The organism is Variovorax sp. P2_H12 (genome assembly GCF_056403395.1).
Window position 1 is genome coordinate 109852 of record NZ_JBFUFO010000006.1, and the last position, 54968, is coordinate 164819.

A 54968-nucleotide genomic window follows, 5' to 3' on the forward strand; every position below is an offset into this window, starting at 1 on the left:
CGGCAGCGGCTCAAGCGCAGGCGCCCGCCAAGAAAAACTGCGCAGCCGGACGCGAGAGCCTTCGACAAGCAATTGGACGAGGCGCGAGCCCAGATGAAGAAGGTGCGCCCGCTTAGATGAATCGCATGTTTGCGGAAGTGTGTTCCGCAAAGTGCCTAATTCAATAGCAAAGTGCGCTACAAAAAAAAGAGCGCTCCACCCTTACGGGGAGCGCTCTGAGGCTTGGTAGGACGTACAAGATTCGAACTTGTGACCAACGGATTAAAAGTCCGCTGCTCTACCAACTGAGCTAACGTCCCAAGACCAAAATTCTTCAAATTCTGCAGATTCTCTTCTGCTTCTTTCAACCGGCGTCGAGTCCGGCAAAGCCCGAAATTATAGCGTGACTTTGCGAGCAATCCGGTCCAAAAGCCAGCCCGCCGCACATTGTCCGAAGGTTGCGGTCACGCTCACCACCGAACCGTAGCCGTGGCAATTGAGCGAACCATCGCCCTCGACCGCGCAGGAGGCGTCCGGCGGCGCCACGCTCTCGCGGCTGAAGACGCAGGCGACGCCGATCTTGCGGCCTTCGCGCGGCGCACCGTGCTCCTTGCGCAGACGCTGGCGCAGTTGCGCCAGCAGCGGATCGTGGGTCACCAATGCGAGGTCGTCGATCTCGACCCGGTGCGCCAGGCGTTTCCCCCCAGCCGCGCCCGCGGTGACGAAATCGGTGCCGGTTTCGCGCGCCCAGGCAGCCATCGCCAGTTTGGCCTTGACCTGGTCACAGGCATCGATCACGGCCGTCACCGGGCCGTTCGCTTCCTGCGCCGCGGCCAGCAAGGCCTGCCAGTTGCCCGGCTCGACGAATTCGTCGAGCGCCAGTACCCGGCATGCGGGGTTGATCTGCGCAATGCGATCACGCATTGCCTCCACCTTGGCCTGGCCCACGGTCGCGTCGAGCGCATGGATCTGGCGGTTGATGTTGGATTCGGCGATGTGATCGAGATCGATCAGGGTGAGCCTCCCTACCCCGCTGCGAGCCAGCGCCTCGACCGCCCACGAACCGACGCCGCCGATGCCGGCGACCAGCACGTGCGCGTCGCGAATGGCCGCCGCACCCGCCACGCCATAGAGGCGCTCAAGGCCGCCGAAACGGCGGGCCAGGTCGGCGTCGTCCGCGGCGACGACGGTGCTCGCGGTAGTCAAGTCCCTAGCGCAAGCGCGAGAGCCGCTCGCGGCCGGCCTGTGCCGCTTCCGATTGCGGATAGGCCTTGGTGAGGTCCTCGAGCGTGCGCTTCGCCGCGCGCGTGTCCTTCAGCTCGATCTGGCAATTCGCGATCGACAACACGGCTTCGGGCGCCTTCGCATGATCGGGCGCCAGCGACAGCATGGAGCGGAAGTTGGCAATGGCCTCGTTGTAGTTGCGGGTCGCGTACTGCGCGTTGCCGAGCCAGAACAGCGCCGAAGCGTTGTAGCCGCTCTGCGGATAGCGTTTGACGAAGTCGGCGAACGCGGTCTGTGCCTGCGCGAACTGCCCGGCGCGGAAGATGCCGAGCGCGGCGTCGAAGTCGGCCTTCTCCTTGGGATCGGCATTGAATTCGCGGCCGTCGACAGCGACCTTGGAAGGCTCGTTCTTCTTGACCCGGTCGTCGGCATCGGTCTGCCGCTGCTGGAGATCGGTAACGGTCTTCGTGAGCTGCTCGTTCTGGCCGGTCATGCGCGCCAGGTCGCCGCGCATCTGCTCGATCTGGTTCTGCAGATCGAGCAGGCTGCGCCGCAGCTGCGCGCTTTCCTCGCTCTGCCGCTGCTCCGACTGCGAGCGCATGGTCTCGACCCGCTGGCGCAGGTCGAGGATCGCGCGCCGCGCCTCGTCGTCCTCGAACAGTGCCGCCTGCGCACCGAGCGAGGTGCACAGAAAGGCGGATGCGAGGGCCACGCCCCGCAATGAAAGGCCGCGCATGATCAACGGTAGGTGATCTCGGCGCGGCGGTTTTGCGCCCAGGCATCTTCACCGCTGCCCTGCGCCGCCGGTTTTTCCTTGCCGAAGCTCACGGCCTCGATCTGGGCATCGTTGACACCGACCAGGACCAGCGCCCGGCGCACGGCTTCGGAGCGCTTCTGGCCCAGCGCCAGGTTGTACTCGCGGCCGCCGCGTTCGTCGGTGTGGCCTTCGATGGACACGCGACGGTTCGGGTTGGCCTTGAGGAAGCGACCATGGCCGTCGATCAACTGCTGGAACTCGGGCTTGACCGTGTAGCTGTCGAAGTCGAAATAGATGATCCGTGCCACGCCGACCGGGCCTTGCGCGTTCTGCGCGTTGGGATCGATGGTCACCGGCGCCACGCCGCTGGCGGCCCCGCCCGAACCCTGGCCTGCGCCACGGTCGACCACCGGCGCTTCGTTCAGCTTGGTGCCCGACGAGCAACCAGCGATCAACGCCACGATGGCCAACGAATAAATCGTACGTTTCAACATTTTTTCGAACTCCTCAAGTTAATCATTGCTTTTGAAACGGACCCCAGTCCGGTTCCCTGATGTCTCCTGCCTGCCCCGCCAGTCGCGCCTTGATCTTGCCGTCGAGCGTCGTGGTCATCAGGGCCTCGCGCCCCTGGAGCTTGGTGGCGTAGACGATCAGTTTGCTGTTCGGTGCAAAGCTGGGATTCTCGTCGGCCGTGGTGTCGGTGATCGCCTGCACGTTGCCGGTGGCCAACTCCATCACGTGGAGTTTGAAGCCCCCGCCCACGCGGGAGATATAGGCCAGCCAGCGACCATCGCCGCTGACCGACGGAGAAATGTTGTAGGCGCCGCTGAAGGTCACCCGGGTCGGGTTCCCGCCGCTGGCGCCCATCTTGTAGATCTGCGGCGCACCGCCGCGGTCGCTGACGAAATAGATCGTGCTGCCGTCGGCCGAATAGACCGGCTCGGTGTCGATGCTGTTGCTTTGCGTGAGCCGGCGCGGTTCTCCGCCGCCGGACGAGATGGTGTAGAGCTGCGAGCCACCGTCGCGGCTCAGCGTGACGGCCAGCGTGCCGCCGTCCGGGGCCCAGGCCGGGGCGCTGTTGGAGCCGCGGAAGTTCGCCACCAGGCGCCGCTGGCCGCTGGCCACGTTGTGCACGTAGACCACCGGCTTTCGCGATTCGAAGGACACGTAGGCCAACTGGCTGCCGTTGGACGACCAGGACGGCGAGATGATCGGTTCCGGACTGGCGAGCGCGGCTTGCGCGTTCTCGCCATCGGCATCGGCCACCCACAGCGTGTAGCGGCTGCCGCCCTTGGTGACGTAGGCGATACGGGTCGAGAAGATGCCCTTCTCACCCGTCAGCTTTTCGTAGATGTAGTCGGCGATGCGGTGCGAGGCCAGCCGCAGGTCGCCCTGCGGGACGGTGTAGCTCTGGCCGCCCAGGTCCTGCCCGCGGACCACGTCCCAGAGGCGGAAACGGACGTCGAAGCGGCCGTCGGCCAGCCGCGTCACGCTGCCCACTGCGAGCGAATCGGCGGTGCGCTGGCGCCACAGGCTCAGGTCGGGCCGCGAGCTCTCGTCGAGCGACTGGCCGGAGGCATCGACGCCGCGGAACTGTCCGCTGCGCTCGAGGTCGGCCTGCACGATGGCGGAGATCTTCTGCGGCGACGACTCCTCGCCCCGGAACGGAGCGATCGCGATCGGCAGTTGCGTCACCCCGACACCCGACACCTCGACCCGGAACTGGGCCAGCGCGGGAAGCACGGGGGTGGCGGCAAGGGCCGCAATCAAGGCGCGGCGAGCGGAGAACGATGAAGAAGGGGTTGGGGAGAGGTCTTGCAACGGCTTTTTCATGCAATTCGGAGAGGTTTCCGAGGATTAAGTTTCTTGTCTCGGACAAAACAGCTCACATGGTACATGTTGCGATGGCAGGGAGGTCACAAAACGTGTATGACCCGGCCCGGTCCTACAAGGAGCACGCCCGTAGAATGCGCCGCCATGCAGCCCTCCCCCGCCACCGACACGGTGCGCCTCCCCCTGACCCGACGACTCGCGCGCCTGATGACCTGGTTCGGCAGTTCGCGCCGCTGGTGGGCGCTGGGCATCGCGACCGCGGCGGTCGCCGCGCTCACCGAGCCCCTGCTGGCCGCGATGCTCAAGCCGCTGTTCGATCGCGGCTTCACGCGCGGACAACTGGCGCTGTGGATCGTGCCGGTGGCGATCATCCTGCTCTTCCTCGTGCGCGGCGTGGCGCAGTTCATTTCTCAATATGCCCTGGCGCGCATCGCCAATGAAGGCATGCAGGGACTGCGGCGCATGCTGTTCCAGCGCCTGCTCGAAGCGGAACTCGCCCTGTTTTCGCGTCAGTCGGCCAGCACCCTGTCGAACACGGTGGTCTACGAGGTGCAGACCGGCGCCATGCTGCTGGTGCAGGCGCTGCTGAGCTTGTCGCGCGATGGCTTCGTGACGGTGGCGCTGCTGTTCTACCTGGTCTACCTGAACTGGAAGCTCACGCTGATCGTCGGCGTGATGGTGCCGGGCGTGGCCTGGATCATGAAGGTGCTGTCCAAGCGGCTCTACCACCTGACGCGCCTCGGGCAGCATGCCACCGACGAACTGGCCTACGTGGTCGAGGAGAACGTGCTCGCCCACAAGATGGTGCGCCTGCATCGTGCCGAAGCCAGCCAGAGCGAGCGCTTCGAGCGCCTGAGCCACAGCCTCAATCGCCTGGCCGTGAAATCGACCATCGCCCAGGCCGCGATGACGCCGCTCACGCAGCTCTTTGCCGCCTTCGCGCTGTCGATCGTCGTGATGATCGCGCTCTGGCAGGCCGGGGAGAAAGGGCTGACGGTCGGCGGCTTCATCTCGTACGTGACGGCGATGCTGATGCTGATCGCGCCGATCCGGCGCCTCGCCGACATGGCCAATCCGATCACGCGCGGGCTGGCCGCGCTCGAGCGCGGCCTGGCGCTGATCGATGAGGTTCCCTCGGAAACGCAGGGCCGGTTCGTGCTCGAACGCGCAGCCGGCCACATCGAGCTGCGGCGCGTCTGCGTCAACTACCGCGGCGACGACGAGGCACGCGCGCTCGACGGCGTCAGCCTGGCGATCGAGCCCGGCGAGGTGATCGCCTTCGTCGGCCCCTCGGGCTCCGGGAAAACGACGCTGGTCAACCTGCTGCCGCGCTTCGTGCTGCCGAGCGCCGGCGAAGTACTGCTCGATGGCCACGAGGTCGGCGAATGGCAGCTGGCCAGCCTGCGCGCGCAGTTCGCGATGGTCAGCCAGGACGTGGTGATGCTCAACGACAGCCTGGCAGCGAACGTCGCGCTCGGCGCCGCGATCGACCGCGACCGCGTGCTCGAATGCGTCGCTGCCGCCAATCTCTCCGTCCACGTGGAAGGCCTGCCGCAGGGCATCGACACCGTGCTGGGCCACAACGCGACGCAGTTGTCGGGCGGCCAGCGGCAGCGCCTGGCGATCGCACGTGCGCTCTACAAGAACGCGCCGATCCTGCTGCTCGACGAAGCCACTTCGGCGCTCGACACCGAATCCGAGCGGCTGGTGCAGGAGGCGCTGCAGCGCCTCATGCAGGGCCGCACCACGCTGATCGTGGCCCACCGCCTCTCGACCATCCAGCATGCCAACCGCATCGTCGTGATGGAGCACGGCCGCATCGCCGAGCACGGCACGCACGAACAGCTGATGGCGCTCGACGGCCTCTACGCCCGGCTGCAGACCAACGCTATCCGCACCACCCCTCCCGGACAAGCCGCGACCCTCTGACCGCGGCCGGCGCAGCCAGGCCCGTTGGTGAAACACCGCGGAACCGGCTTCGCCGGGCCGCTGGTGTTGCCCCCGGCAGGGGGTGGGCGCCCCGACACGAAGTGCGGGGCAACCTGGGGGCGAGCAACAGTCCTACCGCGGAACCGGCTTCGCCGGGCCGCCGGTGTTGCCCCCGGCAGGGGGTGGGCGCCCCGACACGAAGTGCGGGGCAACCTGGGGGCGAGCAACAGTCCTACCGCGGAACCTGCTTCGCCGGGCCGCTGGTGTTGCCCTCGGCAGGGGGTGGGCGCCCGGACACGAAGTGCCGGGCAACCTGGGGGCGAGCTAGAGCAACACGATGTCGTACTGGCCTTGTCCCATCGCGGGCTCGGCCTGAAGCGAGATCGGCTTGCCGATGAAGTCGCTCAAGCCCGCCAGGTGCTGGCTCTCCTCGTCGAGGAACAGTTCGATCACCTGCGGCGACGAGACGATGCGGAATTCGCGCGGCGTGAACTGGCGCGCCTCGCGCAGGATCTCGCGCAGCACGTCGTAGGCCACGCTGCGCGCGGTCTTCACGATGCCTTGGCCGTTGCAGGCCAGGCACGGCTCGCACAGCATGTGGGCCAGCGATTCGCGCGTGCGCTTGCGCGTCATCTCGACCAGCCCCAGTTGCGAGAAGCCGCCCGCGGTGGTCTTCACGCGATCACGCGCGAGCTGCTTGCGGAACTCCGCCAGCACCTGCTCGCGATGGTCGTCGCGGGCCATGTCGATGAAGTCGACGATCACGATGCCGCCCAGGTTGCGCAGCCGCAGCTGCCGCGCGATGGCCTGCGCCGCCTCCAGGTTGGTCTTGAAGATGGTGTCGTCGAAATTGCGCGCGCCGACGAAGCCGCCGGTGTTGACGTCGACCGTGGTCAGCGCCTCGGTCTGGTCGACCACCAAGTAGCCGCCGGACTTCAGGTCGACCCTGCGGCCCAGCGCCTTGGCGATCTCCTCGTCGATCGAATAGAGGTCGAAGATCGGCCGCTCGCCCTTGTAGAGCTGCAGCTTGCCGGCCGCCTGCGGCATGAACTCGAGACCGAACTTGAGCAGCGACTCGAACTGCTCGCGCGAGTCGATGCGGATCGTCTGCGTGTCCTCGCTGGTCATGTCGCGCAGCACGCGCTGCAACAGGCTCAGGTCCTGGTGCAGCAGCGACATCGGCGGCATCCGCACCGACAGCTCGCGGATGCGGGTCCAGGTCTTGCGCAGGTAGGCGATGTCCTCGGCCAGCTCGGCGTCGCTCGAATCCTCGCCGTTGGTGCGCAGGATGAAGCCGCCGGTGTTGGCGGGCACCACGCCACCGCTGTCGGCCGCGGCCGCCGCCTCGATCAGCAGCTGCATGCGGCTGCGCAGCGCATCGCGCAGGTCGGGCGGGATCTTCTGCGAAACACCGATGTGATTGTCCTGCGGCAGGAAGACCAGCAGCCGCCCGGCGATGCTGATCTGGGTCGACAGACGCGCGCCCTTGGTGCCGATCGGGTCCTTGATCACCTGCACCAGCAAGGACTGGCCCTCGAACACCTGCTTCTCGATCGGCACCATGGCGCCGCCGTTGCGATGATCGCGCTCGGGCGTCGGGGTACTCGGCCGCGAGCCCGGGGTGAACGGTGCCACGATGTCGGCCACGTGCAGGAAGGCGGTGCGGTCCAGGCCGATGTCGATGAAGGCCGACTGCATGCCCGGCAGCACGCGCGACACCTTGCCCAGGTAGATGTTGCCGACCAGACCGCGCTCGAGCGTGCGCTCCACGTGGAGCTCCTGCACGGCGCCGTGCTCGACCAGGGCGACGCGGGTCTCCTGGGGGGACCAGTTGATCAGGATGTCTTGCATGTTTTTCTAGGTCTCGAAGCCGGCCTGGCGCAGCAACTCGGCAGTCTCGAACATCGGGAGGCCCATGATGCCCGAATGCGAGCCGCTGATGTGTTCGATGAAGGCCGCGGCCCGCCCCTGGATCGCATAGGCGCCGGCCTTGCCGAGCGGCTCGCCGCTGGCGACATAGGCGGCGACCTGCGGCGCGGCGAGCGCGGCAAAGCGCACGTGCGAGACGTTGAGCGCGGCCTGCCGCCGGCCGCCGTGCTGCAGCGCGATCGCGGTCATGACGCGGTGGGTCCGGCCCGACAGCAGCTGGAGCATGCGAACGGCATCGGGGCCATCCTCCGGCTTGCCGAGGATCGTGCGGCCGATCGCCACGGTGGTGTCGGCGCAAAGGATCGGCGCCGCCGGCAGGCCGCGGCGCTCGTGCCGCGCCACGGCGGCATCGAGCTTCAGCGCCGTGACCCGCTGCACGTAGGCCGTCGGCGATTCGCCGGGCAGCACGGCTTCGAGCGACTCGGCGTCTTCGTCGGCCGAGGCCAGCAGCAACTCATGGCGCACGCCGATCTGCGCCAGCAATTGCGCCCGGCGCGGGCTCTGCGACGCCAGGTAAATGAAGGCTGCGCTCATTCGGCAACCTCCGTGCTGCGCACTGCGGTGCGAGCTTGCTTGGGGCGGCCCGGCGCGGCGCTCATTCGGCAACCTCCGTGCTGCGCACTGCGGTGCGAGCTTGCTTGGGGCGGCCCAGCGCGGCGCTCATTCGCGGTGGTACGGGTGGCCGGCGTTGACCGACCACGCGCGATACAGCTGCTCGACGAGCAGCACGCGCGCCATCGCATGCGGCAGCGTGAGGTCGGACAGGCGGATGCGCTCGTGCGCAGCCGCCTTGAATGCGGGGTCGAGGCCGTCGGGCCCGCCGATCACCAGCGCGACGTCATCGCCCTCGCCTTGCCAGGCCTGCAGACGGGCTGCGAGCGCCTTGGTGGTCAGCGCGGTGCCGCGCTCGTCGAGGGCGACGATGCGCATGCCCTTGGCGATCGCGGCCTCGATGCGCTCGCGCTCGGCCGCATAGAGGGTTTCGAGGGTCTTGGAGCCGCGCGGCTCGGTCTTGACCGCGCGCAGTTCGAGCTTGAGCTCGGGCGGAAAGCGCTTGGCGTAGTCGTCCCAGGCGGTCTGCGCCCAGTCGGGCATGCGCTGCCCGACCGCGACCACCAGCAGTTTCATGACCTCGGCGAGGTCGTCTTGCGTGCGGCCTTCTTCGCTGCGGGAGCGGCCTTCTTCGCGGCCGCCTTCTTGGCCGGCGCCTTGTTGACCACCATGGTCTTCACGGGCGTCTTGGCCGCAGCGGTCTTGCGCGCTGCGGGCTTCCTGGCCGCCGGCTTCTGCTTCTCGAGCTTGGCGGCCTGCTCGGCGGAGCGGATGGCCGTCTTGGCCGCGCTGGAGCGGCGCAGCGACGTGCTGACCTTCTTCGCGGCAGGCGCCTTCTCTTCCGAGGCCTGGGGGGCGGCCGGCTTGACGGCACCGAGCTTGGTCCGCACCGGCTTGTCGCCCCAGATCTCCTCGAGGTGGTAGTAGCGGCGGATGGCCGGCTGCATGATGTGCGCCACGGCCGCGCCGCAGTCCACGATGATCCACTCGCCGTTGGCCTCGCCTTCCACCCGCGGCTTGTTGAAGCCGGCGTCGCGCACCGCATCGCGCACGCTGGCGGCCAGCGCCTTGGTCTGGCGGTTGGAGGTGCCCGAGGCGACGATCACGCGCTCGAACAGCGGGGAGAGATGTTCTGTGTCGAAGACCTGGATGTCCTGCGCCTTGACGTCCTCGAGGCCGTCGATGATGGCCCGCTGGAGTTTTTGGGTGTCTTTTTTGGCGGCGGCTTCAGTGGTCATCAGGCGGATCGGTAGAGATGGTGTTTGTCAATATAGCGTGCAACCGCCGGCGGAACCAGACCATCGAGCCCAACGGCACGCACAGCGCGCGCCCGGATGTCGGTCGCGCTGGTGTCCATGGGCTGGAGATCGAGGGGTTCGAAACGCGCGCCGGGCGGGAGAGATGGCAGGACTGAAGGGTCGAAACGACCGCTGCCCCCCGTGGCTGCTTCGCGATTTGCTACGGAAATTATAGCAATCGAAAATATCTCCTCCCAGCCGTGCCAGCGCGGCAGCGACAGGGCCTGGTCGGCGCCCACGATCAGCACCGGCTGGGCCGAAGGCTGTTCCTGCTGCAATTCGCGCAGGGTGTCGAGCGTGTAGGTCGGTCCGGGGCGCAGGATCTCGCGGGCATCGACCACCACGCGGGCGATCCCTTCGAAGGCCAGTCGCGCCATCGCGAGGCGGTCCTCGGCGGCACTCAGCGCCCGGTCCTTGTGCCAGGCCTGCCCGGTCGGAAAGATGCGCAATTCGGCCAGGTCCAATTGCGCCAGGGCGGCCTGCACCAGGGCCACATGCGCGTTGTGGGGCGGATCGAAGGCGCCGCCGAACACACCGACTCGCGGGCGGCTCAGAGCCATTCGCGCCGCACGATGAAGTCGCTGTACAGCGAAGCCTCGGGGCTGCCCGCCTCGGGCTGCTGACGGTAGGCCCAGCTGGCCAGCGGCGGCATCGACAGCAGGATCGATTCGGTGCGCCCACCCGACTGCAGGCCGAAGTGCGTGCCGCGGTCCCACACCAGGTTGAATTCGACATAGCGGCCGCGCCGGTAGAGTTGGAAGGCACGCTCGCGCTCGCCGTACGGCGCGTCGCGCCGCCGATCGACGATCGGCAGGTAGGCCGGCAGGAAGGCATCGCCGACCGAGCGCAGCATGGCGAAGCTCTGCTCGAAGCCCGGCTCGGCGAAGTCGTCGAAGAAGATGCCGCCGACGCCGCGCTGCTCGTTGCGGTGCTTCAGCGTGAAGTAGTCGTCGCACCAGGTCTTGAAGCGTGGGTACTTGTCCTCGCCGAAGGGGGCCAGCGCGTCGCGGCAGCTGCGGTGGAAATGGACCGCATCCTCCTCGAAGCCGTAACAGGGCGTCAGATCCATGCCGCCGCCGAACCAGCAGACGGGCGCCGCATCCTGCGGCAGCGCGGCCAGCATCCGCACGTTCATGTGAACGATCGGCACATAGGGATTGCGCGGATGGAACACCAGGGACACACCCATCGCCTCGAAGGGCGCGCCGGCCAGCTCGGGCCGGTGCTGGGTCGCCGAGGGCGGCAGCCGTGGCCCGCGCACCTGCGAGAAGCCGCAGCCCGCGCGCTCGAACAAGGCGCCGCCTTCGAGGATGCAAGTCAGGCCGCTGCCCTGCAGCGGCTCGCCGGGCTCCTTCTGCCAGGCGTCGCGAACGCAGCGTCCGCCGTCGGCGGTCTCGATCGCGGCGACGATGCGCTGCTGCAGGCCGCGCAGATAGTCCGCCACAGCCTCCGGCCGGGTGTCGAGGGTGCCTTGCATCGGGCCTGCAGCCATCAAGCCTGCGGCGAGCGCGCGTGGACCGCGCGGTGGCCGATGTCCTTGCGGTACTGGGCGCCGTCGAACTGGATCCGCGCCGCGACCGCGTAGGCGCGCTGCTGTGCCAGCTTGACGCTGTCGGCCAGCACGGTCACGCAGAGCACGCGCCCGCCGCTGGTGGCGAGTTCGCCGCTGTCGAGCGTGGTGCCGGCATGGAACACGACGGCATCGGGCGCCTCGGGCGGAATGCCCGTGATGCGGTCGCCCTTGCGCGGCGCCAGCGGATAGCCGTGCGCGGCCATCACGATGCCCAGGGCGACGCGCCGGTCCCACTCGAGTTCGACCTGATCGAGCGTGCCGTCGGTCGCATGCCAGAAGACCTCGAACAGGTCGGACTTGAGCCGCAGCATGATCGGCTGCGTCTCGGGGTCGCCCATGCGGCAGTTGAACTCGAGCGTCTTGGGATGCCCCTTGCCGTCGATCATGAGGCCGGCGTACAGGAAGCCGGTGTACGGAATGCCGTCCTTCTCCATGCCGCGGATGGTCGGCAGGATGATCTCGCGCATCGCGCGCGCATGCACCTCGGCGGTCACCACCGGCGCCGGCGAGTAGGCGCCCATGCCGCCGGTGTTCGGCCCCTGATCGCCATCCAGCAGGCGCTTGTGGTCCTGGCTGGTGGCCAGCGCGGTCACGTTCTTGCCGTCGCACAGCACGATGAAACTGGCTTCTTCGCCCTGCAGGAACTCCTCGATCACCACGCGCGCGCCGCCCTCGTTGTGGGAGACGCCGAACTTGTTGTCCAGCAGCATGAAGTCGATCGCTTCATGCGCCTCGGCCAGCGTGGTCGCGACCACCACGCCCTTGCCGGCCGCCAGGCCGTCGGCCTTGACCACGATCGGCGCGCCCCTGGCATCGACATAGGCATGCGCCGCCGCCGCGTCGGTGAAGGCCTCGTACTCGGCAGTCGGGATGGCGTGCCGCTTCATGAAGGCCTTGGAGAAGGCCTTGGAACTCTCGAGCTGCGCCGCCGCCTGGGTCGGCCCGAAGATGCGCAGGCCGTGGGCGCGGAACTCGTCGACCACGCCGGCGGCCAGCGGCGCCTCGGGGCCGACCACGGTCAGCCCGATCTTTTCCTTCTGGGCCCAGGCGCGCAGGTCTGCGGGCGCCGTGATGTCCACGCATTCGTAGCGGGTGTCCGAGCGCGTGCCGCCGTTGCCGGGCGCCACGTAGACCCGGCTGACCCGGTCCGACTGCGCCAGTCGCCACGCCAGGGCGTGCTCGCGGCCGCCGCCTCCAATCACCAGTACCTTCATTCGCGGGCTTTCGTTCGCCGGGCCGTCATTCGGACAGCGCGGCGTTGTGATAGACATCCTGCACGTCGTCCAGGTCTTCCAGGACGTCGAGCAGCTTCTGCATGCGGGCGGCTTCCTCGCCGGCGAGTTCGATCGTGTTCTCGGCCCGCATCGTGACCTCGGCGATCTCGGGCTTGAGGCCGGCCGCCTCGAGCGCGTTCTTGACGGCTTCGAAATCGCCGACCGCGGTCAGTACCTCGATCGCGCCGTCGTCGTCGCTGACGACGTCTTCGGCACCGGCCTCGAGCGCCACTTCCATCACCTTGTCCTCGCTGGTGCCGGGCCCGAACACGAGCTGGCCGCAGTGCTTGAACTGGAACGCCACCGAGCCTTCGGTGCCCATGTTGCCGCCGTGCTTCGAAAAGGCATGACGCACCTCGGCGACCGTGCGCACGCGGTTGTCGGTCATGGTGTCGACGATGATCGCGGCGCCGCCGATGCCGTAGCCCTCATAGCGGATTTCCTCGTAGTTGACGCCCTCGAGGTTGCCGGTGGCCTTGTCGATGTTGCGCTTGATCGTGTCGATCGGCAGGTTGACCGCCTTGGCCTTCTCGACCGCCAGCCGAAGCCGCGGGTTGGCGCCGAGGTCGCCGCCGCCGGTGCGTGCGGCGACCATGATTTCACGGATGGCGCGGGTCCAGAGCTTGCCGCGTTTCTCGTCCTGACGGCCCTTCCGGTGCTGAATATTCGCCCATTTGCTGTGTCCGGCCATGGCTCTATCTCTCGCAATCTTGTGTTTTCAAACCAGACAGCGAGTTTACTGTCCGGCGGCCGCCGCTGCCTGTCCCGGACTCCAGGAGCGCCGATGCCTTTTTGGGATAATCCTCCGCTGATGCGCCCACTGCGCGAACCACTTCCCCACCCACGCGCATGAACATCCCCCCGCCGATTCCTGAATCCGCTCCGCCCCTGCAGGACAGCTGCGATGTGCTCGTGATCGGGGGCGGTCCGGCCGGCGCCACCGCCGCTGCCCTGCTGGCCCGGCAAGGACGGCGGGTCGTCATGCTCGAGAAGGCGCACCATCCGCGCTTCCACATCGGCGAATCGCTGCTGCCGGCCAATGTCGCGCTGTTCGACAAGCTCGGGCTGCGCGACGACCTCGAGCGCATCGGCATGCCCAAGTGGGGCGTCGAATTCGTCTCACCCGACCACGAACACACCGCCAGGCTCGAGTTCTCCGAGGCCTGGGACAAGACCATGCCCTACGCCTGGCAGGTGCGGCGCTCCGAGATGGACGAGCTCCTGTTCCGCCACGCCGCCGCCCAGGGCGCCGAGGCGCTGGAAGGCTGCCGCGTGCGCGAGGTCAGCTTCGACGCCGATGGTGCCGATGTGCAGGCGGTGCAGGACGACGGCACCCGGCGCCACTGGCGCACGCGCTTCGTCATCGACGCCTCGGGCCGCGACACCTTCCTGTCCAACAAGCTCAAGGCCAAGCAGAAGAACCCCAAGCACAACAGTTCGGCGCTGTTCGGCCACTTCACCAATGCCGAGCGGGCGCCGGGCAAGCTCGAAGGCAACATCACGATTCTCTGGTTCCAGCACGGCTGGTTCTGGTACATCCCGCTGGCCGACGGCAGCACCAGCGTCGGCGCCGTCTGCTGGCCCTATTACCTCAAGTCGCGCAAGAAACCACTGAAGGAATTCTTCGCCGACACCCTGGCGCTGTGCGAGCCGCTCATGCAGCGCCTGAAAGACGCCACGCTGATCGACGACGCGGTCTATGCCACCGGCAACTACTCCTACACCAGCACCCATTGCAGCGGCGAGCGCTACCTGATGCTGGGCGACGCCTACGCGTTCATCGACCCAGTGTTCTCCTCGGGCGTGTACCTGGCGATGCACAGCGCGTTCGTCGGCGCCGAGGTGGTCGCCGCCACCCTCGACCAGCCGGCTCAGGCCGCGGCCGAGCGGCGCCGCTTCGAGGCGCAGATGCGCAAGGGGCCGCGCGAATTCTCCTGGTTCATCTTCCGCGTGACCAACCCGACGATGCGCGAATTCTTCATGTATCCCTCGAACCCCTTGCGCGTCAAGGAAGCGCTGATGTCGCTGCTGGCCGGCGACATCTACGGCAAGACGCCCATCTGGCGCTCGCTGAGGGTGCTGAAGGCCATTTACTTCGCGGTCAGCGCCGCCCATCCGCGCCGCACCTGGGAGGCCTGGCGGCGGCGGCGGCGCAACATCCGCGACCTCGGGCCGCTCGCCGGCGAAAACATCGTCGAGGCCCAGCGATGACCGCACGCCTTCCCCTCGACGCGCCGCCCCTGCGCGTGCAGCGCCTCAGCCTCGCAGACAGCCTGGGCCTCGCCGCCAGCCGCCCCTCGCCTTTCGGCGCGCTCGGCTATGGCACCCCCGACGGCCTGGCCTGGATGCCGACCGTGAATGCGCGGGTGCTGTCCGGCGGCGCCGCGATGGCCGATGTCTGGCACGCCGGCGAGCACATCGAGTCCGGCACCACGGGCGTGGTGCGCTGGCGCAGCGACGGCCACTGGATGCTCGGCGCCATCGACCTCGACGAAAGCGTCGAACGCGCCGGCGTCGCGGCACTGTCGGAACGCGCATACCGCGATCTCTTCGCCGCGCTGGAAGAAACCGGCTGCACGCATCTGCTGCGAATCTGGAACTACCTGCCGCAGATCAACGGCGATGGCGGCGGGCTCGAACGCTACCGCCAGTTCAATGCCGGACGGCAGCAGGCCTTCGTCGACGCCGGCCAGGCCGCCTTCGACGGCGCCCCGGCCGCCTGCGCGCTCGGCATCCACCAGGGCGCGCTCAGCATCCGCTTCCTGGCCGGCCGCACCGCCCCGCTCGCGGTCGAGAACCCACGGCAGGTCTCCGCCTACCGCTACCCGCCGAGCTACGGCCCACGCGCGCCGACCTTCTCGCGCGCTGCGCTGGCCGAGATCGGCGGCGGCGACATCGCGCTCTTCATCTCGGGCACCGCCAGCATCGTCGGCCACGAGACCGTGCATGTGGGCGAATTGCTGCCGCAGGTGCAGGAAACGCTGCGCAATCTCGCGGCGGTGATCGCGGCGGCCAACGCGCGCACCAGCGCCACCTTCGATCTGGCGGCACTGGACTGCGTGGTGTACGTGCGCCATGCCGCCGACGCCCCCCGGGTGCGCCGGGCGCTCGAGGAGGCGCTGGGCCCGCAGGCGCACACGGTGAGCCACGCGGTCTACCTCGAAGCCGACATTTGCCGCCAGGACCTGCTGGTGGAAATCGAGGCCCATTCCGTTGCACGCGGCGCACTGCGCGCCTGACGGCCCGGGCGTCCCATGAACCGGCTGCTTCGCCTGGGACGCTCGCTTCCGTTCGCGCTGCCGCTGTACGCGCTGCTGGCGCTGCTCGGCGCCATCTCGCTGGCCTGGAACCTGGTCGCGATGCTGCTCTACCCGTTGCTGCCGCCGGCCACCGGGCGTGCGCTCGGCCGCAGCGTCATCGCGCGCGCCTACCGCTTCTTCTGGGCGGTCGCCGCGTTCAGCGGCATGATGCGCATCGACGCCGACTGCCTCGATGCCCTGCGCGACGAGCGCGGGCTGATCGTCGTGGCCAACCATCCGACCATGCTCGATGCCCTGCTGCTGGTGGCGCGCCTGCCGCGCAGCGCCTGCATCATGAAGGCCGACCTGATGCGCAACATCTTCCTGGGCGCCGGCGCCCGGCTGGCGCGCTACATCCGCAACGACTCGGCCCGCACCATGGTGCGGCTCGCCGTCGACGACCTCAGGAACGGCGGCCAGCTGGTGATCTTCCCGGAGGGCACGCGCACCGTGACGCCGCCGCTCAACAGCTTCCGGCCGGGCGTCACGCTGATCGCCAAGCTGGCGCAGGCGCCGATCCAGACCGTCTTCATCGACACCGATTCGCCCTACCTCGGCAAGGGCTGGCCCTTGTGGCGCGTGCCGCCGCTGCCGATCGTCTTCAGGCTGAGCCTGGGCCAGCGCTTCGCGCCGTCGCAGGACAGCAATGCGCTGCTGCAGCAGATCGAACACTACTTCCGCCAATCCATGGAACAGCGCGCCCCCGACGCGCAGCCCGCATGCCAGACGTCTCGCGCACCCACCTTGTCCTGATCCCGAGCTACAACACAGGAGAACGCCTGTTCTCCACGGTCAAGGCGGCACGCGCGCAATGGAACCCGGTGTGGGTGGTGGTGGACGGCAGCACCGACGGCACCGGCGAGCGCCTGCAGCAGATGGCCGAGCAAGACGCCGGGCTGCAGGTCTGGCTGCTGCCCCACAACCAGGGCAAGGGCGCAGCGGTGCTGCACGGGCTGCGTGCCGCACAACAGGCCGGCTACACCCATGCGCTGACGATGGACTCCGATGGGCAGCATCCGGCCGACCTGATCCCGGCCTTCATGCAGGCCTCGCGGGCGCGCCCCGACACCATGGTGCTGGGCCGCCCCGTCTTCGATGCCAGCGCCCCGCTGCTGCGCGTGCGCGGCCGCCGCGTCTCCAACGGCTGGACCCAGCTCGAAACCCTGTTCGCGGGCGTCGGCGATTCGCTCTACGGCTTTCGCGTGTACCCGGTGGCCGACCTGATCGCGGTCATGGCGCGCCAGCCATGGATGCGACGCTTCGACTTCGACACGGAAGCGGTGGTGCGCCTCGCCTGGCGCGGCGTCAAGCCGGTCAATATCGATGCGCCGGTGAAGTACCTGACGGCCGAAGAAGGCGGCGTGTCCCACTTCCGCTATGTGCGCGACAACCTGCTGCTGAGCTGGATGCATGCGCGGCTGATGCTGGAGTTCGTTGTGCGGCTGCCTGGGCTGATGTGGCGGAAGGTGCGGGGGGCGCCGCCGTTTCAGCCCTGAGTCCGCCAGGGCGCTGGACGGCGCCGGTGCGCGGCCCTATCATCCTCGCGTGAATACCATGCGCCTACTGATCTGCCTTGCCGGGATCGCCGCCACCCCGTCCGTCTTTGCGGATCCAGTGAATCAATGCAAGGGTGCCGACGGTCGCATCACCCTGACGGAGCGACCTTGCGGAGATCCCGCGACGGAACGAAACCAGCGGCAGCCGTCGCAGATCGCCGTCGATCAGATCCAGGCCGAGGACATTTTCCGCGCGAGAGCACTGAGTCGCGAGGGCCGGCCGCCCGCTTCACCTGAACTCATCGACAGTCGCGGCATTCCGCAGGATCCGGGCAAGAGCGGGGCCTATCGGTGATCTCGAAGACCCGCCTCGCCGGGTTCATTCGAATACAGGCCTGAAGAAACTGCGTTCGTAGCTCAGGATGCAGCGAGTGTCCTGCGCATATTTGAAAGCGGCCTGGCACGCCGTGTCGGTGGCCGACAACGCGCGATATTCCTCGTACGCCGCAAGACTCGGGAACGTGAACATGGCAAGCGCGATGTTGTTCGCGCCTTCCGACGGCAGGAAGTAGCCGTGGTGCTGCCCTCCGAACTTCTCGACCAGAGGAATCCAGAGCTTTCCGTAGTGCTCGAACTCCTCGAGCTTGAACGGATCGATGACATAGCGCAGGTAGCAGGTGACCATGATGGTTCCGAGTTGCCTAGATCATCCCGCCATTGATGGAGATCACCTGCCCCGTGATGTAGGCCGCCTCGTCGCTGGCCAGGAAACCCGCCAGCGCAGCGACCTCTTCAGGCGTCCCGGCGCGCTTCGCAGGCACCATCTGCTGGATCATCGTCGCGTCGAACACTCCATCGGCCATCGGCGAGGCGATGATCCCGGGCGCGATCGCATTCACGGTCACGCCACGCGCCGCGACTTCCAGCGACAGCGCCTTGGTCGCACTGTTGAGTCCGCCCTTGGCCGCCGCGTAGTTGACCTGCCCGCGATTGCCCGTGAGCGAAGCCACCGACGAGATGTTGAGGATCCGCCCCCAGCGCGTGCGCAGCATCGGCAGCAGCAACGGCTGCGTCACGCGGAAGAAGCCGTTGAGCGAGACGTCGATCACCTTGTGCCATTGCTCCGGCCGCATGCCCGGCAGCACCGCGTCGTCGTGCACGCCGGCGTTGTTCACGATGACCTGCACCGGCCCGCCTTCGAGCAGGCGCTGGCAGGCCGCTTGCGCGGCCTCGTCGCTGCGCAGGTCGAAGACCACGCATTCGGCCTTGCCGCCCGCCGCGGCGATGGTGGCCGCCAATTGCTCGACCGACTCGGGCCGCGAGTTGGCGTGCAGCAGCACAGTGGCGCCGTCGCGCGCCAGGCGCTGCGCGATCGCGGCGCCCAGTGCGCCGCTCGCGCCGGTGATCAGGGCGCGTTTTCCGGTGAGACTCATGCGTGGGTTTCCATGGCTAGCGGGGTGTTCAGAACGACGACGGCGCGGCCCTCGGCCAGCGCCCTGCCGGCTGCGTCCCGGACTGAGAATTCGTAGAGGATCTGGCTCACATCGCCCGTGAGCCGCGTGGCATGCACGTGCAGCTCGCCGGCGATGTCGTCGATGCGCTCGACGCCGAGGCGCACGTTGCGCGCGCTGGCGAGAAAGCCGGCGGACGGCTCACTGCCCTCCACCGCCAGCAGCCCGCCGTGCAGCGCCATCGCTTGCGCCGCGTACTCGATCAGGTTCGGCGACAGCAGGCCCGAGGCCGTCCGCAGCGGGTTGTCCGCATGCGCATGCGTGGCCGTCGTGCAATGGATGGAATGCTCGTCCCAGGAGACCAGGTGCTCCAGCATGCACATGGTGCCGCTGTGCGGGATGTGCCGGGCGATGCCGGCGCGATCGAGGGTCTGGGGTGCGGTCATTCGGCTTCCTTGATGTCGGCCACCAGCAGCACGTTGGCGAAGGGCGTGCCCTCGCTCATCGGAATGCTGCGGACCGTGAACCCCAGACGCTGCAGCAGCAGCTTCCAGTCGTCGAGCGGCCGGCCCCAGGTCGGCGACACGCGATGGCCGCGAATGCGCGTCACGGTGCGGTCGACCCACTGGCTGATCGCGAAGCCCCGGCGGCTGGCGGCGTCGCCGACGCGCAGCAGCAGGCGCCCGCCCGGCTGAAGGGCTTCGCGCACGCGGCGCAGCACACCTTCCTGGGCCTCGAGGTCGACATAGTGCAGCACGTCGAGGATCACGACCAGGTCGCTGGGCGGCAGCTCGGCCTTGCACATGTCGGCGCAGACGAATTCCGGCGCGGGCTGGAGATGGCCGATCGAGGTCCGGGCGCGCGCCACGTCCTTGGACATCAGCTCGATGCCGGTGTAGCGGACCGTGGCCGGGGCCGCGCCCCAGGACGCGGGCCAGGCACCGGGCCGCGACTGCATCGCACCCAGGGCCGACAGGAGACTCGCGAACAGGCCCTGCCCGCAGCCGATGTCCACCACGCGGCGCCGGTGCGCGCCGATCAGGCCGCGTTCGATCAGACCGCGAAAGACCGGATCGCGGCCCAGCTTGCCGCGCGCGAAATGCCAGGCAAAGCGGCCGGCCTTGCGGTACGGTGCGGTCGCGTGTTCGTGCACGTGGCGCCACGCGGCGTCGGTGGACACAGGGTTTCTCATGCAGCCATGGCCTCGGGCAATGTGACGGCGCGCAGGCCGTCGGTCTGGATTCTTGCCAGCAGCGGTGGCAGCACGTCCAGCACCACGGCGCGGCCGTCGGCGGTGCGCGCGGCGTGACCGTCGTGCAACAGCAGGATGTCGCCGGCCTGCAGGCCGTGCGCAAGGCGTGCGAGCACGGTGGAGGCATCGCCCTCGCGGGTGTCGAAGCCACGCCGCGTCCAGCTGACCAGGGTCAGCCCCAAGCGATGCAGCACCGGCGCCAGGAAGGGATTGCGCAGGCCCGCGGGCGCGCGAAAGCAGGTCGGCCGCAGCCCGGTCACGTCGAACAGCACCTGCTGCGCGCGCGCGATCTCGGTCTCGAAGCCGCGCGGCCCCAGCAACGAGAAGTTGTGGCGATGCCGCGCCGTGTGGTTCTGGATGCTGTGGCCGCGCACCACGATCTCGCGCGCCAGCGCCGGATGCGCGGCCACGCGCTCGGCGATGCAGAAGAAGGTGGCGCGCTGCCCGTGCGCGTCCAGCAGGTCGAGCACCTGCGGCGTGACCTCCGGGTCGGGTCCGTCGTCGATCGTGATCGCCACCTCGCGCCGCGCGGCCGCAGCCGGCGGCAGCCGCGTCAGGTTCTGCCCGAGCAGGCTGCTGCGCGGCGCCAGGCCGGCGGCGGTGATCAGCAGATGGTTCAGCACGACGGCGGCGACGGCCCAAGGCAACGCGCCCGGCACCGCCACCGCGGCACCGAGGGCCAGCAGGTGCAGGCCGACGCTGGCACGCACCATCGGCGGCCAGGACCAGGATTCGGAACGCACAGATGCAACGGCTTGCGGCATGACCGTGGATTTTCCCATCAGCGGCGATCCACTGGCGCGGGGGCGGCCGTGCGCGCGAAGGCGGCCGACAGCATCAAGGCCAGCAGCGCGCCAGGCGCGACCACGCGGCCGATCGAGGACAAGGCCGGGATGTCCGAGATCGCGATCAGCCCGAAAGAGACCACGGTCGTCAGGTTGGCCAGCATCAGCGAGGCCAGCGTGTCCTCGTCGGCGCGCCCGGTCTCGCGCAGCTGATCGAAGAACAGCGCGTAGTTGGACCCCACGGCCACGATCAGCAGCAACCCGACCAGGTGCAGGATGCCGAGCGGCACCTGCAGCGCGGCCATGCCGCCGAGCGTGAGCACCACCGCGACCACCAGCGGCAGGCAGACCGCCAGCAGGCGGCGTCCGGAGCGCAGCCAGGCGCCCAGCAGCAGCACCACCGCCAGCGCTCCGAGCATCACCTGCATGAAGGCCTCGCGCAGATAGCGCTGGTAGAGCCCGGAGAGCTCCTCGCCGACGTTGACGACCTGCACGTCAGGCAGGCCATCGAGCGCGGCGGCCAGCCGCGCGGCATCGAAGCCGGGGCCGGGATGCAGCGAGATCAATGTCGACCAGCCACCGCCGGAACGCTCGAACATCAGCGCGCCGACCACCGCGTCGACCGGGCCGCCCTGCAGGTCGGCGCGCCGGATCATCGGCTGCGTCCGGGCCGCCTGGACCTCGGCGATGAAAGGTTCCAGGCGCGAGGCCGACAGCGGCAGCCCCTGCGTCGCTTCGGCCAGGCGGCTGCGCAGGGTTGCGGCATCCGGCAGGCTCGCGATGCGCGCCGCCTGCGCCGCCTCGCTGGGCAGCACGCGGGTGACGGTCTCGAAGCCGGCGAGCTCGCCCTTGTCGACCAGGGCCTCGAGGCGCTCGCTCGCGCCTTCCGTGCTGCGCAGGGTCGACTGCACGTCCGCGCCATGGACCACGACCAGGGTCCCGCCGTCGCTGGCGCCGATGTCGTTGCGCAGCTCGGCATCGAGCGCCTGCATGGCCTTGGGCACCGGGCTCATGGCGCCGAGATCGGCCCGCCACAGATAGCCGCCCTGCCACAGCACCAGCACCAGCGCCGCCGCGCCCAGGCCCGTGAGCAGCCAGCGCAGGCGCGGCAGGCCGCGTACCAGGAAACCCGCCAGCTGGGCCATCTGGCGCCGCATGCCCATGCCGGTGGCACCGTCCGGCGCCAGCACCGGAAGCACGTGGCGAGCCACCAGTGCGGCCGCGACGAGGCCCGCGATCGAGAACACGCCCAGCTGCGCCAGGCCCGGGAAACCCGAGAACACCAGCGCCGCGAAACCGCAGACAGAGGTCAGCAGGCCGAGACGCACCGTCGGCCAATGGATGTCGCGCCAGCGCTGCCAGCCGGTGCCGGCAATGGCGGCGCCGCGGGCCTGGATCAGGTAGTAGATCGCGTAGTCGACCGTCTCGCCGATCAGCGTGCTGCCGAAGCCCATTGTCAGGCCGTGCACGCCGCCGAAAACCAGGCTCACCGCTGCCGTGCCGCCGACGACGCCGGTGGCGACCGGCAGCAAGGCGATCACCAGCGCCCGCGGCGAGGCGAAGGCCAGCAGCAGCAAGACGCCCATGACGATCCCGCCGACCACCGCCAGGTGCACCGCCTCGGTCTTGATCTGGTCGCGGCTTTGCACCGAGAACACCGGGGCGCCCGTCATCGCGAGTGTCGGGCCGGCCCCTGCCATGTCGCGCGTGGCGGCATCGAAGGCGCTGCGGACGCGCGTGATCGCCTGGGCGATGGCGTCGAGGTCGCTGCCCGCCGCATGCGTGGTGGCCAGTATCAGCGCCCGCGGCGCGCTGCGCGACGCCCACACGCCCTCTTCGCTGCGCGGCGAACTCGCGGGGATCAGGCCCTCGGCGATGCGCTGGGTCTCGCCGGTCGGGTCGCGCTCCAGCAGCGGCTTGAGGGCGTTGCCCGCCGGTGTGCCGAGCATCGACAGGCTGTCGACGATGGCATCGCGCAGGCCCTGGGCGGTGAAGCGCTCGGGCGTCACCTCGGGTCCCAGCAGGTAGCGGTGGTCGAAGATCCAGGTGCCGGTGTCCTTCCAGTCGCTGGCGTCGCCGTTCTGGACCAGGTCGAAGAGCTTGCTTTGACGCATCGCGGCCGCCACCGCGCGCGAGACCTGCGCGCGCTGCGCCGCATCCTGGCCACCCTCGATGCCGATGAAGATCGTGCGCGAGGCAATGCCGCTTTGCAGCTGCTCGATCAGCACCTGCTGGCGCGCGTCCGGGCTGGCCGGCAGGAAGGCGGAGAGATCGGCGCTGAAGTGCGTGCGCGCAATCAGCGCGATGCCGGCGACCAGCGCCAGCAGCCAGATGCCGAGGGCCAGCGCCGCGCGGCGGCGCCCGGGTGCGGCGGCGGCTCGCGTCACGGAGTGGAACGCACGGGCGTCGTGGCCGTCGTGCCAGCGCCACGTTCGGGCGTGATGCTCATCACCGAGCGGTCGCCGCCGATGAACTCCATGTCGATGCCCAGCACTTCACCGCCCCGCCCGCTGAGGCGCATAGAACGCACCTGCGCGGCCAGGCGCGGGTCGATGGGCTGCAGGTCCAGGGTCCAGCCGTTGGCGGAGCCCGACAGCGTGCTGCGGAAGTAGCGCTGCAGGCTCTGGGCATTGCCGCTCAGCGTGCCGCGCATGGCCTCGACCATGCCGAGCAGCTCGGGCATGCTGTCCAGTGCCAGCGTGCGGGTGCGGCCGCTGCGCGACAGGGTCAGCGTGTTGCCTTCGACGCTCATCGTCTCGGGACGCGGCGACAGCGTGCGGCGCGTCAGCCGGTCCGGCGCGGTGAAGCTCAGCACGCCGCTGGCGTCCAACGGGCCCTCGAGGCCGTGCACGAAGCGCTGCTCGGTGAAGCGGGCTTCGCCGCTCTTTTGCTGCGCCAGCAGGCCCATCAGTTCGGGCAGGTCGAAGGCCCAGGCGGACGAAGGCCACAGAACGGACAGGGCCAGGGCCGCCAGCAGCCCCCTGCCCCAGCGGTCAATGCGCATCTTCAAGCCAGAAATCATGGAAATTGAACCAGTTGTACGGGTAGGCGCGGCACAGCGCCTCGAGCCGCGCCACATAAGTTTCGAGCGCTGCACGGATGCGCCGTTCCCGCTCGGCGGGGTCGCTCACGCGCTCGCTGAAATCGGCCAGCGGCTCGAACAGCACATCGTAGCGGGCGCCACCTGCGTAAAGGCCCGCCATGAAGAAGACCTTGCGGCGCAGCAAGGCCGCCAGCCGGAACGGCCCGTCGTTGAACAGGGCCGGTTGGCCGAGAAAGGAGACCTCGATGCTGCTGCCGCGTTGCTGGCCCGCTTCCTCGGGCCCGGCCAGCGTGCGATCGGCCAGCAGCCCGGCGAGGCCGCCGGAATCGAGCCAGTCGCGCAGCGCGAGCATCGAGTGCGGCCGGCCCAGCGCGATGATGTGCGGCCGCAGTTCGGGCAGGCTGATGGTATTGAGCACCGCGTTGATCTGCTGCGCGTTGTCGGGGTACATCAGCATCGCGGGACGCAGGTCGGCCGGTGACGCGGCGCGATGCTTGCAGGCGCCCAGCGCCTCGAAGCTGCCGACGTGGGCACCGAGCATGAAGGCGCCGCGGCCCGCTTGGACCTCGACCTCGACCGGCGCATTGCCATAGACCCGGATGTCGAACAGGTCCATGCGGCCGCGCAGGAAATAGAGTCGGTCCAGCACGGTCGAGGCGAAGGCATGCAGCAGCCGATAGCCGTCGCTCCAGCCGGCCTGGGGGCCGATGGCCCGGAACAGATAGCGCTTGATGTGGCGCCGCTGGGTCGGCGAGAACAGCAGGAAATAGAGCGAGATCGGGTGCAGGATCAGTCGCGTCAGCGGTCGTCCGCACAGAATGGCGATCGCGCAGATGACCTTGAGCGCCAGCATGTTGCTGCGCTCGGGCGCTCGCGACCAATCGGCCTGGCGCGACTTCGCGTCGCCGGCCTCGGGCCGCGAATCGCTCATGATTGCAGACCAGGGGTCCAGCGCCCGCTGACCGCCACCACGTCGCCGCAGCGGACCTCGAAGCGCAGCCCCCGCGAGGCGCCGGTCTCCGGCATCAGGTCGATCACGAGGCTGCTGCCCGGGCGTACCGGCGCCAGGAACTTGGCCGCGGCCAGCGTGGGTGCGGCGCCGAGGCGCGCCGCCAGCGCGGGCACGCCGCGCACCGCCTCGAGCACCTCGGACAGCAGCAGCGCGCCCGGCAGCAGCGGCTGGCCCGGGAAGTGGCCCGCGAAGGCCGGATGGTCGGCCGGCACGTCGTGCGTGACCTGCACCGGCGTGCCGTCGGAGGCCAGTTGCGCCAGTGCGAACTCGCGCAGCGAGCGCGCCGTGAGCTTGCCCGTGCCTTCGCGCGGGAAGGCCGCCACGTGCACCACACGCCGCGGCACGAACACGGCCTCGACCCGCTCACGCAGCGCGGCGATGATCGCCTGGGCATCGAGCGTCGGTGCGACCACGAAGGCGACCGGACGCACCACGCCGTCGGCCACGTCGTCCGGCAGCCAGAAGGCACCATCCTCGACGCCCGGGATGCTGTTGAGGTGGTGGTTGAGATAGCCCAGCGAACTGCGCCGCCCCGCCACATGGATCAGGTCGTTGGCGCGGCCGAGCAAGCGGAAGCGCTGCGCATCGACCAGTTCCAGGATGTCTGCCATGGGCGTCGGCTCCGGGATGAAGTCGCCCTCGAAGACGAAACGCTCGGCGCCGTCCGCACCATGTTCCGCATGCACGCGGATCTGGCCGAAGGTCTCCCAGACCTCGCCCTGCGTCGGTCGCCGGGTCGCGACCTGGCCCGACTCGGTGCTGCCGTAGATCTCGATCAGGGCACCGCCCATCGCCTGCTCGGCCTGGGCCGCGAGCTGCGGCGACAGCGGCGCGGTGGCCGACAGGATCAGGTCCACCGGCGGCAGCGCGATGCCCGAGAGCAGCAGTGTCTTCAGGTGAAAGGGCGTGGTCACGAGCGCCCGCGGCCGCGGCACCGAGGCCAGCGCCTGTGCCACGTCGGCGGGGAAGAAGGGCCGGCCGCTGTCGAAGGCCGCGCCGCCCAGCAGCGCCAGCAGCACCGACGACTCCAGCCCGTAGCTGTGCTGAACCGGCACCGTCGCGACCAGCGTCAGGCCGGCGAGCGTCGGCCGTCCGAGCAAATCAGCCAGCCGAGCGACCGCGGCCCGGACATCGCCGACCAGGGTGCCCCAGGTCTTGGCGTGCGGCTGCGGTGCGCCGGTGGAGCCTGAGGTCAGCAAGCTCACGGCATGCATGCCGGCATCGATCGCGGGCACCGCCGGCGCTGCCGCGCCGGCGACCGGCGGGCGACCTTCGACCCGCACGCGCGGCAGGCCGGGCGTCTCGAGCTTGGGGTCGTCGATCAGGGCGAAGGCGGGGTCGCCCACTTCGTGCAGCCGCGCCAGCGTGTCAGCCCGCGCGTCGGGCGGCAGCAGGCTCGCTTCGCCGCGCACCAGGGCGGCCGCGAGCCCGACCGCGAAGGCGTAACGGTCGACGCACAGATTGACGACCGGGCCGCCGGGATGCAGTTCGGGGGCCAGGCGGGCGACGTCGGCGAGGAATTCGCGTGCGCTCACCGGCGTGCCGGCGCGCCAGGCGAGGGGCTGGTCCAGATCGCGGTCCGCCAGCAGCGGCAGGAAGGTTTCGAGGCTCAAGGGGGTCGTCGATTCAGCGCCGCGCGGTGGGTCCCGCCGGCGCACCGTAGAAGGCACGCACCGCATCGATCAGACGGGTGCGCTCGAATTCGGGATGCAGCCGATAGCGCACCAGGTACTCGCCGACGAACAGGCCGGCCACCATCAGCGGCGTCAGCAGGTTGGCCAGCATCGACCAGGCGGCGAACGAAAGGCTCGCATAGACCGCGATCGACGCCACGACCATGGCGGCGAAGTAGAGCGTCCAGACCCAGGTGACCTGCGCCGTATAGATGCGCATGGCCGGCGACAGCGGGTGCACGCGCTGGGCGAACTGGCCGATCAGCGACAGCCGGTCGCCGCGCAGCGTGCTGCCGAACCAGCCGCACAGCAAGGCATTGATGCCCGCATGCTGCAGCACATAGAGCCGGTTGGGATCGCCGGCCTCGCCGTGCAGCACCAGCGCGAACACGGCCACGCCGGCCAGGCCGACCAGCGCCAGCCCCCATTTGCCGAAGCGGCTGCCTGCGAGGCCCAGCGCGGTGAGCCACAGCGGCCCGAGCAGGACCACGACAGCCCAGGGCTCGGCCGCGTGGTAGAGCATCATCCAGTGCGACACGCAGGCATAGCTCGCCCCCGCCAGCAGCAGGAGCGCCATGCGCCAACGGGACATGGATCAGGAGGCGCCGCGATGCGCCGCGACATGCGCCGCCAGGCTGCGCAGCGACTCGAAGATCTGCTGGTTGCGCTCGTCGTCCGAGCGCAGCTGGAAGCCGTACTTGCGGGACACTTCCAGGGCCACTTCCAGGATATCGATCGAATCGAGTCCGAGCCCTTCGCCATACAGCGGCGCCGTCGGCACGATGTCGGCCGGCGCGACTTCCAGGTTGAGCGATTCGACCAGGAGGACAGCCAATTCATTCTCGAGGGGTGACTGTTCGGATACGTCGCCAGCGGCGGGAACGGGAGATTGCGCAGTCGATGACAAAGGAGAACTCCGGGTGCTGTTGGGGAATTGTCGCAGGGGTCGCAAAGCGACCTCCGGGGCACCGGAGGAACCTTCGCATGGGGTCGCGATTATAGGAGCCCGGCTTCGATAGACTGAGGCCCTTCCAACGACCGGAAAACCCCATGGCCGACCCCCTTCTCATTGCCCGCCACGGCACCATCGACTGCGCCCTGCTGCCGGGACTGGCCAATCGCCACGGCCTGATCACCGGCGCCACCGGCACCGGCAAGACCGTGACGCTCCAGACCATCGCCGAAAAGCTCTCCTCGATCGGCGTGCCGGTGTTCATGGCCGACGTCAAGGGCGACCTCACCGGCGCCAGCCAGGCCGGCAATATCGGCGCCAAGATGGCCGCCACGCTGAAGGAACGCGGGCTCGACCTGCCCGAGCCCCTGGCCTGCCCGGTCACGCTGTGGGATGTCTTCGGCGAGCAGGGTCATCCGGTGCGCGCCACGGTGTCCGACATGGGGCCGCTGCTGCTGGGCCGCATGCTCAACCTGAACGAAACGCAATCCGGGGTGCTGAACCTGGTGTTCAAGATCGCCGACGACAACGGCCTGCTGCTGCTCGACCTGAAGGATCTGCGAGCGATGCTGCAGCACGTCGGCGAGAACGCCAGCCAGTTCACGACCGAGTACGGCAACATCAGCGCCGCCAGCGTCGGCGCGATCCAGCGCGGCCTGCTGCAAATCGAGACCCAGGGCGGCGACAAGTTCTTCGGCGAGCCGATGCTCAACATCGCCGACTTCATGCAGACCGAGGGCGGCAAGGGGGTGGTCAACATCCTCGCGGCCGACAAGCTGATGAACTCGCCGCGCCTCTATGCCACCTTCCTGCTGTGGCTGCTGTCGGAGCTGTTCGAGCAGTTGCCCGAGATCGGCGACCCGGAACAGCCGAAGCTGGTGTTCTTCTTCGACGAGGCCCACCTGCTCTTCAACGAAGCGCCCAAGGCGCTGGTCGAGCGCATCGAACTGGTGGTGCGGCTGGTGCGCTCCAAGGGCGTGGGCGTGTTCTTCGTGACGCAGAACCCGCTGGACATCCCGGATTCCGTCCTGGCCCAGCTCGGCAACAGGGTCCAGCATGCCTTGCGGGCCTTCACGCCGCGCGACCAGAAGGCGGTCAAGGCGACCGCCACCACCATGCGGCAGAAGCCGGGCCTGGACATCGAGGCGGCGATCACCGAACTCGCGGTCGGCGAGGCGCTGGTGAGCTTCCTCGACGACAAGGGCCGCCCGACCATCACCGAGCGGGTCTACGTGCTGCCGCCGGGCAGCCAGATCGGCCCGATCACGCCGGCCCAGCGGCAGGCGCTGATCGCCAATTCTCTGGTGGCGGGGGTCTACGAGAAGGCGGTCGACCGCGAATCGGCCTACGAGAAGCTCAAGGGCCGCGCCGAGACCGCACCCGACGCGCCGGCCGGCAAGCCCGGCGCCGCGGCGGCACCGGACGCCGGCGGCGTGATGGGCAGCCTCAACGAGATCCTGTTCGGCTCCACGGGCCCGCGCGGCGGCAAGCGCGACGGCCTGGCGCAGACCATGGCGAAGTCGGCCGTGCGCACCATGGGCACCACGGTGGGCCGGGAAATCCTGCGCGGCGTGCTCGGCGGCATCTTCGGCTCCAAGACCCGACGCTAGCCTGCGGCCGGCGCCGGGGGGTCACCAGCGCAGCAGCCGGGGCCCGATCAGCGCACCGGCCACCACCGGCAGCGCAATGCCCGCGACATACCAGACCGCGATGTACGGCGCCGCGAGCTCCGGGCAGTGAAAGGCATACACCATCGCGCCCGCGCCCCCGGCCAGCGCACCGGCCGCGGCGCCGGCCAGCGCCGGCCGGGTCGGCGCCAGGCCCTTGAGGGCCCACAGCAAGGCCGCGAACACCGGCAGCGAGACCACGCCGATGTCGACGGCACAGCTGCGCCAGGTCTGACCCCAGACCAGCGCCGCCCGTTCTTCCACCGGCGCCGAGAGCAAGGCCAGCAGCGCGAGCGCCCAGATCAGCAGCACCGGTGCCGCGAGCCCGAGCCAGGCGCCTCGCACCCGCGCACCCGGACGCGCAAGGCGCTGCACGACCACGAATCCAGCCAGCGCGATGCCGGCGCCGAACAGCAGTCGGCCCCAGAACATCGGCCAGAACATGGCCTGGATCAGGTCGCGCCGGACCCCGTACTCCATCACCATCCAGGCAAAGGAGACGGGCAGGCCGATCGCGAGCGCCACCAACAACCGGCGCGACACCGCTCGCCGCGGCACCGGCGCCGCGTCTTCGGCCAGCATGGCGATGAGCTGGTCGGTCCTCATCGCGCCTGCCTGATCTTCTGCGCCAGCGCCTTCAGCCCGCGATGGACGCCGATCTTGACCGCCGATTCCGACATGCCGGTCAAGCGTGCCGTCTCGGCCACCGACAGGCCTTCGAGCTTGGTGTGCACGATCGGCAGCCGATGGCGGTCCGGCAGCGTCGCGAGCAACCCCGACAGGTCACGCCGCGCATCGCTGGCCTCGGTCGCCGAATCGGCGAACACGGCCAGGTCGTCGTCCAGCGGCTCGTGCAGCGCCTCGCGCCCGGCCTTGGCGCGCAGCAGGTCGATCATCTTGTAGCGCGCGATCGCGTGCACCCAGGCGGTCAGGGGCTGGTCGGGTTGGTAGGTGTGGCGCTGGTTGTGCATGGCGAGAAGGCATTCCTGAACCAGATCCTCCACCTCGTCGGGCCAGCCGAACAGGCGCCGGCCCAGGAAGGCGCGCAGGTGCAAGGCGAGCTGCTGCAGGAACGCCCGATAGGCGGCCGCGTCGCCGGCGAGCCCGCGCACGAACAGGTCGTGCAGCCGCAGCTCCGCTTCGCTCTTCGCCATCGGGCTTCCCTTGGTCATTCGTGCGCCGGTTCGCGCCGGTTACAGGCGCAGTCAAGAAATCGAGTCCGCCGGATTGTGCCGTGCGCGCCGGTTCGCAGCACGGGCACGCCCGTTGTCGGCAAATGGCGTATGCACCGGCTTGCCAGTTCAGGAAGCCATCGGTACATTGTGTTTTTTGAGGGCCTGCAATGTCTGTTGACACCGTTCCGACTCCTTCTGCCTCCTCTCTTGCCACCACTTCCCAGCCCTCCCCCGACGCGGCACCGAACGAGCCGACGGCGCTCTCGCCGCCCCTTTCCGGCACGCCCTCCCAGCGCAGCCACATCCGCCTGACCTCGCACGCCGGCGGCTTCGGCGCCCTGCCGATCCAGTGGGGCGCCGCGACCGCGGCCGAGCGCGGCCCGGTGGTCGGCACCACCAGCAAGCGCGCCCATCGCAACGTCATCGGCACCCACAGCGGCTCCTACAGCGTCTATCGCGCGCTGGCAGTCGCCGCCGGCGCCCTGTCGCCGCACCACAAGGCCGACCTGACCAACACCTCGCCGACCGATGCGATCGGCCCCTATCCGCAATGGAGCGAACCCGGCCGGATCGTTTCGCTCGATCCCTGGGGGGCCGTGGTTGCCGACGTGTTCTCGGCCGAACTCGCGGCCGGCTACGACATCCGCCCGACCATCGCGATCACCAAGGCGCACGTCATCCTGCCCGAGGTGATCGAGGCGCTGCACAGCGGCCGCCTGAAGGCCGACGGCAAGTTCCTGACGGCGGGCGGCGCCGCCATGGTCACCAAGGCCGCGGTCGAACCCGTCTGGCACCTGCCCGCGGTCGCCCAGCGCTTCGGCTGCTCCGAAACCGAACTGCGCCGGGTGCTGTTCGAGGAGACCGGCGGCATGTACCCGGAGCTCGTGACCCGCTCCGACCTCGAGGTCTTCCTGCCGCCGATCGGCGGCCAGACCCTCTATATCTTCGGCAATCCGCGCGATCTCGCGAATCCGGAGGTCGAACTCACCGCGCGCATCCACGACGAGTGCAACGGCTCCGACGTCTTCGGCTCCGACATCTGCACCTGCCGCCCCTACCTCACGCACGCGATCGAGGAATGCATCCAGGGCGCCCAGCGCGGCGGCGTCGGCCTGATCGCCTATTCGCGCAAGGAAGGCCGGGCGCTCGGCGAGGTCACCAAGTTTCTGGTCTACAACGCCCGCAAGCGGCAGGTCGGCGGCGACACCGCGGACCAGTATTTCGCCCGCACCGAGTGCGTGGCCGGCGTGCAGGACATGCGCTTCCAGGAGCTGATGCCCGACGTCTTCCACTGGCTCGGCATCCGCAAGATCCATCGGCTGGTGTCGATGAGCAACATGAAGTTCGACGCCATCACCGGCTCGGGCATCGAGATCGGCACCCGGGTCAACATTCCCGACGCACTGATCCCGGCCGACGCCCGGGTCGAGATGGACGCCAAGATGGCGGCCGGCTATTTCACGCCCGGCGCCGTGCCGGATGCCGAGGAACTCAAGAAGGCCAAGGGGCGGGGGCTGGATCAATGAGCCGCCGGGCCGCTCCCAAGGCGAATACCGGAGTGCGAAGCGCGGAGGTCATCCAATGAGCGGCAGCAACTACGGGATGGACCCCGAACGTCCGACCGCCAACCCCGGCGTACGCAGCGCCGACGCCGAAGGCCATGTCGATCCGGCGGTCGAGTTCGTCGGCGACACGGCGCACCCCGCCGGCGCCGCGGCCTTCCTGCGCACCACGCAGGCGGTGCGCAGCCGTGCCGCGGCACTGCTGGCACGGGCCCGGGCCGGAGAATCAAAGTGGTTCACGATCGGCACCGACGACGCCCTCGAGGACACCGCGCGCACGGTCGCCGAAGTCACGCGCGACCGCTATGCCTGGGGCCCGATCCCGTACCACAGCCGCTGGCGCCATTTCGAAGCCGGCGGCGTCAACCGGGTCGCCGCGCTCGACCGGTTGCTCGGCGACGCCGATGCGAGCCAGCGCGCCCGCGCCCACATCGACCTCGTGCTGGTCAGCGTGCTGCTCGACGCCGGCGCCGGCCCCAACTGGCACTACTTCGAAGCCGCCGGCCGCCAGCGCTTCACGCGTTCCGAGGGCCTCGGTGTCGCAAGCTTCCATGCCTTCACGAGCGGACTGTTCTCGTCCAACCCCGACCACCCGCTGCAGGCCGACGCCGCCGGCTTGCGCGCGCTGGTGACCGACCGGCTCGGGGACGCCTTCCAGGTCAGCGCGGTCAATCCGCTGGTCGGGCTGGCGGGCCGCGCCACGCTGCTGCGCCGGCTCGGCGAGGCGATGAGCGAGCAGCCCGAGGTGTTCGGCGACGACGGCCGACCCGGCGGGCTGTTCGATGCGCTGGTGGGCCCCTATGGCCCGGCGGCGGCGCCGACCGCGGAGATCACGGCGCACCAGATCCTGTCGCTGCTGCTCGAATCGCTGTCCGGCATCTGGCCGGCCGCCAATGCGATCGACAGCATCGCGGCCGACGGCAGCGACGCGTCCGGCGCCTTCGGCTCGGGCGACCCGGCGCTCGCGCTCGGCGACTGCTGGCGCCACAGCGCAGTTCACGGTCCCGGTCTTACCAACGGCTGGATGCCCTTCCACAAGCTCTCGCAGTGGCTCAGCTACTCGATGCTCGAGCCCTTCGAGTGGGCCGGCGTCAAGGTGCGCCACGTCGAGGCGCTGACCGGCCTGCCCGAGTACCGCAACGGCGGCCTGCTGATCGACTGCGGCCTGATCGTGCCGCGCAGCCCCGCGCTGCTCGAGCGCGACTGGAAGGTCGGCGACGAATTCATCGTCGAGTGGCGCGCGCTGACCGTCGCGCTGCTCGACGAGGTCGCCGCCCGGGTGCGCAAGGTGATGGAGCTCAGCGAGGAAGAGCTGCCGCTGGCCCGCGTCCTCGAAGGCGGCACCTGGGCTGCCGGCCGCGTCATGGCACAGCGCTTGCGTGATGGTGCGCCACCCCTGCGCATCGTGAGCGACGGCACCGTCTTCTAGACTCCACCCTTCTTCTTTCATTCAACAAGAACGCCCCCCCGCGCTTCCAGAACGCCATGAGCAACGTCCACCTCGTCGACCACCCTCTCGTCCAGCACAAGCTCACCTTGATGCGCCGCAAGGAAGCCAGCACCAACAGCTTCCGGCGCCTGCTCAACGAGATCAGCATGCTGATGGCCTACGAGGTCACGCGCGACATGCCGATGCAGGACATCGAGATCGAAACCCCGCTCGAGACCATGAACGCCAAGGTGATCGACGGCAAGAAACTGGTGCTGGTGTCGATCCTGCGTGCCGGCACCGGCATCCTCGACGGCATGCTCAGCGTGGTGCCCGGCGCGCGCGTGGGCCACATCGGCCTGTACCGCGACCCCAAGACGCTGACCGCGGTCGAGTACTACTTCAAGATGCCCGGCGGCATGGAGGATCGCGACGCGATCGTGGTCGACCCGATGCTGGCCACCGGCAACTCGGCGGTGGCCGCGGTCGAGCGCCTGAAGGAGCTGAATCCGAAGTCGATCAAGTTCGTCTGCCTGCTGACCTGCCCCGAAGGCATCAAGACCTTCCAGGACGCGCACCCCGACGTGCCGATCTACACCGCCGCCATCGACCGCCAGCTCAGCAGCCACGGCTACATCCTGCCGGGCCTGGGCGACGCGGGCGACCGCATCTTCGGGACGAAGTAGCTCGCCCCCAGGTTGCCCGGCACTGCGTGTCCGGGCGCCCACCCCCTACCGGGGGCAACACCGGCGGCCCGGCAAAGCCGGTTCCGCGGTGTTTCACGAACAAGACAGGGCACATGTCGGTCGTTGGTTGTTTATTAACTCGAGGAGAAGCGCAGTGACAATTCGCCGTCAATTGATCATCCGTTCGGTCGCCGTCGCGGCCGCGCTTGCGGCCGGGGCACCGGGCCTGGCGCTCGCGCAGGCCAAGCTCAAGGTGGCGGCGGTGTACACCGTGCCCTTCGAGCAGCAATGGGTCGGCCGCATCCACAAGGCGCTGAAGGCGGCCGAGGCGCGCGGCGAGATCGAGTACACGGCGACCGAGAACGTCGCCAATGCCGACTACGAACGCGTCATGCGCGAGTACGCGACCGCCGGCAACCAGTTGATCCTCGGCGAGGTGTTCGGCGTCGAGGCGGCCGCGCGCAAGGTCGCCAAGGACTTCCCCAAGACCGCCTTCCTCATGGGCTCCTCGCTGAAGCCGCAGGCGCCGAATTTCTCGGTCTTCGACAACTACATCCAGGAGCCGGCCTACCTGTCGGGCATGGTCGCCGGCGGCATGACCAAGTCCAACAAGATCGGCATGGTCGGCGGCTTCCCGATCCCCGAGGTCAACCGGCTCATGAACGCCTTCATGGCCGGCGCGAAGGAAACCAACCCGAAGGTCGAGTTCAGCGTGAGCTTCATCAACAGCTGGTTCGATCCGCCGAAGGCCAAGGAGGCCGCCTTCGCGATGATCGACAAGGGCGCCGACGTGATGTATGCCGAGCGCTTCGGCGTCAGCGATGCGGCCAAGGAAAAGGGCAAGCTCGCGATCGGCAACGTGATCAACACGCAGGACAAGTACCCCGACACCGTGGTCGCCTCCGCGCTCTGGAACTTCGAGCCCTCGGCCGACCGCGCGATCAAGCTCGTCAAGGAAGGCAAGTTCGCGGCCGAGGACTACGGCCCCTACTCGATGATGAAGCACAAGGGCTCCGAGCTGGCGCCGCTGGGCACCTTCGAGAAGAAGGTGCCGGCCGACATCGTCGCCAAGGTCAACGCCAAGCAGGCCGAGATCCTCGCAGGCAAGACCACCGTCAAGGTCGACGACAACCAACCCAAATCGACCGCCAAGTGACGCTCGCTCGAAGACTGGGCGCGGTCGCACTCGGCGCAGCGCTGGCGGGCTGCGCGGCGGTCGCCCCGGACACGCATTCGGCAAGGCTCGACGAGACGCCCCGCATGGCGGTGATCTCGGCCTTCCAGCCTGAACTCACGCTGCTGCAGTCGCGCCTGCAGAACCCGCGCAGGCACAGCGTCAACGGCGTCGAGTTCAGCACCGGGACGCTCGAGGGCCAGCCGGTAGTGCTGTTCCTCTCGGGCATCAGCATGACCAATGCGACGATGAACACACAGCTCGTGATCGATCGCTTCAAGGTCACGCACGTGGTGTTCAGCGGTATCGCCGGCGGCGTCAATCCGCAGCTGCACATCGGCGATGTGACGGTGCCCGTGCAATGGGGCCAGTACCTCGAAGTGCTGATGGCGCGCGAGACGGCACCTGGCAAGTACAGCGCGCCGGCCTGGATGAAGGACGCCACCCTGCCCGCCTTCGGCATGATGCATCCGCGGCCGGTCGAGGTTCGTTCGGCCGCCCGGCCGGGCATCACGAAGAAGTTCTGGTTCGAGGCCGATCCGAAGATGCTGGAGGTGGCGCGGGCGATCCGCGGCGTCGAGCTGGCCGACTGCACTGCCGGCAAGTGCCTGAGCCGCAAGCCCCGCCTGGTGGTGGGCGGCAACGGCGTCTCGGGCCAGGCCTTCATGGACAACAAGGCCTTGCGCGAATACACCTTCAAGACCTTCGAGGCCAACGTCCTCGACATGGAAACCGCCGCCGTCGGCATGGTCGCCTACAGCAACGGCGTACCCTACATCGCCTTTCGCTCGCTGAGCGACCTGGCAGGCGGCGGCGAGGGCGAGAACGAGATGGGCACCTTCATGGGCATCGCGGCCGACAACTCCGCCAAGGTGCTGCTCGCCTTCCTCTCGCGCTGGAAGTAGATCCGCTTGTCCACTGTTCTTGCGCTGCGCGGCATCACCAAGCGCTTCGGCACGCTGCTGGCCAACGACGCCATCTCGCTCGACCTCCAGGCCGGCGAGGTGCTCGCGCTGCTCGGCGAGAACGGGGCCGGCAAGTCGACGCTGATGTCGATCCTGTTCGGGCACTACCTGGCCGACGAAGGCCGCATCGAGGCTTTCGGCCGCCCGCTGGCAGCTGGCAACCCGAAGGCGGCGCTGGCCGCGGGCATCGGCATGGTGCATCAGCATTTCACGCTGGCGGACAACCTGAGCGTGCTCGACAACGTGCTCATTGGCACCGAGCCGCTGTGGCAGCCCTTCTCGCGCCGCCGCGCGGCGCGCGCCAAGCTGCTGGACGTGGCCCGGCGCTTCGGCCTCGCGGTGCAGCCGGAAGCGAAGGTCGCAGACCTGTCGGTCGGCGAGCGCCAGCGCGTCGAGATCCTCAAGGCGCTGTACCGCGATGCGCGCATCCTGATCCTCGACGAACCCACGGCCGTGCTCACGCCGCAGGAAAGCGAGGCGCTGTTCCACACCCTGTCGCAGATGGTGGCCGAAGGCCTGTCGATCATCTTCATCAGCCACAAGCTGGGCGAGGTCCTCAGGGTGTCGCATCGCGTCGCGGTCCTGCGCGGCGGCGCCCTGGTGGCCGAGGCGCGCACCGGCGACACGACGCAGGCGCAGCTCGCGCAATGGATGGTCGGGCATGCCATCGAGCACACCTCGCGACGCCCGGCCGCCCGGGTCGGCGACGCAGTCTGCGTGCTCGACCATGTGCGCACCGCCGGTAGCGGGCACGACCGCCTGCGCGACGTGTCGCTGACGCTCAAGGCCGGCGAGATCACCGCCATCGCGGGGGTCTCGGGCAACGGCCAGGTCGCCCTGGCCGAACTCCTGAGCGGCACGCGGCGCGCCGTCGCGGGCACGGTCCGTCTGATGGGTCGCGACCTGCCGCCTTCGCCGGCCCGACTGGTCCAGCGCGGCGTCGCGCGGATTCCGGAAGACCGGCACGCGGTCGGCGTGGTGGGCGACTTGCCGATGTGGGAGAACGCGGTGTCGGAGCGCCTGCGCAGCCGCGCCTTCTCGCGCTGGCTGTGGGTCCGGCGCGGCGCCGCCAAGGCCCACGCGAAAAGCGTGGAGAAGGCCTTCGACGTGCGCGGCGGCGGTCTCGACTCGCCGGCGCGTGCACTGTCCGGCGGCAACATGCAGAAACTGATCCTCGGCCGCGCGCTACTGGCGCCCGCGTCGACCGGCGCGCCGAACAAGGTCGCGCGACTGATCGTCGCGCACCAGCCGACCTGGGGCCTGGACATCGGCGCGGTCGCGTACGTGCAGCAGCAGCTGATCGCGGCGCGCGATGCCGGCGCCGCGGTGCTGCTGATCTCGGACGACCTCGACGAGGTGCTGACGCTCGGCGACCGGGTCGCGGTGATGCACGGCGGCCAGCTCGGCGAACCGCGCGCGGCCTCGGCCTGGACGCGCGAGGCGATCGGGCTCGCGATGGCAGGGGCACGGACATGAGGCTGGAGCGCCGCCACCAGGCCTCGCGCACGGCGCTGGCGATCGCGCCCTTCGGCGCGATCGCCTTCACCTTGCTCGTCAGCGCGCTGCTGGTGCTATGGGCCGGCGCCCCGGTGGGCCGCACCTATGCCCTCCTGCTGCAGGGCGGCTTCGGTTCGGTGTTCGCCTGGAGCGAGACGCTGACCCGCGCCACTCCGCTGATCCTCACCGGGCTGGCCGCGACGGTGGCATTCAAGGCCAGGCTCTTCAACATAGGCGCCGAAGGCCAGCTCTACGCCGGCGCACTGGCGGCGGTGGCCGTGGGCGGCCTGCATGGCGGCACCGGCTTCGAACTCCCCATCTGGCTGCTGTTTCCGCTCATGATGCTGGCCGCCGCGATCGCGGGCGCGCTGCTGCTGCTGGGGCCGGCTCTGATGAAGAACCGGCTCGGCGTCGACGAGGTCGTGACCACGCTGCTGATCAACTTCATCGTGCTGCTCGGCGTCTCGGCCATGCTCGACGGGCCCATGAAGGACCCGACCGCGATGGGCTGGCCGCAGAGCGTGTCGCTGCAGTCGGAGCTCGAGCTCGGCCGGCTGATCGCGCAGACCCGCGTGCATACCGGGCTGGTCTGGGCCGCCGTGCTGTCGGTGCTGGTGTGGGCGCTCTTCAAGTACACCGTGATCGGCTTCGACATCCGCGCGGTCGGCGCCAATGCGCGCGCCGCTGCGTTCGCGGGCGTCCCGGTGACGCGAACCGTCGTGACGGTCGCGCTGCTCTCGGGCGCGCTGGCCGGCCTGGCGGGCGCGATCGAGGTGACGGGCCGCACCGGCTACGTCACGCTCGACCTGTCGCCCGGCTACGGCTACAGCGGGATCGTGATTGCAATGCTGGCCGGCCTGCATCCGCTCGGCGTGCTGGCGGCCGGCGTGTTCGTGGCCGGCGTGATGGTCGGCGCCGACACCATGAGCCGCGCCATCGGCGTGCCGACCTACATCGCCGACGTGATCGTCGCCGCCTCGCTGATCGCGGTGCTGGTGGCGACGCTGCTGACCCAGTACAAGGTCCGATGGAAATGAGCGCAGCGACGGGCCGCCCCGAGCAAGCTCGCACCCCCTTGGGGGGCAGCGAGGACACGGAGTGCCGAGCGTGGGGGCGCCAATGACGGACATCGCCGACATCCTGTCGAACGCGGCCTTCTGGGTCGCGGTGCTGCGGATCGCCACGCCGCTCATCTTCGGCACCCTGGGCGTGCTGCTGTGCGAACGCGCGGGCGTGCTGAACCTCGGCATCGAGGGCATCATGGTCGCCGGTGCCTTCACCGGCTGGCTCGCGGTCCATGCGGGCGCGCCACTGTGGGTCGGCGTCGGCGTCGCCGCGCTCACGGGGGCGGCGTTCGGCCTCCTTCACGCCTTCTTGACCGTGGGCCTGGCGCTGTCGCAGCACGTCTCGGGCCTGGGCATCACGCTGCTCGCGACCGCGCTGAGCTACTACGGCTATCGCGTCAGCTTCCCGAAGGTCAGCACGCCGCCCACGGTCACGCCCTTCGCGCCGATGGAGTGGCTCCGGATCCCGGTGCTCGAGGCACAGACGCCGCTGACGCTGCTCGCCCTGCTGCTGGTGCCGCTGCTCGCCTATGGGCTCTACCGCACCCCCCTGGGCCTGGCGGTGCGCATGGTCGGCGAGAACCCGCAGGCGGCCGAGGGCCAGGGCGTCTCGGTCGCCGCGACCCGCACCGGAGCGATCGTCGCCGGCTCGGCGCTGATGGGCGTGGCGGGCTCCTTCCTCACGCTGTCGGCGTTCAATGCCTTCTTCTTCAACATGATCAACGGCCGCGGCTGGATCTGCGTGGCGCTGGTCGTGTTCGCTTCCTGGCGGCCCGGCAAGGCGCTGCTCGGCGCCCTGCTGTTCGCCTTCTTCGACGCCTTGCAGTTGCGGCTGCAGCAGTCGGGCGAGGCGCTGCTGCCCTACCAGATCTACCTGATGCTGCCCTACCTGCTGTCGATCCTCGCGCTGGTGCTGGTGGCGCGCCGGGCCGGCTACCCGCAGGCGCTCATGAAACCCTATCGCAAAGGAGAACGCTGATGCTCGACCTCCTCGTTCGCAACGCCGCCCTCCCCGATGGCCGCACCGGCATGTCGATCGCGGTCCAGGACGGCCGGATCGCCGAAGTCACGGCCGGGCTCGCCGCGCCCGCGCATGAAACGCTCGACGCCGACGGGCTGCTCGTCACACCGCATTTCGTCGACCCGCACTTCCACATGGATGCGACCCTGAGCTACGGCCTGCCGCGCATCAACCAGAGCGGCACGCTGCTCGAAGGCATCGCGTTGTGGGGGGAGCTCAAGCCGCTGCTCAAGGCCGAGGCCCTGATCGAGCGCGCGCTCGCCTACTGCGACTGGGCGGTAGCCAAGGGCCTGCTCGCGATCCGCAGCCACGTGGACACCAGCGATCCCAGCCTGCTCGCGGTCGACGCGCTGCTGGAGGTCAAGCGTCTCGTGGCGCCCTACCTCGACCTGCAGCTGGTCGCCTTTCCGCAGGACGGCGTGCTGCGCTCGCCCGGCGGCGTCGACAACCTGAAGCGCGCGCTCGACAAGGGCGTCGACGTGGTCGGCGGCATTCCGCATTTCGAGCGCACGATGGCCGACGGCGCGGCCAGCGTGAAGCTCCTGTGCGAGATCGCGGCCGAGCGCGGCCTGGCGGTCGACATGCACTGCGACGAATCGGACGACCCGCTATCGCGCCACATCGAGACCCTGGCCTTCGAGGCCCAACGCCTCGGGCTGCAGGGCCGGGTCACGGGTTCGCACTGCACCTCGATGCATTCGATGGACAACTACTACGTCAGCAAGCTGCTGCCGCTGATCGCCGAGAGCGGTGTCGCCGTGGTCTCGAACCCGCTCATCAACATCACGCTGCAGGGACGCCACGACAGCTACCCCAAGCGCCGCGGCATGACCCGGGTGCCCGAGCTGATGGCCGCCGGCGTCAACGTCGCCTTCGGCCACGACTGCGTGATGGACCCCTGGTACGGCATGGGCTCGGCCGACATGCTGGAGGTCGCGCACATGGGCCTGCACGTGGCACAGATGACCAGCCAGGACGGCATCCGCGCCTGCTTCGATGCCGTGACCGTCAACGCCGCCCGGGTGATGCGGCTCGATGGCCACGGGCTCGAAGCGGGCTGCGACGCCAGCTTCGTGCTGCTGCAGGCGCGCGATCCGGTGGAGGCGATCCGGCTGCGTGCGCCCCGGCTCAAGGTGTATCGCAAGGGGCGCCTGCTGGCGGAAACGCCACCCGCGACCGCGGCGCTGCACCTTCCCGGGCGCGGCGCCCAGACCCGCTGGATGCCGCCCCGCGCCTGAGCCGCCGCGGGGTCAGCCCAGCGGGCCCACCGCGCACCACATGTGGACCTTCGAAAGAAAGGCTCCGCCCACCGCCACCGCGTAGGGCTCCACCCCGAACACCTGGAAGCCGCAGCGCGCGTAAAGCGACCGGGCCGCCAGATTGCCCTCGGTCACGGTCAGCTGGACCAGCCTGACGCCGTCCCTGGCCGCGGCCTGCGCCAACGCCGCCTCGACCAACTGCCGACCGAAACCACCCTGTCGCACGTCCGCGGCCACATACATGCCGAACAGGCTGGCCTTGTGCCGCGCCTTCTCGCGCGACTCGAACTCGAGCCCGGCGGCGCCCACCAGGCGTTCGCCATCGAAGGCGCCCAGCACGATCTGCCCGGCCGCGGGCGAGGCGTCCAGCCGGGCGATCCACCACGACAAGGGCAGCGCGGCGCGCTCGGTCGCGCTCGAGGTGAAGGCGTCCGGGTGCTGCGCATAGGCAGCCAGCATCAGCGCCCGGTACGGCACGGCATCGGCGGGCTCGAGTCGACGGACGGTCACCGTTGAATGCCTCACACCGTCGGCGCGATGGCCTCGGCGTACTCGTACAGCGCGCCGAGAATCTCTTCTGCGCGTTCGTCGGCCGTCTCGGCCAGCGTGTCGATCTCGGCGAACAGTTCGTCGACGTTGCGCGCACCGCCCTCGCCCTCTAGCAGCCGCGCGACGCGGTGCGCCTCCCAGCGCCCAGCCTCCTCCTCGCTCAGCGTGTCGGCGAAGTTGCGCGCGCGGTAGCGGAACAGCAGTTCCTCGAGCCGAGGATCCTCGAAGCCGGTGCGCGCCCGCGCGAGCTCGGCTGGCGACAGACCGCGCAGCTGATTCAGGCGCCGACGGTCGCCGTTGCCGACGAAGCCGCCGTAGAGGTCCTCGTCGACGTCCGGCGTGCCTTCCCGGGGCCGCTCGTACACCTGCGGCCAGATCGCGCTCATGTCGGGCAATGCCGCGGCGATCGCGGCATGGCGCAGCGCCGCCTCGACGTCGATGCCCCAGCGCGCCGCCATCGCCGGCGCCAGCGTCTTCAGGTTGCCGACCACCATCGGCGACTTGTTCAGATGGATGCCCTTGAGCGGCAGCCGCAGCACGCCCTCGGGCAGGTCGGCGCTGCGCGTGAACAGCCGCAGCCGCAGCGTCTCGACATCGAGATCGCGCAGCTCGCTGGGGTCATGGGCCAGATCCCAGGCCAGCAGTTCGTTCTTGTTGGTCGGATGGCTCGCCAGCGGCCACATGACGGCCAGGCAACCGCGTTCGGCCGGGAACATGCCCGACACATGCAGGAAGGGCCGCGCGGTCTCGCGCGTCGTCGGCAAGCCGAGTTCGCTGGCCACGCGGTCCTTGCGGTGCAGGCCGAACGCGAAGTCGAACAGCTTGGGCTGCTTCTCGCGGATCAGCCGGGCCAGCGCGATCGTGGCGCGCACGTCCGACAGCGCATCGTGCGCCGCCTCGTGCAGCAGTCCGTTGGCTCGCGCCAGGTCCTCGAGCTTGAAGCTCTGGCTGCCGTCGGCCTTCTTCGGCCATTCGATGCCGTCAGGGCGCAGCGCGTAGGTGAGGCGCACGACGTCGAGCAGGTCCCAGCGGCCGCAGTCGTTCTGCCACTCGCGCGCATAGGGATCGATCAGGTTGCGCCAGAACATGAAGCGCGTCACCTCGTCGTCGAAGCGGATCGTGTTGTAGCCCACGCCGATGGTGCCGGGCTGCGAGAACGCCTGTTCGATCTGCGCCGCGAACGCATGCTCGGGCATGCCGCGCTCGAGGCACTGCTGCGGCGTGATGCCGGTGATCAGGCAGGCCTCCGGACTTGGCAGGTAGTCCGGGGCCGGCTGGCAATAGATCATCAGCGGCTCGCCGATCTCGTTGAGTTCGGCATCGGTGCGGACGGCGGCGAACTGCGACGGCCGGTCGCGGCGCGGCACGACGCCGAAGGTTTCGTAATCGTGCCAGAGGAAGGTATGAGGGGCCATGGGTCAAAGCAAGGGGGAAAAGAGGCGAGCGATCGAGTCGCCCAGGCGGCGCCGGAAAGGCTGGCGCCGGTTGGCCCGCACCGGCGAGGCACTGCGCAGATCGGTTTCGAACTGGGCGATCAGGGGCTTCGCGAGCGTCGTGCCATAGATCACGGCGCAGACCTCGAAGTTGAGCCGGAAGCTGCGGTTGTCGAAATTCGCGGTGCCGATCATCGCGCAGTTGTCATCGACCACCAGCGTCTTGGAGTGCAGCATTCGCGCCTTGTATTCCCAGACCTTGACCCCGGCCGCGATCAGCTCGTCGTAGTACGAGCGCGCCGCCGCGCTCACGATCAGCGAATCGCTGCGCCGCGGCACCAGCAGGCGCACGTCGACGCCGCGCAGGGCCGCGCTGGTGAGCGCCATCATGGCCGGCTCGCCCGGCACGAAATACGGCGTCGTGAGCCAGGCGCGGTACGACGACGACTGGATCGCCGCGAGGTGCATCCGATGGATGGCCTCGAGCGCGCTGTCGGGCCCGCTGGTGATGATCTGCACCGGGATCTCGCCGGCGGCTTCGTGCGGCGGCAGGCGCGGCAGCAGATGGAGCAGGTCCGAATTCGTCAGGCGGGGGTCCTCGCCGGTCGCGTAGGTCCAGTCCTCGAGGAAGGTGGTCTGCAGCCAGCGCACCGCGCTGCCTTCGAGGCGCAGGTGCACGTCATGGTAGGCATCGGCACGGGTGCGCGAATCTTCCGCGTCGGTGATGTTCACGCCGCCCGTGAAGCCCACGCGGCCATCACAGACGACGATCTTGCGGTGGGTGCGGTAGTTGGTGACCGGGCGCAAGCGCCGGCCGATGCGGGTCTCATGGAACAGCGCGACATGGATGCCGGCCGCATGCATCGGTGCCATGAACGTGCGGCCGATGCGCTTGGAACCGAGCGCGTCGAGCAGCAGCCGCACCGTGACGCCCTGCTGCGCACGCTCGATCAGCAGGTCGCGCAGCGCGGTGCCGATCTGGTCGGGCTCGAAGATGTAGTACTCGAGGTGGACGTGGTCGCGCGCCTCCCGGATCGCTTCGAAGATCGCGTCGAAGGTGCGCGCGCCCCCCGAGAGCAGCTCGGCCGAGGTCGCGCTCGACACCGGCAGGCCGCAGGCCGCCAGCCCCAGCGCGGCCATCTGCCGCAAGGCGGGCGGCGCCTCTTTTCTCGCGTCGCGCAGCATCGCCACGTCGGCGGGAGCGAGCGCACCGGCCCGGCCGCGCAACCGCTTCAGGCGCTGCTTCTTGAGCCGCTGCGGACCGAGGAAGTAATAGATGAGGAAGCCCGCGAACGGCAGCAGCGCGAGCGACAGGATCCAGCTCATGGTCGACACCGGAGCGCGCTTCTGCATCACGATCCAGACGGAAAGCACTGCGATATAGCCGCTCCATGCAAGGGAGAGGCCGGTCTTCCATTCCTGGCTGAGCTCGGGGAGGATCAAGGCGAAAGGTGATGAGTAAAACGACAAAGGCCGGCAGCAATGCTACCGGCCTTCTGATCGGACGATTCCGCCAAGACGGCGGAAGATGCTCAACCTGTCGCCGCCTCTTCGGCTTCGGGCTTGGCCCGGCCTTCCTTCTTGGCCAGCGGCTGGATGTCGAGCTGCACTTCTTCCTTGTCGTCGAGGTCGACGGTCAGGCGGCCACCCTCCTGCAGGCGTCCGAACAGCAGCTCGTCGGCCAAGGCACGACGGATGGTGTCCTGGATCAGGCGCTGCATCGGGCGGGCACCCATCAGCGGATCGAAGCCCTTCTTCGCCAGATGCTTGCGCAAGGTGTCGGTGAAGGTGACATCGACCTTCTTCTCGGCCAGCTGGGTCTCGAGCTGCAGCAGGAACTTGTCCACCACGCGCAGGATGATCTGCTCGTCGAGCGCCTTGAAGCTCACGGTCGCGTCCAGGCGGTTGCGGAACTCCGGCGTGAACAGGCGCTTGATGTCGGCCATCTCGTCGCCCGCCTGGCGCGGGTTGGTGAAGCCGATGGTCGCCTTGTTCATGGTCTCGGCACCCGCATTGGTGGTCATCACGATGATCACGTTGCGGAAGTCGGCCTTGCGTCCGTTGTTGTCGGTCAGGGTGCCGTGGTCCATGACCTGCAGCAGCACGTTGAAGATGTCCGGGTGCGCCTTCTCGATCTCGTCGAGCAGCAGCACCGCGTGCGGCTTCTTCGTGATCGCCTCGGTCAGGAGACCGCCCTGGTCGAAACCGACGTAGCCCGGAGGCGCGCCGATCAGCCGGCTCACCGCATGGCGCTCCATGTACTCCGACATGTCGAAGCGGATCAGCTCGATGCCCATGATGTAGGCGAGCTGCTTGGCCGCTTCGGTCTTGCCGACGCCCGTGGGGCCGCTGAACAGGAACGAGCCGATCGGCTTGTCCTCGCGGCCGAGGCCCGAACGCGCCATCTTGACCGCCGAAGCCAGCACCTCGAGCGCCTTGTCCTGGCCGAACACCACGCTCTTGAGGTCGCGCTCGATGGTCTGCAGCTTGCCGCGGTCGTCGTTCGAGACGTTGGCCGGGGGAATGCGCGCGATCTTGGCGACGATTTCCTCGACCTCGGTCTTGCTGATGGTCTTCTTGCGCTTGTTCGCGGGCAGGATGCGCTGGGCCGCACCGGCTTCATCGATCACGTCGATCGCCTTGTCGGGCAAATGGCGGTCGTTGATGTACTTGGCGCTGAGCTCGGCCGCGGCCTGCAAAGCAGCCACCCCGTACTTCACGCCATGGTGTTCCTCGAAGCGAGACTTCAGTCCCTTGAGGATGTCGACCGTCTCCTGCACGGTCGGCTCGACCACGTCGACCTTCTGGAAGCGACGCGACAGGGCCGCATCCTTCTCGAAGATGCCGCGGTACTCGGTGAAGGTGGTCGCGCCGATGCACTTGAGCTGGCCGCTCGAGAGCGCCGGCTTGAGCAGGTTGGACGCGTCCAGCGTGCCGCCCGAGGCGGCGCCGGCACCGATCAGCGTGTGGATCTCGTCGATGAACAGGATCGCGTTCGGCTTGTCCTTGAGCGACTTCAGGACGCCCTTGAGGCGCTGTTCGAAGTCACCGCGGTACTTGGTGCCGGCCAGCAGCGCGCCCATGTCGAGCGAGTACACGTTCGATTCGGCCAGGATCTCCGGCACGTCGTTCTGCGTGATGCGCCAGGCCAGGCCCTCGGCGATCGCGGTCTTGCCGACGCCGGCCTCGCCCACCAGCAGCGGGTTGTTCTTGCGCCGGCGGCACAGGATCTGGATCACGCGCTCGACCTCGTACTCGCGGCCGATCAGCGGATCGATCTTGCCTTCCTTGGCGAGCTGGTTCAGGTTCTGCGTGAACTGCTCGAGCGGGGACGACTTCTCGTTCTTCTCGCCGCCGCCATCCTCGCCTTCACCCGAGGAGGCGTCGCTGCTGCCCTTGGCGGCTTCCGGCGGATCGCTTTTCTTGATGCCGTGGGCGATGAAGTTCACGACATCGAGGCGCGTCACGCCCTGCTGGTGCAGATAGTAGACCGCGTGCGAGTCCTTCTCGCCGAAGATCGCCACCAGCACGTTGGCGCCGGTGACTTCCTTCTTGCCGTTGCCGGTGGACTGCACGTGCATGATGGCGCGCTGGATCACGCGCTGGAAACCCAGCGTCGGCTGGGTGTCGACATCGTCGGTACCCGCCACCTGGGGCGTGTTGTCCTTGATGAAGTTGGTGAGCGACGCCCGCAGGTCGTCGACGTTGGCCGAGCAGGCGCGCAGAACCTCTGCTGCGCTCGGGTTGTCCAGCAAAGCGAGCAGCAGGTGCTCCACCGTGATGAACTCGTGGCGCTGCTGCCTGGCTTCTACAAAAGCCATGTGCAGGCTGACTTCCAGTTCCTGGGCAATCATGTGATTTCCTTTTGCCTTGCTGTAAATAATTTGTCAGATGGGTTGGAGCGCGCCTAAATCAACAGGTTCACTCGACCGGTTCGCTGACACATTGCAGCGGATGCCCGGCCTGGTGGGCCGCTTCCATCACCTGATTGACCTTGGTGGCCGCCATGTCGCGGGAATACACCCCGCAGACACCCCGGCCATCGAGGTGGATCTTGAGCATGATCTGGGTCGCGGTTTCCCGGTCCTTGTTGAAGAACTCCTGGATCACGACGATCACGAACTCCATCGGCGTGTAGTCGTCGTTGAGCATGACGACCTGGAACATCTGGGGCGGCGCGGTCTTCTGCGGTCGCCGCTCGAGCACGACCGCATCGCCATCGTCCCGCCTCGGCTTCACGGCCGGCGGCGTCTTGGGGGTCGAAGGGATTCTGGTAGCCATGAAATTCATTTTATAGAGCCGCCGCGGGTTGCACTCGCCGTTGTGGCACAACTGGTGGCGGGTTTGTGACATTCAAGTCGAATGCGGTCGGATCCGCGCCTCGGCCTCAGGCAAGCAGCATGCCCCGGCGGCAAAACAACCGCTGGCCCAGGGCTTTTCCAGCCCAAGAAAAAGCCCCGGCACCTGTCGGCCCGGGGCTTGGGGGATCGGGGCGTCCGTCACGGACGCGCCAGCGCCCTTTTTACATGTTGTCGATCATGACCTGGCCAAAGCCCGAGCAGCTGACCTGGGTGGCACCTTCCATCAGCCGCGCGAAGTCGTAGGTGACCTTCTTGCTGGCGATCGACTTTTCCATCGAGCTGATGATCAGGTCGGCCGCTTCGGTCCAGCCCATGTGGCGCAGCATCATTTCGGCCGAGAGGATCTCGGAACCCGGGTTCACGTAGTCCTTGCCGGCGTACTTGGGCGCAGTGCCGTGGGTGGCCTCGAACATCGCGACCGTATCGCTGAGGTTGGCGCCGGGGGCGATGCCGATGCCGCCGACCTGGGCCGCCAGCGCGTCCGAAACGTAGTCGCCGTTCAGGTTGAGGGTCGCGATCACGCTGTATTCGGCCGGGCGCAGAAGAATCTGTTGCAGGAATGCATCAGCAATCGAATCCTTGACGGTGATTTCCTTGCCCGATTTCGGGCTCTTGAACTTCATCCAGGGACCGCCGTCGACCAGTTCGGCGCCGAATTCCTTGGCAGCCAGGCCATAGGCCCAGTCGCGGAAACCGCCTTCGGTGAACTTCATGATGTTGCCCTTATGCACGATCGTGACGCTGGGCTTGTCGTTGTCGATCGCGTACTGGATCGCCTTGCGCACCAGGCGCTCGGTGCCTTCGCGCGACACCGGCTTGATGCCGATGCCGGAGGTGTTCGGGAAGCGGATCTTCTTGACGCCGAATTCGTCCTGCAGGATCTTGATGAGCTTCTTGGCCTTGTCGCTCTCGGCCTCGAATTCGATGCCGGCGTAGATGTCTTCCGAGTTCTCGCGGAAGATCACCATGTTGGTCTTGTGCGGTTCCTTGACCGGGCTGGGCACGCCCTCGAAATACTGGATCGGGCGCAGGCAGACGTAGAGGTCGAGTTCCTGGCGCAGCGCGACGTTGAGCGAACGGATGCCGCCACCCACGGGCGTGGTCAGCGGGCCCTTGATCGACACCACGTAGTCACGCACCGCGTGCAGCGTTTCCTCGGGCAGCCAGACATCCGGGCCATAGACCTTGGTCGATTTCTCGCCCGCGTAGACCTCCATCCAGTGGATCTTCTTCTTGCCGGCGTAGGCCTTGGCCACGGCCGCATCGACCACCTTGAGCATCACGGGCGTGATGTCCAGTCCGGTGCCGTCGCCCTCGATGAACGGGATGATCGGCTGATCCGGCACATTGAGCGAATTGTCGGCATTGACCGTGATCTTCTGGCCTGCGGCCGGGACTTTGATGTGCTGATAGCTGGACATGAGGACGAGGACTCCGGATGAGATGAAGACTGGAAGACTCGGAGTTTCCAGCCGCCTGATTAGCCTTAGAATTTTAGACGCAACCGGAGGAGCCCGGAGGATCTGTCAACCATGGCCGTGTTGGTTTCGTTGTTGACAGACCTTCTGCTGGCCGGGAGGCGTTTTCAAAATCCATTTCCATTTAGGAATCCGTAATGAGCAAAGTTCTCGCAGTCATGATGGCCGGCCTGTTCGCAGCTGGTGCATTCGCCCAAGGCACCTCGCAAGAAGCCGCCCCCCAGACCAACACCAAGTCTCAGCAGCGCGCCCAAGAGCGTCGCGCCGACAAGCCGCAAGGTCAAGTGCGCCCCCAAGGTGGCGATACCGCGAACACCGCAGAAGGCAGCGGCGGCCTGACTCAGAACAAGTCGACTGCAGCCGCACAAAATCGTACCGCCACCCGCGACGATCGCCGCCGCAACAAGGACGGCAGCGTCCGCAAGATGAACCCGCAAGGCGGCACGCCCCAGTAATCGGAACAATCCGAATTCAAATAAGGCGCTCTTCGGAGCGCTTTTTTTCGTCCGAACGAATAGTCTGCCCAACCTCATTGGGGCAAATCGCGGCGAATTCGAGGTAAGCTTTGCTTCCAACGAATCTGCCCGCCTGTGCGGGCATTCTTGTTTGCGTTGCCGTCCCGAAAGTCGACCATGTTCCTGCGTTTTTTCAGTCTTCTCGCGCTATCGTTTTCATTCACCGCATCTGCTGCACAAGCCCAGGAAGCGCAAAGCCAGCTGCAAAGGGTCCGGATCGCCGCCGGGATGTACCAGATCGACGCCCAGGTTGCCCAGACGCCGCGGCAGCGCGAGATCGGGCTCATGTTCCGCAAGGAAATGCCACAGGCCGAAGGCATGGTTTTCGTGTTCGAGCAGCCGGCCACCCAGTGTTTCTGGATGAAGAACACGCTGCTGCCGCTGACCGCGGCCTTCGTTGCCGACGATGGCCGCATCGTGAACCTGGTCGACATGCAGCCGAAGAGCGAGGAATCGCACTGCTCAAAGGAACCGGTGCGCTACGTGCTCGAGATGAACCAGGGCTGGTTCGCGAAGAAGAACATCAAGGCCGGCGCCAAGCTCGGCGGCGAGCTGTTCACCCGCCCGCGCTGAGCGAAGCGTCCGACCCATGAAAAAGCCGACCCTCGGGCCGGCTTTTCGTTGTCGGGAAACCGGGAGTCGGATCAGCCGAAGTTCTTGGCCACGAAGTCCCAGTTCACCAGCTTCGCGAGGAAGGTCTCGACGAACTTGGGGCGCAGGTTGCGGTAGTCGATGTAATAGGCGTGTTCCCAGACGTCCACGGTCAGCAGTGCCTTGTCGGCGGTCGTGAGCGGGGTGCCGGCGGCGCCGGTGTTGACGATGTCGACCGAACCGTCGGCCTTCTTCACCAGCCAGGTCCAGCCCGATCCGAAGTTGCCCACGGCCGACTTCACGAAGGCTTCCTTGAACGCCGCGTAGCTGCCCCACTTGGCATCGATCGCCTTGGCCAGCGCGCCCGTGGGCTCGCCGCCGCCCGCGGGCTTCATGCAGTTCCAGAAGAAGGTATGGTTCCAGATCTGGGCTGCGTTGTTGTAGATGCCGCCGCTGGACTTCTTGACGATGTCCTCGAGCGTCATGCTCTCGAACTCGGTGCCCTTCTGCAGGTTGTTCAGGTTCACGACGTAAGCGTTGTGGTGCTTGCCGTAGTGGTACTCCATCGTTTCCTTCGAATACTCGGGCGCCAGCGCGTCCAGTGCGTACGGCAGGGGAGGAAGAACGTGTTCCATGATATTTTTCTCGCGGGTTGGTTAAGGGAATCGGAGATTCTAGGAAGGATTCGCAGGCACGGCGTCGGACGTCGCCGCGATGTCCTTGTCGCAGCCGCTATTGCATCACTTTCAGGTCGACCGTGCCGTCGGCGAGCCGGGCCCTGACCTCGTCGCCGGGCGCCAGGCTGGCGGCGCTCGTCACCGCATGGCCCTCGGCATCGGTGAGCCAGGCGTAGCCGCGCTGCAGCACCAGCGCGGGATCGAGCAACTGCAGGCGCAGCGCCGCGCGCTCCAGCCGCTCGCGGTGACAGGCGATGGTGGTGCACAGCCCCAGCGGCGCCCTCGCCTGCAAGGCCTGCCGTGCCTGCGCGAGACGGTCCATCCTGGCGAGCACCGCGTAATGCAGGCGCTGGGCCTGGTGGGCGAGGCCCAGGCGCTGGCGTGCCACCAGCGTCGATGGGCGTCCAAGCCGACCGGTCGCCAGGTCGAGGCGCTGACTCAAGACATCGACGCGCGTCGCAACGGCCTCCCGCAGCCGCTCTTCGATCAGATCGAGCGCGCCGAGCCACAACTCGCGCGGCGCGGACACGAGCTCGGCGGCGGCGGTCGGGGTCGGGGCCCGGACGTCGGCGCAAAAGTCGGCGATCGTGAAGTCGGTCTCGTGGCCGACACCGCAGACGACAGGCACCGGACTCTGGACGATCGTGCGCGCCAACGCCTCGTCGTTGAAGGCCCACAGGTCCTCGATCGAGCCGCCGCCGCGCACCAGCAGGATGACATCGACCTTCGGTTCCAGCGCGTAGAGCGACTGCAGCGAACGCACGAGCTCTGACGGCGCGCCGTTTCCCTGCACGGCCGCCGGCGCCAGCACGACGGGGATGTGCGGCACCCGGCGCCGCAATGCGGTGACGACGTCGTGGAGCGCCGCCGCACCGAGGGAGGTCACGAGCCCGATCGCGCGCGGCAGGGCCGGCAACGCCCGCTTGCGTGCCGGGTCGAACAGCCCTTCGGCCTCGAGCCGGGCCTTGCGCTGCATGAACTGTTCGAACAGCGCGCCCTGCCCGGCTCGCCGCAGGCTTTCGACCACCAGCTGCAAATCGCCGCGCGGCTCGTACACGGCGAGCCGGCCGCGCACCTCGACCTGATCGCCGTCGCGCGGCGAGAAATCGAGCAGGCTGGCCGCGCGCCGGAACATCGCGCAGCGCAACTGGCCGGCCTCGTCCTTCAGCGAGAAGTAGCAGTGGCCGCTGGCCGCGCGCGAGAAACCCGAGATCTCCCCCCGCACGCTGACCGGGTTGAAGCGCGCGTCCAGCGCATCCGCGACCGCCCGGCACAAGGCGCCGACGGCCCAGACTCTCGCGCCGGACGAGGGCGGTTGCTCACGTTCGTTCATGCTTTTTCCGGTGTCACGGGCTTGAGTCGTCCACAAGGCAGCCCGATGGGGGCTGTGGTGCTGCGGCATCTGCACAACAGGCACGGGTTGCCGTGCAAGTCATTGATTTCAAAGAAAAAAGTACTGCTCAAAATTCAATCGATCCGTGGAAAGGCCCGACCCGTGCGGCTTTGGACAGGTTGCTCCGCGTGTTAATCACAAAGTTATCCACATATCCTGTGCGTCGGCGCCTGCCTCAAGAACTCCTCGTGAAGGCACGCCGCCTCGGGGGATAATCGCCGCGCATTTGCAGTCCATGGGCCGGAGGAATACTTGTTTTCCATCATAGTTGCTGCGGGTTGGCCGATCTGGCCGCTGCTCGCCTGTTCGGTGATCGGGATGGCGCTGGTCATCGAACGATTCACCAGTCTCAAGACGTCCAGGGTCCTGCCGCCCAAGCTTCTCGACGAAGCGATCACCGTCTCGCGCACCTCGATCCCCGGTCCCGACCTCGTGACCAAGCTGGAACAGAATTCCGGGCTCGGCGAAGTGCTGGCCGCCGGCTTTCGCGCCCTCAACGTCAATCCGCTGGCGAGCGAAGACGATCTGCGGGTCTCGATGGAATCGGCCGGCCGCGTGGTGGCGCACCGCCTCGAGCGCTATCTGCCCGCGCTGGCGACCATTGCCTCGGCAGCGCCGCTGCTCGGGCTGCTTGGCACCGTGATCGGCATGATCGAGATCTTCGGCTCGCAGTCCCCGGCCAACGGTGCCGTGGGCTCCGGCAATCCGGCGCAACTGGCGCACGGGATCTCGATCGCGCTCTACAACACCGCCTTCGGCCTCATCATTGCCATTCCGGCCTTGATCTTCTGGCGCTACTTCCGCAGCCGGGTCGACGAATACCTGCTGAACCTCGAACTGGCCGGCGAGCGTTTCGCCCGCCACCTGGACACGCTGCGCCGATGAGGATGCATTTCCGTCACGGCTCGCGCGACGAGCCCGAGATCAACCTGATCCCGTTCATCGACGTGCTGCTGGTCGTGCTGATCTTCCTGATGCTCTCGACCACCTACAGCAAGTTCACCGAGATGCAACTGCGCCTGCCGGTGGCCGACGTCGAAGCCCAGCGCGACTATCCGAAGGAGGTGATCGTCGCGGTGTCCGCCGATGGACGCTTCTCGATCAACAAGACCGTGCTGGCGGACCGCAGCGTCGAGACCGTGGCGGCCGCGCTGGCCGCCGCCGCCGGCGTTGCCAGGGACAATGTCGTGATCATCAGCGCCGACGCCAGCGCCGCCCACCAATCGGTCATCACCGTGATGGAAGCAGCGCGCCGGGCCGGGCTGATGCAGATCACCTTCGCCACCCAATCGGCCGCGCAGGCGGGGCGCTAGTTGCAGGAGGCCTGGCTGCGGCGCGGCGCTCTGGCGCGCGGGTTGTGGCCGCTGTCGCTGCTCTACGGCGCGCTGGCCGCCCTCCGAAGAACCCTCTACCGGCTGGGCCTGCGGCGCGTCGAGCGCGTCGGCGTGCCGGTGATCGTCGTCGGCAACGTGATCGCCGGCGGCTCCGGCAAGACGCCGGTGGTGATGGCGATCGTCCGGCACCTGGAGGCGCGCGGCATCCGGGCCGGCGTGGTGTCGCGCGGCTACGGCCGGACCACGCAGGACTGCCGCGAGGTGCTGGACGACAGCGATCCGGCGGCGGTCGGCGACGAGCCTGCGCTGATCCGCCGTTCGACCGGGGCGCCGGTCTTCGTCGCCCGGCGCCGCATCGAAGCCGCCCGCGCCCTGCTCGAGCGCCACCCGGCGACCCAGGTGATCGTGAGCGACGACGGCCTGCAGCACCTGGCGCTGGCGCGGGACATCGAAATCTGCGTCTTCGACGACCGCGGCGTCGGCAACGGCTGGCTGCTGCCGGCCGGCCCGCTGCGGGAGCCGTGGCCGCGCCGCTGCGACTTCGTCCTGCATACCGGCGAACGGCCGGCCTTCGCCGGCTTCACGGCCCGGCGCACTTTGGCGGATCACGCGCTGCGGCGCGATGGCACGCGGGTGCCGCTGGCCTCCCTGGCCGGGCGCAGCCTGATCGCGGTGGCGGCGATCGCCAAGCCCGAGGCCTTCTTCCAGATGCTGCGCGCGCGCGGGCTGGCGCCGGCGTCCTGCATTGCGCTGCCGGACCATGACGACTTCCGCCATTGGCGCCCGCCCGGCGACACCGGCCAGGTGCTGCTGTGCACCGAGAAGGATGCCGCAAAGCTGTGGCGCAAGGCACCCGCCGCGCTGGCCGTGCCGCTGGTCTTCGAACCCGAGCCCGGCTTCTTCACGGCGCTCGACGCAAAGCTATCATCGCGTGATGGACACCAAGCTGCTTGAACTGCTCGTCTGCCCCGTGACCAAGGGGCCGCTGACCTGGAACGCCGAGAAGCAAGAGCTCGCCTCGCGCAGCGCCCGCCTCGCCTACCCCGTGCGCGACGGCATCCCGGTGCTGCTCGAAACCGAGGCGCGCACGCTGTCCGACGAAGAGCTGGGGCTTTGAGCGCCGACTTCACCGTCCTGATCCCGGCCCGGCTGGCATCGACACGGCTGCCCGACAAGCCGCTGGCCGACATCGCCGGCCTGCCGATGGTGGTGCGCGTCGCCCAGCGGGCCGCGCGTTCGGGCGCCGACAGCGTGGTGGTCGCAGCCGACGATGCCCGCATCGTCGACGCCTGCAGCGCGCATGGCGTGCGGGCGCTCCTCACGCGCACCGATCACGCGAGCGGTACCGATCGCCTGGCCGAGGCCTGCACGCAGCTCGGCCTGGCCGACGACGCGATCATCGTCAATGTGCAGGGCGACGAGCCCCTGATCGAACCGGCCCTCATCGACGCCGTGGCCGAGGCGCTGGCGGCGCATCCCGGCGCCGCGATGAGCACCGCGGCGCACGCCATCGACTCGCTCGAGGATTTCGTCAATCCGAACGTGGTCAAGACCGTGCTCGATGCCCAAGGGAACGCGCTCTATTTCAGCCGCGCGCCGATCCCGTGGTGGCGCGACGGCTTCGCCGGCACCGGGCCGACATCGCTGCCAAGCGCGCCCGCGCCGCTGCGCCACATCGGCATCTATGGCTACCGCGCGGGCTTCGTGCGCGGCTTCCCGAGCCTTCCACCGGCGCCGATCGAGGCGATCGAAGCCCTGGAACAGCTGCGCGCCCTGTGGCATGGCCACCGGATCGCCGTGCATGTCAGCGCGCATGCGCCGGGCCCG

General features: G+C 68.5%; 56 protein-coding genes and 1 tRNA gene (1 of these 57 running past the window's edge). 23 read left to right on the forward strand and 34 right to left on the reverse strand.

Annotated elements, in window-relative coordinates; translation table 11 throughout:
* Positions 1–223 precede the first annotated feature (223 nt).
* The 5 genes from AC1DYK_RS05890 to tolB form a co-directional block, all read right to left on the reverse strand.
* Positions 224–299 (reverse strand) — tRNA-Lys (locus AC1DYK_RS05890).
* A 76-nt stretch (positions 300–375) separates the two neighbouring features.
* Positions 376–1185 (reverse strand): tRNA threonylcarbamoyladenosine dehydratase, encoded by an 810-nt coding sequence (locus AC1DYK_RS05895; RefSeq protein WP_478165411.1) that lies wholly within the window; start codon positions 1183–1185, stop codon positions 376–378.
* A 4-nt stretch (positions 1186–1189) separates the two neighbouring features.
* Positions 1190–1939, reverse strand: a complete 750-nt coding sequence (gene ybgF, locus AC1DYK_RS05900) for a tol-pal system protein YbgF (protein WP_478165412.1) — start codon at positions 1937–1939, stop codon at positions 1190–1192.
* Between the two features lie 2 nt (positions 1940–1941).
* On the reverse strand, positions 1942–2454 hold the full coding sequence (pal, locus tag AC1DYK_RS05905) for a peptidoglycan-associated lipoprotein Pal (RefSeq protein ID WP_442286840.1): 513 nt from the start codon (positions 2452–2454) through the stop codon (positions 1942–1944).
* Positions 2455–2476: 22 nt separating this feature from the next.
* Positions 2477–3793, reverse strand: a complete 1317-nt coding sequence (tolB, locus tag AC1DYK_RS05910; protein ID WP_478165413.1) for a Tol-Pal system beta propeller repeat protein TolB — start codon at positions 3791–3793, stop codon at positions 2477–2479.
* A 144-nt stretch (positions 3794–3937) separates the two neighbouring features.
* Here tolB and msbA point away from each other — a divergent pair, with 144 nt between their 5' ends.
* Entirely contained in the window at positions 3938–5722 is a 1785-nt protein-coding gene (gene msbA / locus AC1DYK_RS05915) for a lipid A export permease/ATP-binding protein MsbA (protein WP_478165414.1), read from the forward strand.
* Positions 5723–6046: 324 nt separating this feature from the next.
* Here the strand turns inward: msbA and rng are convergent, their stop codons facing one another.
* The 8 genes from rng to AC1DYK_RS05955 form a co-directional block, all read right to left on the reverse strand.
* Positions 6047–7573 (reverse strand): ribonuclease G, encoded by a 1527-nt coding sequence (rng, locus tag AC1DYK_RS05920; RefSeq protein ID WP_478165415.1) that lies wholly within the window; start codon positions 7571–7573, stop codon positions 6047–6049.
* Positions 7574–7579: 6 nt separating this feature from the next.
* On the reverse strand, positions 7580–8185 hold the full coding sequence (locus tag AC1DYK_RS05925) for a Maf family protein (protein WP_478165416.1): 606 nt from the start codon (positions 8183–8185) through the stop codon (positions 7580–7582).
* 126 nt (positions 8186–8311) lie between these two features.
* Positions 8312–8779, reverse strand: a complete 468-nt coding sequence (rlmH, locus tag AC1DYK_RS05930) for a 23S rRNA (pseudouridine(1915)-N(3))-methyltransferase RlmH (protein WP_076997156.1) — start codon at positions 8777–8779, stop codon at positions 8312–8314.
* Positions 8776–9441 carry a ribosome silencing factor gene (rsfS, locus tag AC1DYK_RS05935; RefSeq protein ID WP_478165417.1) on the reverse strand — a complete coding sequence of 222 codons (666 nt, stop codon included), beginning with the start codon at positions 9439–9441 and terminating at the stop codon, positions 8776–8778. Before rsfS ends, rlmH begins: the two co-directional genes overlap by 4 nt.
* Complete coding sequence (gene nadD, locus AC1DYK_RS05940; protein WP_478165418.1) at positions 9441–10061, reverse strand: nicotinate (nicotinamide) nucleotide adenylyltransferase; 621 nt, start codon at positions 10059–10061, stop codon at positions 9441–9443. The genes rsfS and nadD overlap by 1 nt, the downstream gene beginning before the upstream one ends.
* The gene (hemF, locus tag AC1DYK_RS05945; protein WP_478165419.1) at positions 10052–10978 is read right to left on the reverse strand and encodes an oxygen-dependent coproporphyrinogen oxidase; all 927 of its coding nucleotides are present in this window, start codon (positions 10976–10978) and stop codon (positions 10052–10054) included. The genes nadD and hemF overlap by 10 nt, the downstream gene beginning before the upstream one ends.
* A 14-nt stretch (positions 10979–10992) precedes the next feature.
* Complete coding sequence (gene purD / locus AC1DYK_RS05950; protein ID WP_478165420.1) at positions 10993–12288, reverse strand: phosphoribosylamine--glycine ligase; 1296 nt, start codon at positions 12286–12288, stop codon at positions 10993–10995.
* Between the two features lie 25 nt (positions 12289–12313).
* Entirely contained in the window at positions 12314–13039 is a 726-nt protein-coding gene (locus tag AC1DYK_RS05955; RefSeq protein WP_478087443.1) for a YebC/PmpR family DNA-binding transcriptional regulator, read from the reverse strand.
* A gap of 158 nt (positions 13040–13197) precedes the next feature.
* Here AC1DYK_RS05955 and AC1DYK_RS05960 point away from each other — a divergent pair, with 158 nt between their 5' ends.
* The 5 genes from AC1DYK_RS05960 to AC1DYK_RS05980 are packed head-to-tail and all read left to right on the forward strand — an operon-like array spanning position 13198 to position 17498.
* The gene (locus AC1DYK_RS05960) at positions 13198–14559 is read left to right on the forward strand and encodes an NAD(P)/FAD-dependent oxidoreductase (RefSeq protein ID WP_478165421.1); all 1362 of its coding nucleotides are present in this window, start codon (positions 13198–13200) and stop codon (positions 14557–14559) included.
* The gene (locus tag AC1DYK_RS05965) at positions 14556–15587 is read left to right on the forward strand and encodes a chorismate transformation FkbO/Hyg5 family protein (RefSeq protein WP_478165422.1); all 1032 of its coding nucleotides are present in this window, start codon (positions 14556–14558) and stop codon (positions 15585–15587) included. The genes AC1DYK_RS05960 and AC1DYK_RS05965 overlap by 4 nt, the downstream gene beginning before the upstream one ends.
* Before the next feature lie 15 nt (positions 15588–15602).
* Positions 15603–16400, forward strand: coding sequence for a lysophospholipid acyltransferase family protein (locus AC1DYK_RS05970; RefSeq protein WP_478165423.1), 798 nt, complete (start codon positions 15603–15605; stop codon positions 16398–16400).
* Positions 16367–17143, forward strand: a complete 777-nt coding sequence (locus AC1DYK_RS05975) for a glycosyltransferase family 2 protein (protein ID WP_478165424.1) — start codon at positions 16367–16369, stop codon at positions 17141–17143. Before AC1DYK_RS05970 ends, AC1DYK_RS05975 begins: the two co-directional genes overlap by 34 nt.
* A 58-nt stretch (positions 17144–17201) precedes the next feature.
* Positions 17202–17498 (forward strand): DUF4124 domain-containing protein, encoded by a 297-nt coding sequence (locus AC1DYK_RS05980; RefSeq protein WP_478165425.1) that lies wholly within the window; start codon positions 17202–17204, stop codon positions 17496–17498.
* Between the two features lie 24 nt (positions 17499–17522).
* Here AC1DYK_RS05980 and AC1DYK_RS05985 read toward each other — a convergent pair whose 3' ends face one another.
* Genes AC1DYK_RS05985 through AC1DYK_RS06035 form a run of 11 tightly spaced genes read right to left on the reverse strand, consistent with a single transcriptional unit; the run spans position 17523 to position 27266 of the window.
* Positions 17523–17828, reverse strand: coding sequence for an NIPSNAP family protein (locus AC1DYK_RS05985; RefSeq protein ID WP_478165426.1), 306 nt, complete (start codon positions 17826–17828; stop codon positions 17523–17525).
* A gap of 16 nt (positions 17829–17844) precedes the next feature.
* Positions 17845–18576: a 3-oxoacyl-ACP reductase FabG gene (fabG, locus tag AC1DYK_RS05990; protein ID WP_478165427.1), complete on the reverse strand. Its 732-nt coding sequence runs from the start codon at positions 18574–18576 to the stop codon at positions 17845–17847.
* Positions 18573–19040 (reverse strand): hotdog family protein, encoded by a 468-nt coding sequence (locus AC1DYK_RS05995; protein WP_478165428.1) that lies wholly within the window; start codon positions 19038–19040, stop codon positions 18573–18575. The genes fabG and AC1DYK_RS05995 overlap by 4 nt, the downstream gene beginning before the upstream one ends.
* On the reverse strand, positions 19037–19774 hold the full coding sequence (locus AC1DYK_RS06000) for a class I SAM-dependent methyltransferase (RefSeq protein WP_478165429.1): 738 nt from the start codon (positions 19772–19774) through the stop codon (positions 19037–19039). The genes AC1DYK_RS05995 and AC1DYK_RS06000 overlap by 4 nt, the downstream gene beginning before the upstream one ends.
* Before the next feature lie 8 nt (positions 19775–19782).
* Positions 19783–20628 (reverse strand): polysaccharide deacetylase family protein, encoded by an 846-nt coding sequence (locus tag AC1DYK_RS06005; RefSeq protein ID WP_478165430.1) that lies wholly within the window; start codon positions 20626–20628, stop codon positions 19783–19785.
* Positions 20628–23018, reverse strand: a complete 2391-nt coding sequence (locus tag AC1DYK_RS06010; protein ID WP_478165431.1) for an MMPL family transporter — start codon at positions 23016–23018, stop codon at positions 20628–20630. Before AC1DYK_RS06010 ends, AC1DYK_RS06005 begins: the two co-directional genes overlap by 1 nt.
* Positions 23015–23635, reverse strand: coding sequence for a LolA-related protein (locus AC1DYK_RS06015; protein ID WP_478092719.1), 621 nt, complete (start codon positions 23633–23635; stop codon positions 23015–23017). Before AC1DYK_RS06015 ends, AC1DYK_RS06010 begins: the two co-directional genes overlap by 4 nt.
* Positions 23625–24605 (reverse strand): acyl-CoA synthetase, encoded by a 981-nt coding sequence (locus AC1DYK_RS06020; protein ID WP_478165432.1) that lies wholly within the window; start codon positions 24603–24605, stop codon positions 23625–23627. Before AC1DYK_RS06020 ends, AC1DYK_RS06015 begins: the two co-directional genes overlap by 11 nt.
* Positions 24602–26299, reverse strand: a complete 1698-nt coding sequence (locus tag AC1DYK_RS06025; protein ID WP_478165433.1) for an AMP-binding protein — start codon at positions 26297–26299, stop codon at positions 24602–24604. Before AC1DYK_RS06025 ends, AC1DYK_RS06020 begins: the two co-directional genes overlap by 4 nt.
* A 13-nt stretch (positions 26300–26312) precedes the next feature.
* Positions 26313–26951 carry a COG4648 family protein gene (locus AC1DYK_RS06030; RefSeq protein WP_478165434.1) on the reverse strand — a complete coding sequence of 213 codons (639 nt, stop codon included), beginning with the start codon at positions 26949–26951 and terminating at the stop codon, positions 26313–26315.
* Positions 26952–26954: 3 nt separating this feature from the next.
* On the reverse strand, positions 26955–27266 hold the full coding sequence (locus AC1DYK_RS06035) for a phosphopantetheine-binding protein (RefSeq protein ID WP_442286816.1): 312 nt from the start codon (positions 27264–27266) through the stop codon (positions 26955–26957).
* Between the two features lie 143 nt (positions 27267–27409).
* Between AC1DYK_RS06035 and AC1DYK_RS06040 the strand changes: the two genes are divergently transcribed.
* Positions 27410–28921, forward strand: coding sequence for a helicase HerA-like domain-containing protein (locus AC1DYK_RS06040; protein WP_478165435.1), 1512 nt, complete (start codon positions 27410–27412; stop codon positions 28919–28921).
* Positions 28922–28942: 21 nt separating this feature from the next.
* Here AC1DYK_RS06040 and AC1DYK_RS06045 read toward each other — a convergent pair whose 3' ends face one another.
* Positions 28943–29584 (reverse strand): NrsF family protein, encoded by a 642-nt coding sequence (locus AC1DYK_RS06045; protein WP_478165436.1) that lies wholly within the window; start codon positions 29582–29584, stop codon positions 28943–28945.
* Positions 29581–30132, reverse strand: a complete 552-nt coding sequence (locus tag AC1DYK_RS06050) for a sigma-70 family RNA polymerase sigma factor (protein WP_478165437.1) — start codon at positions 30130–30132, stop codon at positions 29581–29583. The genes AC1DYK_RS06045 and AC1DYK_RS06050 overlap by 4 nt, the downstream gene beginning before the upstream one ends.
* A gap of 188 nt (positions 30133–30320) precedes the next feature.
* Between AC1DYK_RS06050 and AC1DYK_RS06055 the strand changes: the two genes are divergently transcribed.
* From AC1DYK_RS06055 to AC1DYK_RS06095, 9 genes are all read left to right on the forward strand, one after another.
* On the forward strand, positions 30321–31679 hold the full coding sequence (locus AC1DYK_RS06055) for a GTP cyclohydrolase II (protein ID WP_478165438.1): 1359 nt from the start codon (positions 30321–30323) through the stop codon (positions 31677–31679).
* A gap of 76 nt (positions 31680–31755) precedes the next feature.
* A complete protein-coding gene (locus AC1DYK_RS06060; protein ID WP_478165456.1) occupies positions 31756–33144 on the forward strand; it encodes a DUF1688 family protein in 1389 nt (462 codons plus the stop codon).
* A 56-nt stretch (positions 33145–33200) separates the two neighbouring features.
* Positions 33201–33830 carry a uracil phosphoribosyltransferase gene (gene upp / locus AC1DYK_RS06065; RefSeq protein ID WP_478089074.1) on the forward strand — a complete coding sequence of 210 codons (630 nt, stop codon included), beginning with the start codon at positions 33201–33203 and terminating at the stop codon, positions 33828–33830.
* A 154-nt stretch (positions 33831–33984) separates the two neighbouring features.
* A complete protein-coding gene (locus tag AC1DYK_RS06070; protein WP_478165439.1) occupies positions 33985–34986 on the forward strand; it encodes a BMP family protein in 1002 nt (333 codons plus the stop codon).
* A complete protein-coding gene (locus AC1DYK_RS06075; protein WP_478165440.1) occupies positions 34983–35909 on the forward strand; it encodes a 5'-methylthioadenosine/S-adenosylhomocysteine nucleosidase in 927 nt (308 codons plus the stop codon). The genes AC1DYK_RS06070 and AC1DYK_RS06075 overlap by 4 nt, the downstream gene beginning before the upstream one ends.
* Entirely contained in the window at positions 35910–37445 is a 1536-nt protein-coding gene (locus tag AC1DYK_RS06080) for an ABC transporter ATP-binding protein (RefSeq protein WP_478165457.1), read from the forward strand.
* The gene (locus AC1DYK_RS06085) at positions 37442–38503 is read left to right on the forward strand and encodes an ABC transporter permease (RefSeq protein ID WP_478089070.1); all 1062 of its coding nucleotides are present in this window, start codon (positions 37442–37444) and stop codon (positions 38501–38503) included. The genes AC1DYK_RS06080 and AC1DYK_RS06085 overlap by 4 nt, the downstream gene beginning before the upstream one ends.
* A gap of 82 nt (positions 38504–38585) precedes the next feature.
* Positions 38586–39509 (forward strand): ABC transporter permease, encoded by a 924-nt coding sequence (locus tag AC1DYK_RS06090; protein WP_478165441.1) that lies wholly within the window; start codon positions 38586–38588, stop codon positions 39507–39509.
* A complete protein-coding gene (locus AC1DYK_RS06095; RefSeq protein ID WP_478165442.1) occupies positions 39509–40789 on the forward strand; it encodes an amidohydrolase family protein in 1281 nt (426 codons plus the stop codon). Before AC1DYK_RS06090 ends, AC1DYK_RS06095 begins: the two co-directional genes overlap by 1 nt.
* A gap of 12 nt (positions 40790–40801) precedes the next feature.
* On the opposite strand, the gene AC1DYK_RS06100 is transcribed toward AC1DYK_RS06095, so the two are convergent.
* The 6 genes from AC1DYK_RS06100 to icd form a co-directional block, all read right to left on the reverse strand.
* Positions 40802–41320, reverse strand: coding sequence for an N-acetyltransferase family protein (locus tag AC1DYK_RS06100; protein ID WP_478165443.1), 519 nt, complete (start codon positions 41318–41320; stop codon positions 40802–40804).
* Positions 41321–41331: 11 nt separating this feature from the next.
* Entirely contained in the window at positions 41332–42774 is a 1443-nt protein-coding gene (gene sbcB / locus AC1DYK_RS06105) for an exodeoxyribonuclease I (RefSeq protein ID WP_478165444.1), read from the reverse strand.
* A gap of 3 nt (positions 42775–42777) precedes the next feature.
* Positions 42778–44235 (reverse strand): cardiolipin synthase, encoded by a 1458-nt coding sequence (gene cls, locus AC1DYK_RS06110; protein ID WP_478165445.1) that lies wholly within the window; start codon positions 44233–44235, stop codon positions 42778–42780.
* Between the two features lie 89 nt (positions 44236–44324).
* Entirely contained in the window at positions 44325–46646 is a 2322-nt protein-coding gene (gene clpA / locus AC1DYK_RS06115) for an ATP-dependent Clp protease ATP-binding subunit ClpA (RefSeq protein ID WP_478165446.1), read from the reverse strand.
* A gap of 67 nt (positions 46647–46713) precedes the next feature.
* The gene (clpS, locus tag AC1DYK_RS06120; protein WP_158724591.1) at positions 46714–47073 is read right to left on the reverse strand and encodes an ATP-dependent Clp protease adapter ClpS; all 360 of its coding nucleotides are present in this window, start codon (positions 47071–47073) and stop codon (positions 46714–46716) included.
* A 241-nt stretch (positions 47074–47314) separates the two neighbouring features.
* A complete protein-coding gene (gene icd, locus AC1DYK_RS06125) occupies positions 47315–48574 on the reverse strand; it encodes an NADP-dependent isocitrate dehydrogenase (protein ID WP_478165447.1) in 1260 nt (419 codons plus the stop codon).
* A 194-nt stretch (positions 48575–48768) separates the two neighbouring features.
* Between icd and AC1DYK_RS06130 the strand changes: the two genes are divergently transcribed.
* Together AC1DYK_RS06130 and AC1DYK_RS06135 are read left to right on the forward strand one after the other, a co-directional pair.
* A complete protein-coding gene (locus AC1DYK_RS06130) occupies positions 48769–49086 on the forward strand; it encodes a cell envelope biogenesis protein TolA (protein ID WP_478165448.1) in 318 nt (105 codons plus the stop codon).
* A 177-nt stretch (positions 49087–49263) separates the two neighbouring features.
* On the forward strand, positions 49264–49719 hold the full coding sequence (locus AC1DYK_RS06135) for a DUF192 domain-containing protein (RefSeq protein WP_478165449.1): 456 nt from the start codon (positions 49264–49266) through the stop codon (positions 49717–49719).
* 71 nt (positions 49720–49790) lie between these two features.
* On the opposite strand, the gene AC1DYK_RS06140 is transcribed toward AC1DYK_RS06135, so the two are convergent.
* Positions 49791–50372, reverse strand: a complete 582-nt coding sequence (locus AC1DYK_RS06140; protein ID WP_478089060.1) for a superoxide dismutase — start codon at positions 50370–50372, stop codon at positions 49791–49793.
* 97 nt (positions 50373–50469) lie between these two features.
* Positions 50470–51747 carry an exodeoxyribonuclease VII large subunit gene (gene xseA, locus AC1DYK_RS06145; protein WP_478165450.1) on the reverse strand — a complete coding sequence of 426 codons (1278 nt, stop codon included), beginning with the start codon at positions 51745–51747 and terminating at the stop codon, positions 50470–50472.
* Between the two features lie 312 nt (positions 51748–52059).
* Between xseA and AC1DYK_RS06150 the strand changes: the two genes are divergently transcribed.
* The 5 genes in view from AC1DYK_RS06150 to kdsB are tightly spaced (at most 2 nt apart) and all read left to right on the forward strand, a layout consistent with a single transcriptional unit that may run on beyond the window.
* On the forward strand, positions 52060–52692 hold the full coding sequence (locus tag AC1DYK_RS06150; protein WP_478093544.1) for a MotA/TolQ/ExbB proton channel family protein: 633 nt from the start codon (positions 52060–52062) through the stop codon (positions 52690–52692).
* Positions 52693–52694: 2 nt separating this feature from the next.
* Positions 52695–53120, forward strand: a complete 426-nt coding sequence (locus AC1DYK_RS06155; protein ID WP_478165458.1) for an ExbD/TolR family protein — start codon at positions 52695–52697, stop codon at positions 53118–53120.
* Positions 53121–54095, forward strand: a complete 975-nt coding sequence (gene lpxK, locus AC1DYK_RS06160; RefSeq protein WP_478165451.1) for a tetraacyldisaccharide 4'-kinase — start codon at positions 53121–53123, stop codon at positions 54093–54095.
* Positions 54076–54258, forward strand: coding sequence for a Trm112 family protein (locus AC1DYK_RS06165; RefSeq protein WP_093107755.1), 183 nt, complete (start codon positions 54076–54078; stop codon positions 54256–54258). The genes lpxK and AC1DYK_RS06165 overlap by 20 nt, the downstream gene beginning before the upstream one ends.
* Positions 54255–54968, forward strand: partial view of a 3-deoxy-manno-octulosonate cytidylyltransferase gene (gene kdsB / locus AC1DYK_RS06170; protein ID WP_478165452.1) — the 5' portion only. 54 nt of this gene lie beyond the right edge of the window; 714 of the gene's 768 nt are visible here — the first part of the coding sequence; its start codon is at positions 54255–54257; the stop codon falls past the right edge of the window. Before AC1DYK_RS06165 ends, kdsB begins: the two co-directional genes overlap by 4 nt.

Bases quoted from the DNA above. Each gene is read 5' to 3' on its own strand.
- AC1DYK_RS06135 (WP_478165449.1), top strand. From the start codon at position 49,264: ATGTTCCTGCGTTTTTTCAGTCTTCTCGCGCTATCGTTTTCATTCACC.
- xseA (WP_478165450.1), bottom strand. From the start codon at position 51,747: ATGAACGAACGTGAGCAACCGCCCTCGTCCGGCGCGAGAGTCTGGGCC.
- AC1DYK_RS05970 (WP_478165423.1), top strand. From the start codon at position 15,603: ATGAACCGGCTGCTTCGCCTGGGACGCTCGCTTCCGTTCGCGCTGCCG.
- rng (WP_478165415.1), bottom strand. From the start codon at position 7,573: ATGCAAGACATCCTGATCAACTGGTCCCCCCAGGAGACCCGCGTCGCC.
- AC1DYK_RS05975 (WP_478165424.1), top strand. From the start codon at position 16,367: ATGCCAGACGTCTCGCGCACCCACCTTGTCCTGATCCCGAGCTACAAC.
- hemF (WP_478165419.1), bottom strand. From the start codon at position 10,978: ATGCAAGGCACCCTCGACACCCGGCCGGAGGCTGTGGCGGACTATCTG.
- icd (WP_478165447.1), bottom strand. From the start codon at position 48,574: ATGTCCAGCTATCAGCACATCAAAGTCCCGGCCGCAGGCCAGAAGATC.
- AC1DYK_RS06045 (WP_478165436.1), bottom strand. From the start codon at position 29,584: ATGAGGACCGACCAGCTCATCGCCATGCTGGCCGAAGACGCGGCGCCG.
- AC1DYK_RS05985 (WP_478165426.1), bottom strand. From the start codon at position 17,828: ATGGTCACCTGCTACCTGCGCTATGTCATCGATCCGTTCAAGCTCGAG.
- fabG (WP_478165427.1), bottom strand. From the start codon at position 18,576: ATGAGTCTCACCGGAAAACGCGCCCTGATCACCGGCGCGAGCGGCGCA.
- AC1DYK_RS06030 (WP_478165434.1), bottom strand. From the start codon at position 26,951: ATGTCCCGTTGGCGCATGGCGCTCCTGCTGCTGGCGGGGGCGAGCTAT.
- upp (WP_478089074.1), top strand. From the start codon at position 33,201: ATGAGCAACGTCCACCTCGTCGACCACCCTCTCGTCCAGCACAAGCTC.
- AC1DYK_RS06015 (WP_478092719.1), bottom strand. From the start codon at position 23,635: ATGCGCATTGACCGCTGGGGCAGGGGGCTGCTGGCGGCCCTGGCCCTG.
- AC1DYK_RS06095 (WP_478165442.1), top strand. From the start codon at position 39,509: ATGCTCGACCTCCTCGTTCGCAACGCCGCCCTCCCCGATGGCCGCACC.
- AC1DYK_RS05995 (WP_478165428.1), bottom strand. From the start codon at position 19,040: ATGACCGCACCCCAGACCCTCGATCGCGCCGGCATCGCCCGGCACATC.
- AC1DYK_RS06085 (WP_478089070.1), top strand. From the start codon at position 37,442: ATGAGGCTGGAGCGCCGCCACCAGGCCTCGCGCACGGCGCTGGCGATC.
- AC1DYK_RS05955 (WP_478087443.1), bottom strand. From the start codon at position 13,039: ATGGCCGGACACAGCAAATGGGCGAATATTCAGCACCGGAAGGGCCGT.
- AC1DYK_RS06040 (WP_478165435.1), top strand. From the start codon at position 27,410: ATGGCCGACCCCCTTCTCATTGCCCGCCACGGCACCATCGACTGCGCC.
- AC1DYK_RS06140 (WP_478089060.1), bottom strand. From the start codon at position 50,372: ATGGAACACGTTCTTCCTCCCCTGCCGTACGCACTGGACGCGCTGGCG.
- AC1DYK_RS06155 (WP_478165458.1), top strand. From the start codon at position 52,695: ATGCATTTCCGTCACGGCTCGCGCGACGAGCCCGAGATCAACCTGATC.
- rlmH (WP_076997156.1), bottom strand. From the start codon at position 8,779: ATGAAACTGCTGGTGGTCGCGGTCGGGCAGCGCATGCCCGACTGGGCG.
- msbA (WP_478165414.1), top strand. From the start codon at position 3,938: ATGCAGCCCTCCCCCGCCACCGACACGGTGCGCCTCCCCCTGACCCGA.
- rsfS (WP_478165417.1), bottom strand. From the start codon at position 9,441: ATGACCACTGAAGCCGCCGCCAAAAAAGACACCCAAAAACTCCAGCGG.
- AC1DYK_RS06060 (WP_478165456.1), top strand. From the start codon at position 31,756: ATGGACCCCGAACGTCCGACCGCCAACCCCGGCGTACGCAGCGCCGAC.
- AC1DYK_RS06130 (WP_478165448.1), top strand. From the start codon at position 48,769: ATGAGCAAAGTTCTCGCAGTCATGATGGCCGGCCTGTTCGCAGCTGGT.
- AC1DYK_RS06165 (WP_093107755.1), top strand. From the start codon at position 54,076: ATGGACACCAAGCTGCTTGAACTGCTCGTCTGCCCCGTGACCAAGGGG.
- ybgF (WP_478165412.1), bottom strand. From the start codon at position 1,939: ATGCGCGGCCTTTCATTGCGGGGCGTGGCCCTCGCATCCGCCTTTCTG.
- AC1DYK_RS06055 (WP_478165438.1), top strand. From the start codon at position 30,321: ATGTCTGTTGACACCGTTCCGACTCCTTCTGCCTCCTCTCTTGCCACC.
- AC1DYK_RS05960 (WP_478165421.1), top strand. From the start codon at position 13,198: ATGAACATCCCCCCGCCGATTCCTGAATCCGCTCCGCCCCTGCAGGAC.
- clpA (WP_478165446.1), bottom strand. From the start codon at position 46,646: ATGATTGCCCAGGAACTGGAAGTCAGCCTGCACATGGCTTTTGTAGAA.
- AC1DYK_RS06090 (WP_478165441.1), top strand. From the start codon at position 38,586: ATGACGGACATCGCCGACATCCTGTCGAACGCGGCCTTCTGGGTCGCG.
- AC1DYK_RS05980 (WP_478165425.1), top strand. From the start codon at position 17,202: ATGCGCCTACTGATCTGCCTTGCCGGGATCGCCGCCACCCCGTCCGTC.
- sbcB (WP_478165444.1), bottom strand. From the start codon at position 42,774: ATGGCCCCTCATACCTTCCTCTGGCACGATTACGAAACCTTCGGCGTC.
- AC1DYK_RS06050 (WP_478165437.1), bottom strand. From the start codon at position 30,132: ATGGCGAAGAGCGAAGCGGAGCTGCGGCTGCACGACCTGTTCGTGCGC.
- purD (WP_478165420.1), bottom strand. From the start codon at position 12,288: ATGAAGGTACTGGTGATTGGAGGCGGCGGCCGCGAGCACGCCCTGGCG.
- AC1DYK_RS06005 (WP_478165430.1), bottom strand. From the start codon at position 20,628: ATGGGAAAATCCACGGTCATGCCGCAAGCCGTTGCATCTGTGCGTTCC.
- pal (WP_442286840.1), bottom strand. From the start codon at position 2,454: ATGTTGAAACGTACGATTTATTCGTTGGCCATCGTGGCGTTGATCGCT.
- clpS (WP_158724591.1), bottom strand. From the start codon at position 47,073: ATGGCTACCAGAATCCCTTCGACCCCCAAGACGCCGCCGGCCGTGAAG.
- AC1DYK_RS05925 (WP_478165416.1), bottom strand. From the start codon at position 8,185: ATGAGCGCAGCCTTCATTTACCTGGCGTCGCAGAGCCCGCGCCGGGCG.
- AC1DYK_RS06020 (WP_478165432.1), bottom strand. From the start codon at position 24,605: ATGAGCGATTCGCGGCCCGAGGCCGGCGACGCGAAGTCGCGCCAGGCC.
- AC1DYK_RS05965 (WP_478165422.1), top strand. From the start codon at position 14,556: ATGACCGCACGCCTTCCCCTCGACGCGCCGCCCCTGCGCGTGCAGCGC.
- tolB (WP_478165413.1), bottom strand. From the start codon at position 3,793: ATGAAAAAGCCGTTGCAAGACCTCTCCCCAACCCCTTCTTCATCGTTC.
- nadD (WP_478165418.1), bottom strand. From the start codon at position 10,061: ATGGCTCTGAGCCGCCCGCGAGTCGGTGTGTTCGGCGGCGCCTTCGAT.